Here is a 57,671-nt window from a genome sequence, read left to right on the forward strand (position 1 = left end):
CCGGCGGCCCCGCTGCCGACCACCCCACCGCAGACATCGCCGCACCCCCTGGGAACCGCCGCAGATTCCGCCGGAGGCAGCCAATGGGCCCGCCCCGAGGTGTGAACCTCCGGGGCGGGCCCGTCCCCCGCAACCCCCGTGTGCGGTGGTTCCTGGGCGGCAGCGGCCGGCTACTCGGTCGCGATCGCGTTCAGTACGTTCATCCGGCCCGCCCGGAACGCCGGGATCAGGGCCGCGAACAGGCCCACGAACGCCGAGCTGATGAAGACGCCGATGATCGTCGGCCAGGGGATGTCCAGGACCATCAGACCCTCCAGGGCGAGCAGCTGCTGGGCCGTGGCGCCCCAGCCCATGCCCAGTCCGAGGCCGAGCAGGGCGCCGAAGAGGGCGATGACGACCGACTCCATGCGGATCATGCGGCGCAGCTGGCGGCGGGAGAGGCCGATCGCCCGCATCAGGCCGATCTCCCGGGTGCGCTCCACGACCGACAGGGCCAGGGTGTTCACCACGCCCAGGATGGCGACGATGATCGCCAGGGCCAGCAGGCCGTAGATCATGTTGAGCAGCTGGCCGATCTGGTCCTTCAGGGCGTCCTTGTAGTCGGTCTGGTCGCGCACGGTGTACTGCGGGTAGTCGTGCAGGGCCGACTTCAGGGACTTGTAGGCGGCGTCCTGCTGCCCGTCCTTGGCGCTGGCGAAGACCAGCGAGTCCAGCGGCATCTTGTCGGCCGGGACGTACTTGGCCATCGTCGCGATGGACGTGTACATCGCGCCCGCGTCGATCACGACGTCGCTGCTGGTGATCGCCCGGACCGTCAGGTCGGCCGCGGAGCCGTCCTTGAAGGCCACCTTGATCTTGGAGCCGAGGCTGATGCCGTGGTCCTTGGCGAACTTCTCGTGGACCGACATCGAGTCGGGCTTGTAGGCGTCGGGGAGCTTGCCGGCGACCGTCTCGGTGCGCAGGTCGGTCGCGTACGACGGGTCGGCCGCCGTGATCGCCGTGTCCTTGAGCGTCTTGCCGTCGGGGGTGGTGAAGTCGGCCTTGGTCCACTTGTACTCGGTCACCCGTGCCAGGTCCGGCGACGACTTCACGGCCTTGACCGCCTGCGGGGTGACCAGTTGGCCGCTGTCGGACTGGATGATGAAGTCCGTGCCGACGGTCTTGTCGAGCTGGTCGGTGGCGGACGCCACCATGGAGGAGCCGACCACGGACAGGCACGCCACCAGGGCGAGGCCGATCATCAGGGCGGCGCCGGTCGCACCGGTGCGGCGCGGGTTGCGCAGGGCGTTGCGCTCGGCCATGCGGCCGACGGGACCGAACATGCGGAGCAGGACGGCGCCCAGGACGCGGACCACCGCCCCGGCGAGCAGCGGGCCGATGACGACGAAGCCGATGAGCGACAGCACCACGCCGAGGCCGAGCCAGAGCGAGCCCTCCGTGGCCTTGTCGGCCGCCGAGGCCAGGTACAGGGCGAAGACGCCCGCACCGGTGAGGACCGTGCCGATCGCGGCGCGGATCCAGCCGGCCTTGGCGTCGGCGGGGGCTCCCGCGTCGCGCAGTGCGGCCATCGGGGAGATCTTGCCGGCGCGCCGGGCGGGCAGGTAGGCGGCCAGCACGGTGACGATCACGCCGAGGACGAGGCCGACCACCGGGGTCGTCCAGGCCACCGTGAGGTCGTCGGTGGACAGTTCCATGCCCATCTGGCCCATGAGCTTCATCAGGCCGACGGCGAGGCCGACGCCCGCGCCGACGCCGAGCACCGAGCCGACGACGCCGAGGAGCAGCGCTTCGGCCAGCACGGAGCGGTTGACCTGCTTGCGGGAGGAGCCGATGGCCCGCATCAGGCCGATCTCCCGGGTGCGCTGGGCGACCAGCATGGAGAAGGTGTTGATGATCAGGAAGATGCCGACGAGGAAGGCGATCCCGGCGAAGCCGAGCATCGCGTACTTCATGACGTTCATGAAGCCCTCGACGTCCTTCTGGTTGGCGTCGGCGGTCTCCTTGGCCGTCTGCACCTGGAATGCGCCGCCGAGTTCGGCCGTGACGTTCTTCTTCAGCTGCGCGTCGCTGACGCCGGCGGCCGCGGTGACGTTGACGTTGGTGTAGACGTCGCTCTCGCCGACCAGGGCCTGCTGGGCGGTCTGGGTGTCGAGGTAGAAGATCGCGGCGCCGGGGTTGGTGACGGTGAAGTCGGCGATGCCGGAGATCTTCGCCTTGTGGGTGCCGACCGCGGTGATCACGCCGATCTCGTCGCCGAGCTTCAGATCGTGCTTGTCGGCGGTGTCGGCGTCGACCATGATCTGGTCGGCGCTCTCGGGAGCCGCACCGGAGGTGATCTTCATGGTGCGGGCCTCGTTGGCGTTCCAGCTGCCGACGACGGTCGGGGCGCCGCTGGAGGGCGACAGGCTGTCCTTGTCGGCGTCGACGACGGTCACCGAGGTGGAGAACACCGCGCCCTCGGCGGACTTCACGCCCTGTGCCTTGCGGACCTCGCCCAGCACGGAGGCCGGCATGACCGGCGGCTTGCCGTTGTCCGCGGTCGTCTCACCGCTGTCGGAGGCGCCCTTGGCGCTCACCGTCACGTCGGAGGAGGTGGCCGCGAAGAGCTTGTCGAAGGTGGTGGACATGGTGTCCGTGAAGACGAGCGTGCCGCAGACGAAAGCGACCGACAGCAGGACGGCGATCGCGGAGAGCGCCATCCGCCCCTTGTGCGCGAGGAAGTTGCGCATCGAGGTCTTCATGACGGTCATGACGTACGCCCCCGGGCGTCGAAGTCCTTCATGCGGTCGAGGACGGCCTCCGCGGTGGGCTTGAACATCTCGTCGACGATGCGGCCGTCGGCGAGGTACAGCACGCGGTCCGCGTAACTGGCGGCCACCGGGTCGTGGGTGACCATCACGATGGTCTGGCCCAGCTCGTCGACGGACCGGCGCAGGAAGCCGAGGACCTCGGCGCCGGCGCGGGAGTCGAGGTTTCCGGTCGGCTCGTCCCCGAAGATGATCTCGGGCCGGGCCGCCAGCGCCCGCGCCACGGCGACACGCTGCTGCTGGCCGCCGGAGAGCTGGGTGGGCCGGTGCTTGAGCCGGTCGGCGAGCCCGACCGTCTCCACGACCCGCGTCAGCCACTCCTTGTCGGGCTTGCGGCCCGCGATGTCCATGGGCAGCGTGATGTTCTCTATCGCGTTCAGCGTCGGCAGCAGGTTGAACGCCTGGAAGATGAACCCGATCCGGTCCCGGCGCAGCCGCGTGAGCTTCTTGTCCTTCAGACCGGTGATCTCGGTCTCGTCGAGGTAGATCTGGCCGCTCGTCACGGTGTCGAGCCCGGCCAGGCAGTGCATGAGGGTGGACTTGCCGGACCCCGAGGGGCCCATGATCGCGGTGAACTGGCCGCGTGCGATGTCCACGTCGACGTGATCGAGGGCGACGACACGGGTCTCACCGGATCCGTACGCCTTCACGACCTGCCGCGCCCGCGCGGCAACGGCCGTACGCCCTCCAGTACCCCCGTGCCTGGGAATGGTCACAGCCGATGTCACGGTAAGTCTCCTATATCGGTCAGCAGATGGTGAAGGCGGTCGCCTGGTCGACAGCCGCTGTACGGCTTGCCGGACCACGCGATCCGTCCGACGCGTCTCAGTCTCGCGGCGGGGAGGGTCCTGCGCCCTGGTGTTCAGCGCAGTCTTTTGCTGTGGAAAACCCCACCCCCGCCGGTGTGGGAACCGCCCCCCGGCGGCGTAAAGCCAGGTTAAGGAGAGGCCCCTCCCCGTCTCGTCCTCCGCCGGTACGAACCCTCCCCAGGTCGTAGTACGGAGGTACCCCTAGGGGCAGTCCACCGAAGGGTGGAGACCGTCTCAGGGTTCGCTCCACCCGTCGGCCCACTCAGGCTCCACCCTCCCGCGACGTCAGGGTCAAGTGGGAAGCTGTCCGGCGACAGATAGGTGCAAGGGACAGACACAGTGACGGGACCCTCGGCGAGGGGGTGGCCGGGGCGAAGGGGAGGAACCCGGGGTGGGCGGCACCAGTTCCGCGGCACGCGAGGCCGCACGTCCCGCAACGGCCGGCCGGCGCGGAGCCGTCGTCGCGGCGCTGATGCTCTCCATGGCGCTGGCGGCCCTCGACGCCACCATCGTCTCGACCGCCGTCCCGCAGATCGTCGGGGACCTCGGCGGCTTCTCCGTCTTCTCCTGGCTGTTCTCCGGCTATCTGCTGGCCGTGACCGTCACCCTGCCCGTGTACGGCAAGCTCTCCGACACCTTCGGCCGCAAACCGGTGCTCATAGCGGGCTCGGTGATCTTCCTCCTCGGGTCCCTGCTGTGCGCGCTGGCCTGGAACATGGGGGCGCTCATCGCCTTCCGCGTCGTGCAGGGCCTGGGCGGTGGCGCGCTCCAGGGCACGGTGCAGACGCTCGCCGCCGACCTGTACCCGCTGAAGGACCGCCCCAGGATCCAGTCGAAGCTGTCCACCGTGTGGGCGGTGTCCGCGGTCGCCGGCCCCGGTCTCGGCGGGATGCTGGCCGCGTACGCGGACTGGCGCTGGATCTTCCTGATCAACCTGCCGATCGGCGCGGTCGCGCTGTGGCTGATCGTCCGTCACCTCCACGAGCCGGAGCGGGAAGCCACTGCGCACGCGCGCGTGGACTGGGCGGGCGCGCTCGCGGTGTTCGCCTGCGGCGGGGTCCTGCTCACGGCCCTGGTGCAGGGCGGGGTGGCATGGCCGTGGCTGTCGGTACCGTCACTGGCCCTGTTCGCCGCGGGACTTGCCCTCGTCGCGGTCGTGGTGCTGGTGGAGCGCCGGGCTGCGGAGCCGATCATCCCGGGCTGGGTGTGGCGGCGCCGCACGATCGCCGCGGTCAATCTGGCCCTGGGCGCGCTGGGCCTGCTGATGGTCGCGCCGTCGGTCTTCCTGCCCGCCTACGCCCAGTCGGTGCTGGGTCTCGCGCCCGTGGCCGCCGGATTCGTGCTGTCGGTATGGACGTTGAGCTGGCCGGTGTCGGCGGCGCTGAGCCAGCACGTGTACCGCAGGATCGGCTTCCGCAACACGGCGATGCTCGGCATCGGCACGGCCGCCCTGATCCTCTTCGCGTTCCCCTTCCTGCCCTACCCCGGGCAGGCGTGGCAGCCGACGCTGCTGATGCTGCTGCTCGGCGCCGCGCTGGGCCTGTTCCAGTTGCCGCTCATCGTCGGTGTGCAGTCGACGGTGGGATGGGCGGAGCGCGGTACGACGACCGCGTCCGTGCTGTTCTGCCGCCAGAGCGGCCAGACGATCGGCGCGGCGGTTTTCGGCGCGGTCGCCAACGGGGTGCTGGCCGCGCGGCTCGGCGGGGGCGACCTGGACTCGGTGACGCGGGCGCTCGACTCGGGCACCGCGCCGGAGGCCACCCGGCGGGCGATCGCCGACGCCGTGCACGCGGTGTATCTCGGCGCGGCGGGGGCGGCGGCACTGGCGTTCCTGGTGCTGCTGTTCCTGGCGCCCCGGAAATTCCCGGTGCTCCAGGACTGAGCGTCCGTATCCTCCCGCCCATGGTGACTCTGGAACTCCTCCGGGCGGATCACGCGGACGCGCTGCTGGCCTTCGAGCGGGAGAACCGGGCGTACTTCGCGCGCACGGTGCCGGACCGCGGAGACGCCTACTTCACGGCGGCGGGGTTCGCCGCACGCCACCGGGCGCTCCTCGACGAGCAGCACGCGCGCGTGTGCCACTTCCATGTAGTCCTCGGGGAGGACGGCGACCTGATCGGCCGGGTGAACCTCGTCGATGTGACGGACGGCAGCGCCGAACTCGGCTACCGCATCGGCGAACACGCCGCCGGCCGGGGCGTGGCGACGGCAGCCGTCGCGGAAGTGTGCCGGCTGGCTGCCGCCGACTACGGCCTGACGTCCCTCACCGCGGTCACGACCCTGGACAACCCCGCCTCCATGAGGGTCCTGGCGCGCAGCGGCTTCACGTGGGTGGAGAACACGACGGTGGACGGACGGCCGGGCGTCCGCTACGAGCGACGGCACCTCGCAAAAATCTGAGTTAACGCGGGTAACGCCCGAGGTCGGGAAGGTAAGCGCATACCGACCGACCAGTTTGCGGAAACCCTCGCGCCGGACCCCTACTCCGAAGTAGCGTGCGTGGCTCCCACCCCCCACCTCCCTGCGGTCCGCCGCACCGGATCCCACCCTCGCAAGGAGCACCGGGATGTCCTACGACCCGTCCCCGTCCCACCCGTACCGACCACCCGATTCGTCCCCGTCCTACGACACGTACACGTACGACACCTACCCCTGGGCACCACAGCAGGCGCCCGAACCGGCCGGACGGCGTCCCCAGCGCCACGCCGCGCTCGGACACCACAGCGACCTGCGGCTCCTGCGCAGCGCCTACCGCTGGCAGCGGCGCGTGGCCACGCTCACGGCGCTCGGCTACTTCGTCCTGTTCCTGATCCTGTCGGCGTTCGCGCCGTCGTTCATGACGAGCAGCGTCACCGACGGCCTGCCCACCGGCCTGCTGCTCGCGCTCATCCAGGTCCCCGTGACGTGGCTGGCGATCGCCCTGTACGAGCAGACGGCCCGCCGCCGCGTCGACCCGATCGCGGACCGGATACGCAAGCAGGCCGAGCTGGACGCGAAGCGGGAGGGTGCCCGGTGACCACCGAGTTCAGCGGCAACGCCCAGGCGATGTCCCTGGTCGGCTTCTCCGCCGTCGCCACGATCACACTGCTGCTGTGCGTGATGACGGGACCGGACCGGGACGACCTGGACGAGTTCTACACCGGCTACAGCTCCCTGTCCCCCATGCGCAACGGCCTGGCCATCGCCGGCGACTACATCTCCGCCGCGACCGTCCTGGGCACCGGCGGCGTCATCGCGCTGTTCGGCTACGACGGAATCGTGCTGGCGCTGAGCACGGCCCTGTCGCTGATGCTGCTGATGTTCCTGCTGGCCGAACCGCTGCGCAACGCGGGCCGGTTCACCATGGGCGACGCGCTGACCCGCCGGATGCCGGGGCGCGCTGTCCGTATCGCGGCCTGCGCGGTCACCCTGGCGGCGCTGGTGCCGCTGATGCTGGTCCAGTTGGCGGGCACCGGGCAGCTGATGGCGTTCATCCTCGGCTTCTCCGGCGAGTCGCTGCAGACGGGCTGCATCATCGGCGTGGGCGCGCTGATGATCAGCTACGCGGCGATCGGCGGGATGAAGGGCACCGCCCTCATCCAGATCCTGAAGATCGTGATGCTGCTCGGCTCCGGCATGGTGGTCTCGGTGCTGATCCTGAACCGGTTCGACTGGGACCCGGGAGCCCTCTTCGACGCGGCCGCGGCGAACAGCGGTGTCGGCTCGGCGTTCCTCTCCTCGGGACTCCAGTTCGCGGGCGGCCCCAGCCCCGACCTGGACATGATCACCGCGCAACTGACGGTAGTGCTCGGCGGTGGCGTCCTGCCGCACGTCACCATGCGCATGTACACCGCCTCCAGCGCCCGGCAGGTGCGGCGTTCGATGTCCTGGGCGGTGTCGGGCGTGGCCCTGTTCGTGCTGGTCATCACGGTCGTCGGCTTCGGCGCGACCGCGCTGGTCGGGCGGGAGCTGATCGCGCAGGTCGACCCGCAGGGCAACACGGCGTATCTGCTGGGCTCTCAGGCTGCGTTCGGGGCGGACGTGTCGTCGGCGGAGACGTTCCTGTTCACGACCGTCACCACGGCGGTCTTCCTCACGCTGCTCGCCTCCGTCGCCGGCATGATCCTGGCCTGCGCCAACTCCCTCGCGCACGACGTGTTCGCGGCCCGCGTGCAGGAGATGTCGCCGCGCCGCGAGATGACCGTGGCCCGGCTGTCGGCGCTGGCCGTGGGCATTCCCGCGATACTCCTGGCCACCCAGGTCCAGCACCGCAGCCTGCAGCCGCTGGTGACGCTGTCCTTCTGCCTGGGCGCCTCGGCCATCGCACCCGCGCTGGTCTACAGCCTGTTCTGGCGCCGCTTCACGCGAACGGGCCTGCTCAGCACGCTCATCGGCGGCTCACTGGCCGTGCTGCTGCTGATGCCCGGCACCAATCTGGTCTCCGGCTCGCCCGTCTCGGCCTTCCCCGAGGCCGACTTCAACTGGTTCCCGTTCACCACCACGGGCCTGCTCTCCATACCCCTGGGCTTCGCCTGCGGCTGGCTGGGCACGGTGGCCTCCGGCCGCAGCAAGTCGGAGGAGCAACGCCACCAGTACGAGGCGGTGGAGGGCTGGATCCTGGCAGGCGCGGTACGCAGGGACCAGTGACCCGGAGTTCGGGACGGCACGGCAGCCGAGGGCGGCTTGCCGTGCCGCCGGGCGGGCGGGGCGGCGGCAGACACGTCAGGCCGACTGACCGACTGGCTGGCTGGCTGTGGCACGAGCGGGTCCGGGGACTGACTCGGGCAGAAGTACGGCCGGCGGGGCCGACGGCGTCACTCCGCCGCCGCCTGCCCCGCCCAGTCCGTCAGGCTGGCGTGGACGCGGTCGATGTGGGCCAGGGCATCCTCTCGCTGCTCGGCGTGTTCGCGGAGCAGCCGGTTGGTCTCCGCCTCCACGCTCTCGGCGTGTTCCCGCGCCCGGGCCACCAGTTCCGCCGCACGGGCCTGGGCCTCTTCCTCCAGGTCGCAGGCGGTGTCCTCGGCGTCGGCGAAGGCCTGCTCGGCATCGGACAGCACTTCCTCGGCACGCGTCTGCGCCTCCGTGTGGTGCGCGTCCAGCACCGCCAGCCGGGCGCCCTCCTCCCGCTCCGTCTCCGCCCACCGCTCGGCGCGTTCCTTGTCCTGCTCGGCCAGCATCGCGGAGGTCCGCTGCCTCATCTCCCGCAACGCGTCCCCTGCCTCGCCCCGCCGCTCCTGCGCCTCGCGCCGGGCCTCGCCCCGGATCTCGTCGGCCTCGGCGCGGGCCGCGAGCAGCCGCTGCCGGGCGCGTTCGTCCGCGTCGGCGCGTACCGCATCGGCGTGCGCCTGCGCGGACTCGCGCACGCCGGCCGCGGACGCCCGCGCCCCGTCCACGAGTTGCCGCGCCTCCCGCCGCGCCCCCTCCCGCAGGGCCTCGGCCTCCTCCTCGCCGAGTTCGAGGAGCCGCCGCGCCCGTTCCCCGAGCGTCTCGTAGGTCTGCGGGGCCAGCCGCGCCACGGCCTCGCGCAGGAGCTCCAGTTCCTCGTCCATCCGCCGGGCGAGCACCGTCAGCCGGGCAGCCCTCTCCCAGGCCGCGTCCCGATCCGCGGAGAGGGCCTCGGCGTACTCGTCGACCTGCTCGGGACGGTAGCCGCGCCCCCGCACGGCCGTGAAGCCGTGCGGTGACACCGTCGCGCTGCTCATCCGGACCCCTCTCCACCACACAAGACGTCAAGTCGCGCCAGAAATGGGATGATTCAGCGCACATCTTGGTGGATCAGACGGAAGTGTTCATAACGCGACACTCCGCACAGCGGTCACGGGCCCTCGACCTGGCCGTACGGCCGTCAGCCCCACGTGGTGCCCGCGGGCTCCTGGATGGTCGTGTTGATGCGGTTGAACATGTTGGTGACCGCGATGGTCAGGATGAGCGCGGAGAGTTCCTTCTCGTCGAAGTGGTCGGCCACCTCGTCCCACAGCACGTCCGGCACCGACTCCCCCGAGAGGTCGGACAGCCGCGTCATCGCCTCCGTCAGCTTCAGCGCGGCGCGCTCGGCGTCCGAGAAGAAGGGCGCGTGCCGCCAGGCGGCGACGGCCGCGATGCGCTCCTCGCTCGCTCCGGCCTTGCGGAGGTTGTCGACGTGCCCGTGCACACAGGCCCCGCAGCCGTTGATCTGGCTGGCGCGCAGCCCGGCGATCTCCGCGACGTCCTGCGCCAGGCCGCCCTCCCCGATCGCCTGGAAGAGGGTGCCGATGCCCTTCATCGCGCCGGAAAGGACATACGCCGGGTTCGTCATCCGTGCCTGCATGATCTCTGCCTCCTGTGTCGGCGGTGCGTCACTGTCACCGCACTGACGGAGCGGCGGCAGGAGATGTGACAGCCCGGCCCGGATTTCTTTTCGGCCCGGGCACGAAGAAGCCGGGCCCGGTCTGCGAGCGACCGAACCCGGCTCCTTGCGGCACGTCAGCGGCGAGGCGTCACAGCAGTCCGTCCCACATCTGCTCCAGCAGCACCGACCACCAGCTCTCCGGCGACCCCAGCGCCGCCGGGTCGAGCGCGGCCAACTGGGCCTGGAAGTCGACGGTCCAGCGGCCCGCCTGCTCCTGGTTCAGCCCGAACCGCAGCCGCCACATCCGCCCGAGCAGCGCCAGGCAGCGCGCGAACTCCGGCAGCCCGGTGTTCACGAACTGCGGCGGCACGGGCGCCCCGCCGGGCCCGGCCTCCACCGGTACGGCGACGATGTTCGCCGTGCCGTACTGCACGCAGATCGCCTTGCCGAAGTCGCTGCCCATCACCAGGTAGGAACCCGCGTCCGAGGCCGGCTGCACACCGCGCTCGGCCGCCAGCTCCGCCAGCGTCGGAACGGGCCGCCCCGGCTGCGCCTGCGCCCAGAAGAACGGGCCCATGTCCATCGGCAGTCCGGCCGCCACCAGCGTGTGCGCCACCAACGGCGGCACACCCTGCCGCGACACGGCGGCCTGCTCGAACCGGAACACCCCCGGCCCGAACGCGGCCCCCAGCTCCTGCCCGATGGCCTCCGGCGGGATCGGCGGCGCCGCATGCACCGGCGGCAGCGGAGCGCGCACCGGAGCCGGACGCGCCGGGCCGTCCGCGACCTGGTGCAACTCGCCCTGGTGGGCCAGCAGCTGCTGCATACCCTGCTGCCGGCTCGCGTGGTCCGTGCCGTACGGCGCGATGCTCGTGATCCGCGCCTGCGGCCACTGCTCCCGGATCATCCGGGCGCAGTACGCGCCCGGCAGCTCGCACGACTCCAGCTCGGTGTGCAGCTCCAGCACCTGGTCCGGGGGCACGTTCATGGCCCGCAGCTCGTGGAAGATCTGCCACTCCGGGTGCGGCGTACCCGGCGCCGAACGCCGGATCAGCTGCTGCTCTGAACCGTCCTGCGCGCGGTAGCGCAGCACGGCCTGGTAGCCGGGTCCGACCGTCGGCTGCCCAGTGGGCTGCTGCGGATAGCCGTACGCCGGCGGCTGCCCGGGGACGGGCTGACCGGGCGGCGGCATCGCACCCGGGGGCATGCCACCCGGCGGCATCCCACCCGGCGGCATGCCACCCGGCACCGCGCCATGCGGCAGGGGCGGGTGCGCACCGGGCACGCCAGGGGCGCCCGGCGCGGCGGGAGGTGCGCCGGGGGCCTGCGGCGGCGGAGGCACGCCGGGGCCACCCGGCGGAGGCCCGGCCAGCACGGTCTCCGCGTGATGCACGGGACCCGGGCCGCCAGGAGCACCCGGGGCACCGGGCGCGCCAGGGGCACCGGGCGGCTGCGGCGCGCCGGGCACATGCGGAGCACCCGGCGGCTGCGGCGGACCGGGCGGATGGTGAGCGCCAGGCGCTCCCGGAGGCCCCGGCGGCTGCGGGGGCTGAGGCGCACCCGGGCCCATCCGGCCGGGGTCGGCAAGCATCGTCGCGGCATGGTGGACACCGCCCGGAGGCGTACCACCAGGGGCGCCCGGGGGCTGCGGCGCACCAGGCGGGCCGGGTGGCTGCGGCGCGCCGGGCGCATGCGGGGCAGGGGCACCCGGAGGCTGCTGCGGAGGCAGCGGCGCACCCGGACCCTGCGCAGACCCGGCCCCCGCAGGGCCCCCGGCACCGCCGGGGCCACCGGGCCCCTCGGAACCCGGCCCTCCCGTGCCGCCCGGCCCCTCAGGACCAAGCGCCGACACAAACTGCGTAGGCACGTAGCCGCCCGCCGGAGTCCCCGGAGCTCCGGGCCCCGACGGCGGGGGCGTGCTGCCCGGCCGCGTGCCCGGCGCACCCGGGGCGCCCGGCGGGGGCGGCGTGGTCGGACCCGCATTCCGCCCACGGCCCGGCGGCGGAGCCGCCTTGCTGGTCGCGGCGTCGGCGATGTCCCCGGCGTTCGGCGCGAGCGGCCGCTCCGGCACACCCGGGCCGGCCGGCGGCTGCGGCACACCTACAGGACCGGCGGGACCGCCACCCGTTCCCTGCGGATAGCCGTACGGCCGGCCGCCCGGCACAGGCGGAGGCGTGCTGCCCTGCGGCACCCCGCCGGGCGGCGTCCCCGGCACGCCGGGCGCGGTGGCCGGCCCCGAGGGGTAGCCGTACCCCGGGCCGCCCGCGGGACCGGAGCCCGGGGCGTCCGGACCGTCCACCGCCGGCGTCACCGCCGTCGGCGGAAGCCGACTGCCGCCCGACATCAGGGCCGTCTTGGCGTCGGGCGTCGTCGACGGCGGCGTGTCACCGTCGGCCTCGCTCAGCGGCGGCGCGAAGACCGTCGCGGGCAGCGGCACGGAACGGTCGTCACCCGCATCGCCGTTGGTGTCCGTACCGGCCCAGGGCGTCGCCCCCGCGGGCACACCCGGCGCGGCGGAAGCACCGGAGTCGGTGGCCGAGACGTCGCCCGTCTCCGGGTCACTCCCCCCGGCGGCCGGCCAGGCCGCACCACTCCCCGGCGCGACGGGCGCCCCCTGCGCGGGAGTCGCCACGCCCCCGGCCGAGGCACCGGAAGCAGAACCGGAAGCGGGACCACCAGCAGTCGCGGAACCAACACCGGACGCGGAACCACCAGCAGATGCCGGACCATCGGCAGCAGCCGCAGAAGCCGAACCCGCCTCACCGGCCCCCGCACCCCGCCGATCCGGAATCCCCAGCTTGTCCGCCGCATCCTGCAACCACTCCGGCGGAGTCAGCAGGAACGACGTCTGATTCAGATCCACCCGCGCGGCAGGCGCCGCCGGTGCCGGCTCGTCCACCGCGTCCGGACGGCCGTACTCCTCCTCGTACCGGCGGATCACCTCACCCACCGGCAGCCCCGGCCACAACGTCGCCTCGCCGCTGTCCCGCGCGATCACCAGCCGCTGCGCGCCGCCGTCCGACCGCGGCCCGTCCGCCCGGTCCTCGGCCCACACCACGAACCCGAGGTCGAACTCCCGCACCCGCACCTCACGATGCTGGTACGACGGCAGGTCCCCGTTGATCCACTCTTCCGCGCGCTCCTGCGCCTGCGCGAAGGTCACCATCGCTGACGTCACTCCCCCACGGCCGAGGACGACACCGCGCCCACCGGCACCACACGCGCGAACCCGCCGTCCACCATCAGATTCGCCACCGTCTCCAACTCCGGCGGATCGCCCGCCAGCCGCGACAGGAAGACGTCGAAGTCGTCCCCGCACGGCAGCAACAACCGCTCCACCCGCTCCGCCGGCGGCACCGAGGGATCCACGTCCCGCGCGTCGTCGTACGCGCAGAACCACACCGAACCGATCCGCTCGCCCTTCACCTTCACGGCGAGCAACCCGCCCTGGACGAAGGAGATCCCCAGATAGTCCTTGGTCAGATGGTCACGCAGACACTTGTTCACGTACACGAGGTCATTGACCGCCGCCTCGTCGCGCACCGTGAAGAACGGCTGGTCCACCAGCAGCCCCAGCTCCGCGTCCAGCGCGGCACCCACCGGCGCACAACCACCCGCCGCCTTCAAAAACGACCGGTACGCACCCGGCAACCGGTAGCCGAGGTCCTCCTCCACGCCCTGCACCTGCGACTCGGTCACCGCGACACCCGACTTCGGCAGACCGAAGTGCGCCGGACGCGTCTCCTGAAGCGGCCGCGTGCCCCGCTTGGAGTGGTCCACGCCCGAAGTCGCCACGCCCCCGTGATGCCGCAGCAGCGCCTTCACCTCGACCGGGACCAGCTCCAGCCGCCGCGTGCCCACCACGTGGTGCCACGTCCAGCCGTGCGGCGTCGCCACCGCCGGCACCGTGTCCCACAGCTCGTGCCCGGACGCCGACAACGCCGTGTTCGCCGACACGTAGTCCGTCAGCCGCAACTCGTCGACACCGAAGCCCTCAGGCGGCTCCGCGATCTCCGCGGCCGCACGCGCGTAGGCCGAGAAGTCGGGGTAACCACGCTCGTCGACCCGTACCCCTCTCGGGTGACGGGCCGCCCGGACCGGATCCGGGAAATGCACGACCTGCCCGGAGTAGGCCGCGTTCGGCGGCGCGGCTTGCTGCCCGAGCCGACCTGTCGTCATGGCGGTTGCCCCCTGCGGCACTCTGTACGACCCGTATTGACCACCCTTGGCGCACTACGACCCGTATCGACTGTCACGTCTTCTGTCTCGACTTCTCTGCACTTCACCGCACGCGCCGACCCTCACGGATCCCCCTCCGGTTCACGGCATCGATCTCCGAACGGATCACCGCATCGCCCGCGGTGCCGACAGCCTATGCGGTACGACGACACCGGTCACCGGCACCGGCCGGCACCCCCTCCGCTTCCGTGACCAGCCGTCACCCCACCGTGACGGCACCCCCCGCTCCGGGCGTGTCGCCACGCCCCAGCTTCCGCAGCAGCCACGGCATTTGGCAGTCTGTGACCCCCGGGGGGATGCACGGAGGGGAAGACGATCATGAACGCGACGCAGACGGGACCACACACCGGCAGGTCCGCCGACCCACGAAACGGCGACCCCCGAGGCGGCACCCGCGACACCGGCCCCCTGGCCGGCGACCCGCGAAACGGCGACCCGCGGACCGGCGACCCCCGCATCGGCTGGAGCGCCACCGAAACGACCCACACCCCCACCCTCCTCCACCGCCGCGACGGCATCCTCCCCACCATCGCCGCCGCCCTCTCCGTCCGCGGCACCACCCTCACCGGCACCGCCGCCCGCGGCGACACACCCCCCGCCCTGCACCCCCTCGTCCAGGACTTCCTGGACACCCTCACCAGCGCCCAACGCGACCGCTTCACCGGCCGCTGCGCCGAAACCATCCTCATCTCCCGCCACATCGCCGCCGCCGACACCGCCCGCAGCAAACGCGCCGCCCGCAAACCCATGACCAACGGCGAGGCCCGCAAAGCCCTCAAGCAGGCCAAACTCACCGCCCGACGCATCCGCGAGGACGGCGACCCCCTCCACGGCAGCTTCGCCACCCCCTGCCGCGCCTGCACCGCGCTCAGCGCCCACTTCGGCGTCCGCATAGTCGACCCGCAGTCATAGCCGACCCGAAGTCCCCGAACAGCTGACGCCACACCCCCACCCCACCGCACCGACCACCCCGGCGCGCCCCGCACACCACCCATGACCTCGACGAGACGAAGGGCAGATGCACACCGACCGCACCTCCACCACCCGCTTCGCCGTACCCGTCGACGCCGCCCTGCGCGCCGCCGGCTGGCAACCCGGACGCTGGGACATCAAACAAGCCGAGATCTGGGCCGACGCACTGCGCGACCACACCTCCCCCGCAGGCCACCGCCACACCGTCTTCCCCGCCGCCGTCGAGGCCTGGGCCGAATTCGGCGGACTCCACATCACCCCCACCGGCCCCGGCCGCCAGGTCGCCCCCGCCCACCTCCACCTCGACCCGCTGCACGGCCTCCACATGGCCCGCACCCTCGGCGACCTCGGCCGCGCCCTCGGCACCGACGTCTGCCCCCTCGGCGCCGAAACCGACAGCCAGGCCCTCCTCGCCATCGACACCGACGGCCGCGTCTACGCCCTCGACCACACCGGCGACTGGTACCTCGGCCCCGACATCGACCAGGCCCTCGCCACCCTCGTCGCCGGCACCGAACCCGTACGCCTCACCACAGGCTGACCACGAACCCCACCCCGCAGCGGGCTACGACGCCGGAATCACCGCCGACACCCGGAAACCCCCCGCATCCGTCGGCCCGGACACGAACACCCCACCCAGCGCCGACACCCGCTCCTTCATCCCCACCAGCCCGTTCCCCCCGGACGGCAACCGCGCCGACGACGCCGCCTCCTCAGGCGGCTCGTTCTCCACCTGCATCGCGATCTCCGACACCCGGTGCGCCAACCGCACATACGTCTTCGCCCCGGCCGCATGCTTGTGGACGTTCGTCAACGCCTCCTGCACCACCCGATACGCCGTCTGCTCCACCGCGGGCGCATACGACCGGACATCCCCCTCCACCGACAGCGCCACCACCATCCCCGCGGCAGCCGACTGCCCCACCAACTCCTCGATCTCCGCCAGAGACGGCCCCTCGTCATCCGCCGCCCGCGAAGCCGCCGCAGCAGCGGCCACCCCCACCGCCACCAACGGCACCGACGCCGCACGCTCACGCCGCCCGTCCCCACCGCTGCGCAGCACCCCGAGCATCTCCCGCAACTCCGTCAGCGCCTGCCGCCCCATGTCCCCCACCAAAGCGGCATTCCTGACAGCCTTCTCCGGATCCTTGCGGGCCACCGCCTGCAACGCAGCGGCATGCACCACCATCAGACTCACCCGATGCGCGACGACATCGTGCATCTCCCGCGCGATCCGCGTCCGCTCCTCGCTCCGGGCCCACTCGGCCCGCTCCTCCGCCCGCTCCGCGAGCAACTGAAGCTCCCGCTCCAGACTGTCCGCCCGCTCCCGCAGGCTCTCCATCAGCCGCCGCCGCGCCCCCACATACAGACCGAGCAGCACCGGAGGCGCCGTGAAGCCCAGCGACATCGTGATCGCCGCGAAGGGCACGAACCAGTCCCCTATGTCCAGGTCCCCCCGGGACATGTCCTGCCGCGTCTTCACGAACGTCACGATCAGCGTCCCCACCAGCGACATCCCCGCCAGCGAGGCGATGATCCGCCGGGGCATCTCGGCCGCGGCCAGCGTGTACAGGCCGACGACGCCCATGAGGAAGCCCATCTCGGCGGGCGTGATGGCGATCGAGACCAGCACCACGGCGATCGGCCACCGCCGCCGCACCACCAGCACGGAACCGGCCAGCAGCCCGAAGACGACCCCCGCCGCCACCGGGATCCCGGCCTCCCTCGCGAACGGCATCCCCTCCAGCGCGCACTCCAGCGCGGACACCACGGCCAGACTCACATCGAACACGGCACTACGCCGCCTGGCCCACCACCACGGCCCTCCCCGGGCCGTCACATGGTCTTCCCCCGTCGCGGTCATGCCTCCCAGCCTACGGGCGGCCCCCGCCGGTTTTCCGGTGAGTTTCCCGGACTGGCCTACACCACACTGGGTGACCGTTCGGCTGCGAAACCACCCGATATCCCTCGAACTGCTGAATCGCTCACCGTTCGATCCCGGAACCCGCCATTCCGCCCGGACGGTATGCGTATGACACATGCACCTGGCAAGTACGCGGACTTCGAGGGGCTGCGGGAGAGGGCGGTGGCGCTGCGCCGACAGGGGCTCAGCCGACGCCAGATCCGCGACCGACGCTCCGGCTCCAGGGCTGGACGTACGACCAGATCGAGGTCGAGCTGGGATGCTCGAAGAGTTCGATCTCCCTATGGGTGCGAGACCTGCCGAAGCCGGAGCGCAAGCGAACCCCCGAGGAGGCGTCAGCGATCGCGAGGCGCGGCTGGGAAGCCACCATGCGCCTACGGGACGAAGAGCGGCAGCAGACCAAGGCGGCGGCCGAGAAGGCGGTCGGCGTGCTGTCGCCGCGCGAGCTGTTCCTCCTGGGCGTCGGCCTCTACTGGGCGGAGGGCGGCAAGGACAAGCCGTACGACCGCCGCGAGAACGTCTGCTTCGTCAACAGCGACCCGGGGGTGATCGAGGTGTTCCTGGCCTGGCTGGACCTGCTGGGCGTGGAGCGGGACCGACTCCGGTTCACCGTGATGATCCACGAGTCGGCCGACGTGGCGGGCGCCGAGAGCTACTGGGCCGACCTCGTCGACGCCCCCGAGACCGCCTTCTACAAGACGACTTTGAAGAAGCACAACCCGAAGACCCGCCGCAAGAACATCGGCGATTCCTATCGGGGTTGCCTGGTCATCAAAGTCCTGAAGGGTGCCGATCTGTACCGTCGCATCGAAGGCTCCTGGTGCGGCATAGTGGAGTCCGCACGCAAGGCCGATCAACAGAATCGGGCATAGCGCGCATTCCATCCCGGATCGTCTAAGGGTAGGACAAACGGTTTTGGTCCGTTGAATGAGGGTTCGAATCCTTCTCCGGGAGCTCACAACAGACACCAGCTCGGTTCGGGTCCTGACTGGCAACCTCAGTCAGGGCCCGCACCCATGCCCCCCACAAAACCCCCCGGTATCCTGCGGATGTCACCCCACCCCATCCACAGCCGAAGGGCATCCCGTGAGCGCCAACCGCCCGGCAGCCGTCGTCGTTCTCGCAGCGGGTGAGGGCACCCGTATGAAGTCGGCCACACCCAAGGTCCTGCACGAGCTCTGCGGCCGCAGCCTCGTCGGCCATGTGCTCGCCGCCGCAGGCGAGCTGAACCCCGAGCACCTGGTCGTCGTGGTCGGCCACGCCCGTGAGAAGGTCACCGCCCATCTCGGCGAGATCGCCCCGGACGTCCGCACCGCCGTACAGGCGGAGCAGAACGGCACCGGGCACGCCGTGCGGATGGGCCTGGAGGAGCTCGGCGGGTCCGTCGATGGGACCGTCGTGGTCGTGTGCGGGGACACTCCGCTGCTGACCGGCGCCACCCTGCGGGCCCTCGCCGAAACGCATTCCGCCGACGGCAACGCGGTCACCGTGCTGACCGCCGAGGTGCCGGACGCGACGGGGTACGGGCGGATCGTCCGGGACGACGCCACCGGAGCCGTCACCGCCATCGTCGAGCACAAGGACGCCACCGACGCCCAGCGGTCGATCCGTGAGATCAACTCGGGCGTGTTCGCGTTCGACGGTCCGTTGCTGGCGGACGCGCTGAAGAAGGTGCGGACGGACAACAGCCAGGGCGAGGAGTACCTGACCGATGTGCTCGGGATCCTGCGGGAGGCCGGGCACCGGGTCGGGGCGTCCGTGGCCGGGGACCATCGCGAGATCGCCGGGATCAACAACCGTGTGCAGCTGTCGGAGGCCCGCCGGATCCTGAACGACCGGCTGCTGACCGAGGCGATGCTCGGCGGTGTGACCGTCGTCGATCCGGCGACGACCTGGATCGACGTCACCGTCACGTTCGAGCAGGACGCCGTCGTCCACCCGGGCACGCAGTTGCACGGCACGACGCATCTGGCGGAGGGTTCCGAGGTCGGGCCCAACTGCCGGCTGACCGACACCCGCGTGGGTGCGCGTGCGCGGGTCGACAACACCGTGGCCGCGGGCGCGGAGGTCGGGGCGGACGCGACCGTGGGGCCGTACGCCTATCTGCGTCCGGGGACGCGGCTGGGTGCGAAGGGCAAGATCGGGACGTACGTCGAGACGAAGAACGCGTCGATCGGTGACGGGACGAAGGTGCCTCACCTCTCCTACGTGGGTGACGCGACGATCGGGGACCAGACCAACATCGGTGCCGCGAGCGTGTTCGTGAACTACGACGGGCAGGAGAAGCACCACACGACCATCGGTTCGCACTGCCGGACGGGCTCGGACAACATGTTTGTGGCGCCTGTCACGGTGGGGGACGGTGCGTACACCGCTGCGGGGTCCGTGATCACGAAGGATGTGCCGCCGGGTTCGCTGGCCGTGGCCCGTGGTCAGCAGCGGAATATCGAGGGTTGGGTGGCTCGGAAGCGTCCGGGGAGCGCGGCCGCGAAGGCGGCGGAGGCGGCCTCCCGGGAGTCGGCCGGCGAGGGCTGACCGGAAACCGATGCCTGAAACACGGCGTACGGTGATAAGTGCACACCCGCACCCCCACCAGCTGAGACGGCCTCCGGCAAGCCGGCTGCGAGGTCTCTCGACACCCAGCTGCGACACCTCTGAGGAGACAGTGCTGTGACCGGGATCAAGACGACCGGCGAGAAGAAGTTGATGTTCTTCTCCGGCCGCGCCCACCCCGAGCTTGCGGAGGAGGTCGCCCAACAGCTGGGTGTCGGGGTTGTCCCGACGAAGGCCTTCGACTTCGCCAACGGTGAGATCTATGTGCGTTATCAGGAGTCGGCGCGTGGTGCCGACTGTTTCCTGATCCAGAGCCACACGGCTCCGATCAACAAGTGGATCATGGAGCAGTTGATCATGATCGACGCGCTGAAGCGTGCGTCGGCCCGCTCCATCACGGTCATCGTGCCGTTCTACGGTTACGCGCGGCAGGACAAGAAGCACCGTGGACGTGAACCGATCTCGGCGCGTCTGATCGCGGACATGATGAAGACCGCGGGTGCGGACCGGATCCTGACCGTGGATCTGCACACGGACCAGATCCAGGGCTTCTTCGACGGTCCGGTGGACCACCTGTTCGCGCTGCCGCTGCTGGCGGACTACGTGGGCCGGAAGGTGGACCGGGAGAAGCTGACGGTCGTGTCGCCGGACGCGGGCCGGGTGCGGGTGGCGGACCGCTGGTGCGACCGGCTGGGTGCGCCGCTGGCGATCGTGCACAAGCGGCGTGACAAGGACGTCGCGAACCAGGTCACCGTCCACGAGGTCGTGGGTGAGGTGAAGGGTCGCGTGTGTGTCCTGGTGGACGACATGATCGACACGGGTGGGACGATCTGTGCCGCGGCTGACGCGTTGTTCGCGCACGGCGCGGAGGACGTGATCGTGACGGCGACGCACGGTGTGCTGTCGGGCCCCGCGAGCGACCGCCTGAAGAACTCTCGGGTGAGTGAGTTCGTGTTCACGAACACGCTGCCGACGCCGGGTGAGCTGAGCGGTGACATGGACAAGATCTCGGTGCTGTCGATCGCGCCGACGATCGCGAGGGCGGTGCGTGAGGTGTTCGAGGACGGTTCGGTGACGAGCCTGTTCGACGAGCAGTAGAGATCGTTTTGGGCGTGGCCTCCCTCGCCGAGTAGACTGTTTCAGTTGCTCGGCGAGGGAGGCCGTTCCCGTTTTGGGGATGCGGTTGTCCGTTATCGACGCGCTCTTCGTAGCAGGCCGTTCGTGGCCGGGTGACCACGTCCGTTCTGATTTCGAGGAGTGACTATGTCCGAGGTGAAGATCTCCGCCGCGACGCGCACCGAGTTCGGCAAGGGTGCCGCGCGCCGTATCCGTCGTGAAGACAAGGTTCCGGGTGTTCTGTACGGGCACGGTTCGGACCCGGTGCACCTGACCCTGCCGGGTCACGACCTGCTGATGGCGCTGCGTACGCCGAACGTGCTGATCGCGCTGGACATCGACGGCAAGACGAACGAGCTGGCGATTCCGAAGTCGGTGCAGCGTGACCCGCTGAAGGGTTTCCTGGAGCACGTGGACCTGCAGCTGGTCAAGCGGGGCGAGCAGGTCAACGTCGAGATCTACGTCCACACCGAGGGTGAGCTGGCCCCGGGCGGCAACCTGCTGGAGCACGTGCTGAACGCGCTGCCGGTCGAGGCCGAGGCCACGCACATCCCGGAGTCCGTGACCGTCTCCGTCGAGGGTCTGACGGCCGGTGACTCCATCCTCGCCAAGGACATCCCGCTGCCGAAGGGCACGACGCTGGCCGTCGAGGGTGACACCGTCGTCCTTCAGGTCCTGGCCGCGCAGGCCGAGGAGGCCCCGGAGGGCGAGGAGGCCGCTGAGGGAGAGGCCGCCGAGGCCTGATCCTCTTCGTCGTCGTTTCGTCGGCCGCTGTTCCCGTGCGGGGCAGCGGCCGACGCGTATGAAGGAGACATGGACGTGACGACCGATGCCGCCGCTCCCTGGCTGATCGTGGGGCTGGGCAATCCGGGGCCGGAGTACGCGGGCAACCGGCACAACGTGGGTTTCATGGTGGCCGATCTGCTGGCGGACCGGGTCGGGGGCAGGTTCAAGCGGGCCGGGCGGGCGCAGGCGCAGGTCGTGGAGGGCCGGATCGGGCCGCCGGGGCCGTTGAACCGGCGGGTGGTTCTGGCGAAGCCGATGTCGTACATGAATCTGTCGGGCGGGCCGGTGAACGCGCTGCGGGATTTCTACAAGGTGCCGGTGGCTCATGTGGTGGCGATTCATGACGAGTTGGACATCGACTACGGGGTGTTGCGGCTGAAGCTCGGTGGGGGCGACAACGGGCACAACGGGTTGAAGTCGATGACGAAGGCGTTCGGGTCGGACTATCACCGGGTGCGGTTCGGGATCGGGCGGCCGCCGGGGCGGATGCCGGTGGCGGATTTCGTGCTGAAGGACTTTTCGTCGGCGGAGCGCAAGGAGTTGGACTACTTCGTGGACCGGGCGGCGGACGCGGTGGAGTCTTTGGTGATCGAGGGGCTGGAGCGGGCGCAAAGCACGTACAACTCCTGACTTGTCACGCGGCGAGGTTGACGGGCCGTTCAGGCATGGCCAATGATCCCGGCCATGCCTGCCCACGCCACCTCCTCGTCCCAGGCTTCGGCCGCCGTGCTGCGGTTCGGGCGGTTCGCGGCGATGGGTACGGTCGCGGTGCTGATTCTGATCGCGGGTGTGTGGGCGTCGTGGGGTACGGCGCAGCACGTGATGCTGACGAAGGGCCGGGAGCGGGGCACGGTCGATGTGACGCGGTGTGGGCCGCACACGTGCTCGGGCCGGTACACGCCGTTGTCGGAGGGTTCGCAGCCGCGGTCGCGGGTGGTGCTGGAGAAGTCGGTCGCGGTGGAGAAGGGCCGGACCTACTCGGTGGTGTTGAAGCCCGGCGGTGATGACGCGGTGCGGTCCGGTCCGGCGGGGGTGTTGTACGCGTGGATTCCGCTGGGTGGTGCGCTGTTGCTGGCGTCGGTCGTGGTGGCGGGTGGTCTGCTGCGGACGCGGGCGGCGTGGGTGCTGGCGTTGTCGGGGGTGGCGTTGCTGACGGCCGCGTTCGTGACCGTCTGAGGGGTTGGGGCGTTGTGTCCTTCTGTGGAGGGGCGAGCGTTGTGTGTTCGTGATTGACGTGCCGGCGGACGAGGCTGGAAGCTGAGCCGCCCCCTCCACATCTTCCCGGTCTCTTCTCGAAGATGGACTACCTCCCCATGCGAAACCTCTCTCGCCTCGGCGCTGTCTGCGCCGCCGCTTCCGCGGTCCTTCTGCTCGCTCCGGCCGCCCAGGCCAGTCCTCCCGGCGACAACGGCACGGTGAAGATCCATGACGCCTCGACGGGCGAGGAACTGCGCCGTAACGAGCCGCATGTGTGCACGTTCTATCTGGATGCCTTCGGTTTCGACGGCGGTCAGCAGGTCGACTGGCACATCGACGCGATCCCCCCGAGTGAGAACAAGGGGGAGACGGTGGAGTCCGGTGCGCTGACGCTGGATGCCCAGGGGCACGGCCGCAGCGAGGACCTGTCGCTGCCCGACGGGCACTACAAGCTGTTCTGGAACTTCGAGGGTGAGAAGGGCTCCGCCAAGCACAAGGTGTTCTGGACGGACTGTGAGGACGAGCAGGAGCCGGGTGGTGCGACGCCGTCCGGGTCGGCGTCCGCGTCGCCTTCGCCGGGGGTGTCGCAGGAGCCGTCGGGTGAGCCGGGTGCGTCGGCGTCCCCGAGTTCGTCGGCCGGCGGTGGTGTGCCGGCGTCCGTGTCGCCGTCCCCGCAGGGCGGTACGGACGGTGACCTTGCCGAGACGGGCAATGGGGCCCCGGTGGGTGTGCTGTCGGGTGTCGCGGCGGCGCTGGTGGCGGCGGGCGGTTACCTGGTGGTCCGGCGCCGGCGGACCGGCCGCGGCTGACGTACGACACGACCGTGCCCCCGAGCCTGTGCGAGGTTCGGGGGCACGGTCGTGTGCGGGTGCGGGTCAGCCGGTGTTGCGCAGGCCCGCTGCCACGCCGTTGACGGTGAGGAGGAGGGCGCGGGCGAGGAGCGGGTCGGGCTGCTCGGCGGCTTCGGCGGCGTCGCGCTGCCGCTTGAGCAGGGCGACCTGGAGGTAGGAGATGGGGTCGAGGTAGGCGTCGCGGATGGCGAAGGTCTGCTTCAGAACGGGTTCGGCGTCGAGGAGTTCGTCTTCGCCGGTGACGCGCAGCACCTCGCGCACGGTGAGTTCGTGTTCGGCCTTGATGGTGTCGAAGACGTGCTTGAGCTCGTCGGGGACGAGGGTGTCGACGTAGTGCTGGGCGATCCGCAGGTCGGTCTTGGCCAGGGTCATCTCGACGTTGGAGATGAAGTTGCGGAAGAAGTGCCACTGCTGGTGCATCTCGTCGAGGACGGTGTCGAGGCCGGCTTCGCGCAGGGCCTTGAGGCCGGAGCCGACGCCGAACCAGCCGGGGACGATCTGGCGGGACTGGGTCCAGCCGAACACCCATGGGATGGCGCGCAGGCCGTCGAGCGAGACGCCGGAGCCGGGGCGGCGGGAGGGCCGGGAGCCCAGGTGCAGGTCGGCGAGCTGGTCCACCGGCGTCGACGCGAGGAAGTACGTCGGCAGGTCGGGGTCCTCGACGAGCCTGCGGTAGGCGGAGTGGGCGGCGTCGGAGACGACGTCCATGGCGGCGTCCCAGCGGGCGAGGGCTTCGCCCGACTGGCGCGGGGCGGTGTGCAGGGCGGAGGCCTGCAGCGTGGCCGCGACGGTCAGTTCGAGGTTCTCCCGGGCGAGGGACGGGATGAGGTACTTGTCGGAGATGACCTCGCCCTGCTCGGTGACCTTGATCTCGCCTTCGAGGGTGCCCCAGGGCTGGGCGAGGATGGCGTCGTGGGTGGGGCCGCCACCGCGGCCGACGGTGCCGCCGCGGCCGTGGAAGAGGCGCAGGCGTACGCCGTAGCGGTGGGCGACGTCGCGCAGGCGGCGCTGGGCGCGGTGGATCTCCCACTGGCTGGTGGTGATGCCGCCGAACTTGGAGGAGTCGGAGTAGCCGAGCATGACCTCCTGGACGTCGCCGCGCAGGGCGACGAGGCGCCGGTAGGAGGGGTCGGAGAGCATGTCCTCCAGGATGGTGTCGGCGGCCTTGAGCTCGTCGGTGGTCTCGAGCAGCGGCACGATGCCGATCTTGGCCCAGCCGGCGTGCAGGTCGACGAGGCCGGCCTCGCGGGCGAGGACGGCGGCGGCGAAGACGTCGTCGGCGCCCTGGCACATGGAGATGATGTAGGACTCGATGACCTCGGGTCCGAAGACCTCCAGGGCGCGCTTGACGGTGCCGAAGACGCCGAGGGTCTTCTCGCCGGGCGCGTCGACGGGGGCCGGGGTGGGCGCGAGCGGCCTGCGGGACCTGAGCTCCTTGGCGAGGAGCTTGGCGCGGTAGTCGCGGGGCATGTCGGCGTAGCGCCAGGATTCCTCGCCGAGCCGGTCGAAGAGCTGGCCGAGGGCGTGGTGGTGGGCGTCGGCGTGTTCGCGGACGTCCATGGTGGCGAGCTGGAGGCCGAAGGCGGCGAGGGTGCGGATGGTGCGGGCGAGGCGGCCGTCGGCGAAGAGGCCGCCGCGGTGCTCGCGCAGGGAGCGCTGGATGATCCGCAGGTCGTCGAGGAGCTGGCCGGTGCCGAGGTAGTCGCGGCCGTCCTGGTGGGCGGTGCCCTTGGCGAGGCGCTTCTTGGTGTTCTCCAGCTTCTGCCGGATGCAGGTGGCCTTGAGCCGGTAGGGCTCTTCGGCGTTGAGGCGCTTGTAGCGGGGGCTGATCTCGGGGAGGTTCTCCAGGTCGGCCTGGAGGGAGGTCAGCAGTTCCTCGGTGGCGCCGGCGTAGCGGATGGAGTTGGACAGGAAGCCGCGGAGTTCGTCGATGGTCTCCAGGGCGTCGTTGATGCCGTGCTCGTGCTGGAGGATGAGGACGTCCCAGGTGACCTGGGGGGTGACGTTGGGGTTGCCGTCGCGGTCGCCGCCGATCCAGGTGCCGAAGGTGAGGGGGCGGGTGTCGTCGGGGAGCTTGACCCCGGCGCGCTCCAGTTCGGCGGTGAGGTCCTCCAGGACGTCGCCGACGGCGCCGGCGTGCAGTTCGTCCAGGTAGTAGATGGCGTTGCGGGCCTCGTCGGCGGGCTCGGGGCGGACGACGCGCAGTTCGTCGGTCTGCCAGACGAGGTCGATGTTCTCGGCCAGGCGGATGTCCAGGCGGCGCCGGTCGGACTCGATGACCGGGGTCTCCAGGAGCGCGGCGATGCGCCGGAGCTTGTTCAGGACGGACCGGCGTGCGGCCTCGGTGGGGTGGGCCGTGAACACGGGGCGGACGTTGAGGTTGCAGACGGTCTCGCGCAGGTGCTCGGGGTCGGCGTCCTTGAGCCGGTCGGCCGTACGGGCGAGGAGTCCGCCCTCGGCGGCGCGGCGGGCGCGCAGCTCGCGGCCGCGGTGCACCTGCTCGGTGACGTTGGCCAGGTGGAAGTAGGTGGAGAAGGCGCGGACCAGCTTGGCCGCGGTGTCGAGTTCGGTGCCGCGCAGCAGCTCGGCGGCGGCCTCGCCGTCCTCTCGGGTGAGGCGGCGGACCTTCTCGACGAGTTCCAGCAGCTCAGGGCCCTCTTGGCGGACGAGGGTCTCGCCGAGGAGGTCGCCCAGCCGGCGGATGTCGGCACGCAGCTCACTGCTCGTCGTCGTGGTCTGGTCGTCGGCACTGCTCACAGGTGCGGCTCCTTGCAGTGTTGAAGCTCGTCTGGGAGGGAACCCGGACGGCGTCTCGCGCGGCGGGCGCCGCTTGCGGGGCCGGACGTCCGGGAAGAAAACAGAGCGGACCGCGCTGTCCGACCGACTCCAGGATAGGTGTCGGGCGGGACGCGCAGGCCGTCGGGCTCTTGCCGCGGAGCGACGCACTGCCATACTTACGATGCCGTAGGTTACGGAACCGTAGGAAGCACCGCACGGATCCCCGTGGCCCGGCTACTCCCTCTCCAACCACATACCCCCCAGGGGACGCGTATGACCAGTACTTCCGACGTGATCGAAGACGCCGCGAAGGCGCCCGGTCAGGACACCGACGCCGCAGCGGACTCCGCGACGCTGGGCGGCGAGAAGAAGCGCTCCATCGAGCAGATCGCCCTCCTCCTCTTCATCACCGTTCCGTTCGTCGCGCTGCTGGCGGCCGTGCCGCTGGCGTGGGGATGGGGGGTGAGCTGGCTGGACCTCGGCCTGCTGGTCTTCTTCTACTACCTCGGGTGCCACGGCATCACGATCGGCTTCCACCGCCACTTCACGCATGGCTCCTTCAAGGCCAAGCGGCCGCTGAAGATCGCGCTGGCGATCGCGGGCTCGATGGCGGTGGAGGGTCCGCTGGTGCGCTGGGTGGCCGATCACCGCAAGCACCACAAGTTCTCCGACGCGGAGGGCGACCCGCATTCGCCGTGGCGGTTCGGTGAGACCCTCCCGGCCCTGATGAAGGGCCTGTGGTGGGCGCACATCGGATGGATGTTCGACGAAGAGCAGACGTCGCAGGAGAAGTACGCCCCGGACCTGATCAAGGACAAGACGCTCCGCAACATCTCCCGCCAGTTCGTCCTGTGGACGGTGGTGTCGCTGGGGCTGCCGCCGCTGATCGGCGGTCTGGTCACGATGTCCTGGTGGGGCGCGTTCACCGGGTTCTTCTGGGGTTCGCTCGTCCGGGTGGCCCTGCTGCACCATGTGACCTGGTCGATCAACTCGATCTGTCACGCGGTCGGCAAGCGCCCCTTCAAGTCGCGTGACCGCTCGGGCAACGTGTGGTGGCTGGCGATCCTGTCCTGCGGTGAGTCCTGGCACAACCTGCACCACGCCGACCCGACCTCGGCGCGGCACGGGGTGATGCGCGGCCAGCTGGATTCGTCCGCCCGGCTGATCCGCTGGTTCGAGATGGCGGGCTGGGCGTACGACGTGCGCTGGCCGTCACGCTCCCGTATCGATTCGCGCCGTAACACCGGGGAAGGCGGCTCCCGGCGAGGAAAGGAGCCCGTCGAGACGGCATGATGGTCGCTGTGGCGACCGACTCGAGCAGCACCCCCAGCAACGACAAGCCGCGGCGAGTGCGTCGCACCCGGATGACCGGTGCCGAGCGACGTCAGCAGCTGCTGGAGATCGGCCGCACGCTCTTCGCGGCGAAAGGCTTCGAGGGCACGTCGGTGGAGGAGATCGCGGCGAAGGCCGGGGTCTCCAAGCCGGTGGTCTACGAGCACTTCGGCGGCAAGGAAGGGCTGTACGCGGTCGTCGTGGACCGTGAGATGCGGCGCCTGCTGGACATGGTGACCAGCTCGCTCACGGCCGGTCACCCCCGCGAACTGTGCGAACAGGCGGCGTTCGCCCTGCTGGACTACATCGAGGAGTACACGGACGGGTTCCGCATCCTGGTCCGTGACTCCCCCATCCCCCAGTCGACGGGCACCTTCGCCTCGCTGATCTCGGACATCGCCACCCAGGTGGAGGACATCCTGGGCCGCGAGTTCAAGAGCCGCGGCTTTGACCCCAAGCTGGCCCCGCTCTACGCCCAGGCCCTGGTCGGCATGGTCGCCCTGACCGGCCAGTGGTGGCTGGACGTACGCAGGCCGAAGAAGGCCGAGGTGGCCGCGCACCTGGTGAACCTGGCGTGGCACGGCCTGGACGGGATAGAGGCGAAACCGCACCTGATAGGGCGCCGCAAGGCCTAGCAGGGGTGCCGTCTGGGACGTTGGTGACGGCTGGACGCCCTGGCCGGTCCTCGAACGGGGCGAGGGCCTCCGGGTTCGATCATCAGCGCTCCTTGCGGGCCACGGCGAACACCCGGCGGAACGGGAACGGCGTGCCGTGCGGACCGGCCGGATAGGCCTCACGCAGGGCTGCCCGGTACTCGGCGACGAAGGCCCCCCGCGCCTCGGGATCATCGGCGAGCGCGGTCAGCACGGGCCGCAGGCCGGTCCCCTTCACCCAGTCGAGCACCGGGTCCTCGCCCTGGAGCAGATGGATGTACGTCGTCTCCCACACGTCGGCCGGGCAGCCGAGGGACGTCAGCCGTTCGAGGTAGGTCTCGGGCCTGAGGACGGCGTCGGCGTGGCGCAGAGTGTCGGCGAGCCGGCCGCGCCAGCGCGGTGCACCGGCGAGTTCGCGCATGAGCCGGTGGCTCGGGGCGTCGAAGTTGCCCGGCACCTGGAAGGCGAGGGTGCCGCCGGGCTTGATTCCGGCCACCCAGTCGGCGAACCGCTCGGCGTGCCCCGGCACCCACTGCAGCGTGGCGTTGCTGACGATCAGGTCGTACGGCTCGTCCGGCGTCCACGTCCGTACGTCGGCGTGGCCGAAGTCGAGACGGCCGCCCCCCGAGGTCGGCCCCTCGTGATCGACGTGGGCCTTGTCGAGCATCTCGGGTGAGTTGTCGTAGCCGGTGATCTCGGCGGTGGGCCAGCGGGCGGCGAGCAGCGTGGTGACGTTGCCGGGGCCGCAGCCCAGGTCGGCGATGCGGGGGTGGCCTGCGGGCGGCTGCGTGGGCAGGTCGGGGACGCGGGCGAGGAGGTCGGTGAAGGGGCGGGCGCGGTGGCCGGCGTGCCGGAGGTACTGGGCGGGGTCCCAGGTGGGGGTAGCTGCGGGCATGGGTCCTCCTGGTGTCCTGGTGGTGACCGTACGGGACGCACACCCAGCGTGATCCGCCATGTATCTCGATGTCAAGAAACTGGACGTCAAGAGACTCTACGTCGACACAACCACTACACTGATCGTCATGGAGGACGAGGTCGATCGGCTGGTCGCAGCGTGGCGCCGGGAGCGCCCGGACCTCGACGTGGAACCGCTCGAGGTGCTCAGCCGCGTGAGCAGACTGGCCCGGCATCTGGACCGGGCGCGGCGGCTGGCGTTCTCGGAGCACGGCCTGGAGCCGTGGGAGTTCGACGTCCTGACGGCCCTGCGCCGCGCGGGCACGCCGTACCAGCTCTCGCCGGGGCAGCTCCTCACCCAGACCCTGGTCACCTCGGGCACGATGACGAACCGCATCGACCGCCTCGCCAAGAAGGGCCTGGTGGAACGGCTCCCCGACCCCAGCGACCGCCGAGGCGTCCTGGTCCGGCTGACGGCCGAGGGCCGGGACCGCGCGGACCAGGCCCTGGCCGGGCTGCTGGACCAGGAGCGCGCGATCCTCGCGGAGCTCTCCCGGGCCCAGCGCGCCGAACTGGCGGCGCTGCTACGCCAGCTGACCGCCCCGTTCGACAACATCCCCGGCTAGGTCGGCGGGTCCGACCCCGGCCCGCCGGGCGAGGGCGACGGCGGCGAGCGTGGAATGCACGCCGAGCTTGCCCAGCACGTTCTGCATGTGGGTCCGTACGGTGTGCGGCGAGAGATACAGGCGCTCGGCGACGGCCTTGCGCCCCAGCCCCGCTACCATGCACCGCAGCACTTCCCGCTCACGCGGAGTGAGGGACTCGACGAGACGCTCGCTCTCCGTGCGGTGCTTGCGGGCGGCGGTGAGCTCCCGCAGCACACCGGTCAGCAGGGCGGGCGGCAGATGGGTCTCCTCCCTCAGCACGCCCCGGATGACCGTGAGCAGCCGGGACAGCGAGCAGTCCTTCGCGACCCAGCCGGAGGCGCCGGCCTGCAGGGCGAGCGCCGCCCGCCGCGGGTCGTCCTTCTCGGCGAGCACCACGATCCGGACGTTCGGCTGCGTGGCGCGCACGCCCGTGACGAGGGAGATCCCGTCGACGAGCCCGTCCTCGTTGCCCTCCTGCACGGGTACGGCCGGGCGGGCTCCCGGTACCTTGCCGCCGAGATCGGCGTCCACGAGCAGCACGTCGAACCGCCGCCCCTCGGCGACCGCCCGCTCCAGGCTGCGCAGCGCGGCAGGACCGCTGCCGGCCGCGGAGACGTCGACATCGGGCTCGGCCGCCAGGGCCGCCGCGAGTGACTCGGCGAAGATGCGATGGTCGTCGACGACCAGGACTCGGATGCGAACCACGAAACCCCCTTACCCGAGCTCTTGAAGAGCAGGGGATACCCCATCGTCAGGATGACACCGCGCGGGTACGACGCCGGGGTGTCCGGATCTGCTGCGTCCGACCGTCCGTCACTTGCCGCAGCAGTCTGTTCGGGTCGCCGCAGCCGCACGGCCGCCGCCGTGCAGTAACCGCCACCCCCACCCCGGGCGTCGTACCCGGCTGTCTCGCCCCCTGATCGGCACCGGCCCCCACCGGTGCTGTTCATCAGGGTACGGGCGGGGGCCCGGAGCGGAAGGTTATTTGCAGAACTGACTGTCCGGCGCGTTTATGGTGTGCCGCATGTTCCGTCTTGAGACAGAAGTCGACAGAGCCCGACGTGATCTGCTCCGCACACGCCTGCGGGACACGAACACAGCCGCCTCTCCGATCCTGCGCGCCCTGCGTGGAACACCGGACGAAAGGGACGTGCCCTTGCATGTGTGGGCTGTGAACGACAGGAACGACGACCTCGCCGGCGGCCTGGTCGGCCACACCTGGGCGACATGGCTCCACGTGACCTACCTCTGGGTCGACGAACGCCACCGTGGCAGGGGCCTGGGCGCGCGGTTGCTCGCGCAGGCGGAACAGATCGCGACAACCGCCCGCGGCTGCCGCTCGGCCCGCCTGGAGACCTGGGACTTCCAGGCGCCGAGGTTCTACGAGAAGCAGGGGTACGAGGTGGTGTGCGCGGTGCCGGACTATCCGCCGGGGATCACGGAGTACATGCTGACGAAGAGGCTGGGCTGAGCTGCGGGGCGAAGCCCCCCGACGACTCCTCACCTCGGCTCCCGATAGCGTTGGTTCGCTTGAGTTATCCCCCCACACATGATCAACGGGAGACACAGTGAACCGCCCCGCTCGGCTCGTGACAGCCGCGCTCACCGCATCCGCGGCCCTGCTGCTGACCGCCTGCGGCTCGGGGGGAGGTGACGGATCGTCATCGTCCGACAAGATCGCCGGAGCGGATTCGGGTGGCGAGGCATCGGCTTCGCCTTCGGCTTCCGCGTCGGCGGACGGGATTGATCGGCCGGAGATCAAGTTGCCCTCGGACATGAAGATGGTTTTTGAGGGGCAGCAGACCGGGGATGCCACGAAGGATGCGGTTCTCGCGGACAATGAGCGGGCCGAGAGTACGGTGTGGCAGGCCATGGCGTACGGCGACGTGAAGAAGTCGGGTATGGCCTTCTACTACACGGACGACGCGCTGGTCGGCGTCTACCAGTATGCGAAGCGCGCCATCGACAAGAAGACCAGCTGGGCCGGCACCCTGCGTTACTTCGACCGCCAGGTGACGGTGTTCGACAAGAAGTCGGCGGCCTTGACGTACTGCGTCGACGAGAGCAAGGCAGACCTCAAGAACCGCGAGACGAACAAGTTGCAAGGCACCAAGACCACGCCGAACAGCTACGTCTTCTACAACCTCGGGTTGAAGAAGAACGCGGACGGCGTCTGGCAGACCTGGGATGTCACCGAAGACCGGGGGTCGCAGAAGTGCCAGCCCTGACGCGGTGCATGGGCGTAGCGGCGCTCAGCACGGCGCTCGTCGGCCTCGGGACTCTTCCGGCTGTGGCTGGAGGGTTCGACGCTGTCGGCCCCCGGGAGAAAGAGACATCCGGTGACTCCTCCGGCCCGGCCCTGGAGTCTCGGGTCAGCATCACGGTCAAAGGCACCAAGGCGAAGGGCGGCGGTCCGATCACCTCCACCGCCGTGGACTGGGAGCCGCCGGCCTGCTGGTACGAGCCGTATTGGAAGGCCAAGGACTTCAAAACCTTCAACGAAGCCAAGTGGTCGATGTACGAGTCCGCCGGTGGTGAGCCGGAGGGCATCGCGGACGTCCAGGCGCGCTACAAGAAGGGTCACCCCTACAAGGATTTCAACGTCGCCAAGAACGACGAGGGCATGTGGTGGGTGGCCGTGAAGAACCCGGAAATGAAGGACGACCCGGCGGCCAAGGCCTGCACGCGCGCCCCCTTCTGGGTCGACAACGGCGAGGACCCCGGCGTCCCCCAGGCCATCGACACCGAGACTCTCGCCGGGCTCGCGCACCAGCGGACCGTCGTGCCGCCGACCAAGATCTCCATGGCGCCGAACGGCAAGTCGACGGTGAACGCGCCCACCTGGGTCTGGTTGGACAAGGGCACCTTCAAGCCCGTCTCCGTCACGGCGAGTCTGCCCGGCACCGGGCTGTGGGCGACGACGACCGCGAAGCCGGTGAGCCTGCACCTCGATCCGGGAACGGCGGACGCGGAAACCCTCCCGGCGTCCGGTGAGTGCCTGATCAACGACGACGGCTCCATAGGAGAGCCGTACGCCCGCGGAAAGGGTGAGCTGACGCCTCCGTGCGGGGTGCGGTACCTGCGTTCGTCGGGGCACGGCACCTACGGTCTCGAGGCGACGCTCACCTGGGAGATCACCTGGGAAGGCGCAGGCGGCACGGGCGGCGATCTGCCCACCGGCACGTTCGCCACCACCACCGAGGTGCCGGTCCAGGAGATCCAGTCCGTCAACCGCTGACCGGCGCGAGTGCGGCGCCCTCGGTGGAGGAGGGGGCGCCGCTCTCGGCGGGGCGGGTCAGTGCACTCGGCTGGCTCCCGCCGACGGGACCGCTTCGAAGACGCGGGGCGCCGTGAAGCCCTCCGTCGCGAAGGCCTCTGTCACCGCCTTGGTGATGGCGTCCACGTCCGGCTCCTCCGCGAGGACGATCGCCGAGCCGCCGAAGCCGCCGCCCGTCATGCGGGCGCCCAGGGCGCCGGCCGTCAGGGCCGTGTCCACGACCAGGTCCAGTTCCGGGCAGGAGATGCGGAAGTCGTCGCGGAGGGAGGCGTGGCCCTCGACCAGGACGGGTCCGATCGCGCGGGTCTCGCCCGACTCCAGGAGGGAGACGACCCGTTCGACGCGTTCGTTCTCCGTGACGATGTGGCGGACCAGGCGGCGCACCTCCTCCTCGTCGCCCAGGCGGGCCAGGGCCGCGTCCAGGTCCGCGTAGGGGATGTCCCGCAGGGCGTCGACGCCCAGCAGGGCCGCGCCCTTCTCGCAGCCCGCGCGGCGCTTGCCGTACTCGCCCTCGCTGTGGGAGTGCTTGACCTGGGTGTCGACCACGAGCAGGCGCATGCCCTCGGCCGCCAGGTCGAAGGGGATCTGGCGCTGGGAGAGGTCACGCGTGTCGAGGAAGAGGGCGTGGCCGGTCTCGCAGCAGGCCGACGCCGTCTGGTCCATGATGCCGACGGGGGCGCCGACGTAGACGTTCTCCGCGCGCTGGCACAGGCGGGCCAGTTGCCAGCCTTTCAGGCCCAGTTCGTACAGGTCGTTGAGGGCCAGCGCGACCACGACCTCCAGCGCCGCCGACGACGACAGGCCCGCGCCGGAGGGGACCGTCGAGGCGAGGTGGATGTCGGCGCCGGTGACCTGGTGGCCGGCCTCGCGCAGCGCCCACACGACACCCGACGGGTACGCCGTCCAGTTCTTGTCCGACTCCGGGGCGAGGTCCTCGACGCGCAGCTCGACGACCCCTCCCTCGACGTCCGCCGAGTGCAGGCGCAGCACGCCGTCCGTGCGCCGGGAGACGGCCGCCACCGCGGTGTGCGGCAGCGCGAAGGGCATCACGAAGCCGTCGTTGTAGTCGGTGTGCTCACCGATGAGGTTGACGCGGCCGGGGGCCGCCCAGACACCCTCGGGGGCGGCTCCGTACAGCTTTTCGAAACCGTCCCGCACCTGCTGTGCGCCCACTACTGCTCCCTTGCGATGTTCTGCGCGAAGTCCCACGCGTCCGCGACGATCCCGGCGAGGTCCGCGCGGGACGGGTTCCACCCCAGCTTCTCGCGGGCCGTGGCGGCCGATGCCACCAGGACCGCCGGGTCGCCGCCCCGGCGGGGGGCGACCACGTCCGGGATCGGGTGGCCGGTCACCGTGCGGACCGTTTCGATGACCTCGCGGACCGAGAAGCCGCTGCCGTTGCCGAGGTTGCAGATCAGGTGCTCGCCGGGGGCGGCGGCCCGGAGCGCGAGCAGGTGGGCCTCGGCCAGGTCCGCGACGTGGATGTAGTCGCGTACGCACGTGCCGTCCGGCGTCGGGTAGTCGTCGCCGAAGACCGAGATCGCCTCGCGCCTGCCCTGCGCGACCTGGAGGACCAGCGGGATCAGGTGGGACTCGGGGTCGTGCCGCTCGCCGTACGCGCCGTACGCGCCGGCGACGTTGAAGTAGCGCAGCGAGACCGCGCCCAGGCCGTGCGCCGCCGCCTCACCCGTGATCATGTGGTCGACGGCGAGCTTCGAGGCGCCGTACGGGTTCGTCGGGGACGTGGGTGCCGACTCGACGATCGGGACCTGCTCCGGCTCGCCGTACGTCGCCGCGGTCGAGGAGAAGACCAGCTTGCGGACGCCCGCCTCGCGCATCGCGGCCAGCAGCGCCATGGTGCCGCCGACGTTGTTGTCCCAGTACTTCTCCGGCTTCACGACCGACTCGCCGACCTGGGAGGAGGCGGCGAAGTGCAGGACGCCGTCGAAGGAAAAGTCCAGCCATTTGGCGGCGTCGCGGATGTCGCCCTCGATGAACGCCGCGCCCGCCGGGACGCCCTCGCGGAAGCCCGTGGAGAGGTTGTCGAGGACGACGACCTCGTGACCGGCCTCCAGCAGGTGCTGCGTGACAACGCTGCCGACGTATCCCGCGCCGCCCGTCACCAGGTACTTCCCGCTCATGAACTCGCTACCTCTCGCAGTCGCTCGGCCGCGCGCTCCGGCGGCACGTCGTTGATGAACACGTTCATGCCGGACTCGGAACCCGCGAGGAACTTCAGCTTGCCGGAAGTGCGGCGGATGGTGAAAAGCTCGAGGTGAAGCGCGAAGTCCTCCCGCACGACCCCGTCGAACTCCTCCAGCGCGCCGAACGGGGCCTGGTGCCAGGCCGCGATGTACGGCGTCGGGGGCTCGCCCCCGGAGCTCTCCCCTCCGTCCCGCCCGTCGAAGATCCGGTCGAAGCGCCTCAAGAGTTCCAGATAGACCTTGGGGAACTCTGTGCGCGCGTCCTCGTCCAGACCGAGCAGATCGGGCACGCGGCGCTTGGGGTACAGGTGGACCTCATACGGCCAGTGCGCCGCGTAGGGCACGAAGGCGACCCAGTGTTCACCCTCCAGGACGACCCGCTCGCCGGCGATCTCCCGCTCCAGGACGGCGTCGAAGAGGTTCTCCCCGCCGGTCATCTCCTTGTGGGTCGCGACCGAGCGGAGCATCAGCGCGGTGCGGGGCGTGGTGAAGGGGTAGGCGTAGATCTGCCCGTGGGGGTGCTGAAGGGTCACGCCGATCTCGGCACCGCGGTTCTCGAAGCAGAACACCTGCTCGACGGAGGGGAGATGGGACAGCTCCGAGGTGCGGTCCGTCCAGGCCTCCAGCACCAGGCCCGCCTGCTCCTCGGTGAGCTCGCCGAAGGACGCGTTGTGGTCGGAGGTGAAGCAGACGACCTCGCAGCGGCCGGAGTCGCCGGCGAGCGAGGGGAAGCGGTTCTCGAAGACGACGACGTCGTACGACGAGTCCGGGATCTCGCTCAGGCGATCGCCCGCCGACGGGCACAGGGGGCACTCGTCGGCCGGGGGGTGGTAGGTGCGGCCCTGGCGGTGGGAGGCGATGGCGACGGAGTCGCCGAGCAGAGGGTCGCGGCGGATCTCGGACGTGGTGACGGTGCGGTCCAGCGGGCGGCGGTCGGTCGCGTCCCGCACGCTGTCGTCACGCAGGTCGTAGTAGATGAGCTCGCGACCGTCGGCCAGCCGGGTCGAGGTCTTCTTCACGCCGGACTCCTCATCCTTCAAACATAACTCAACATACCAAAACACGAACCTCCCCAATCGTCAACATCACAATCAAACAAACTGCATCAACAGAAGTGTTCAATTGCTGAACGCGGAGAAGGAGATCCCGCGAGGTATCAGTTCACGCAACGAAGCGAGGGCTCATGCATCCCCCCACCTACCTGGCAGCCGAGCTGCGACTCCCCACCAACTGGCTCGACTACACGATCCTCGGCATCTACTTCGTCGTCGTCCTCGGCATCGGCTTCGCCGCCCGCCGCTCGGTGAAGACCAGTCTCGACTTCTTCCTCTCCGGCCGTTCCCTGCCCGCCTGGGTGACCGGCCTCGCGTTCATCGCGGCCAACCTGGGCGCCACCGAGATCCTGGGCATGGCCGCCAACAGCGCCCAGTACGGCGTCTACACCACGCACTGGTACTGGATCGGCGCCATCCCGGCCATGGTCTTCCTCGGCCTGGTGATGATGCCCTTCTACTACGGCTCCAAGGTGCGCTCCGTCCCCGAGTTCCTGCTGCTGCGCTTCGACAGGGCGGCGCACCTGCTCAGTTCGGTGCTGTTCGCCTTCGCCGCCATCCTCATCGCCGGCGTCAACCTCTACGCCCTGGCCATCGTCGTCGAGGCGCTGCTGGGCTGGCCGGAGTGGGTGGCGATCGTGGTCGCCGGTTTCTTCGTGCTGGCGTACATCACCCTCGGCGGCCTGTCCTCGGCGATCTACAACGAGGTCCTGCAGTTCTTCGTCATCCTCGCCGCGCTCATCCCGATCACGGTGCTCAGTCTGAAGAAGGTCGGCGGCTGGGACGGCCTGTCCGACTCCCTGACGAAGACCCACGGCGCCGACTTCATGACGTCCTGGGGCGGCACGGGCATCGGCAGCGACAACCCGCTCGGCGCGAACTGGCTGACGATCGTCCTGGGCCTCGGCTTCGTCCTCTCCTTCGGCTACTGGACGACGAACTTCGCCGAGGTGCAGCGCGCACTGTCCGCGAAGAACCTCTCGGCGGCCCAGCGCACCCCGCTGATCGCCGCGTTCCCGAAGATCTTCATCGTGTTCCTGGTGATGATCCCGGGTCTGGCCGCCGCGGTGCTGGTACCGAAGATCGGCACCCCCGGCTCCGACCTCCAGTACAACGACGCGATCCCCTACCTGATGGAGCAGCTGCTGCCCAACGGTGTGCTGGGCATCGCCGTCACCGGCCTCCTCGCGGCGTTCATGGCGGGCATGGCGGCGAACGTGTCGTCCTTCAACACCGTGTTCACGACGGACATCTGGGCGAAGTACGTGGTGAAAGGGCGCGAGGACGAGTACTACGTGCGCTTCGGCCGGCTCATCACCGCGATCGGCGTCCTGGCCTCCATCGGCACGGCGTTCCTGGCCCGGTCCTTCTCGAACATCATGGCCTACCTCCAGACACTGTTCTCCTTCTTCAACGTGCCGATGTTCGTCGTCTTCATCATCGGCATGTTCTGGAAGCGGGCGTCCATGAAGTCGGGCTTCTGGGGGCTGCTCGCGGGCACCACCGCCGCGATGGTCAACTACTTCGTCCTCTACAAGCAGGACGTCATCGACATCCCCTCCGACCAGGGGGCCAACTTCGTCTCGGCGATCGCGGGCTTCGTCGCGGGCGCGGTGGTGATGGTGGCGGTGTCGCTGTTCACCGCGCCCAAGCCGGCCGAGGAGCTGCAAGGGCTGGTCTACGGCACGCGCTCGCCCGGCATGGCGGAACCGCCGGCGCCGGGGGACGAGGCCTGGTACCGCAAGCCGGCGCTGCTGGGCTGGGGCGCGGTCGTGCTGGCCGCGGCCTGCTACATCCCGTTCTCGTTCTGACCGACGGAGGATCGATCGACCATGTCCGAGTTCTACTTCGAGAAGGACGTACAGCGGGAAGTCACCGAGCTGCAGGGCAAGTCGGCGACCGCCGCGCGGCTGTTCGACATCCGGCGGATCATCGGTGGGCTGTTCGTGATCTACGGCGTGATCGTCACGATCGCGGGGTTCACGGCGTCCGACGCCGACATCGACAAGGCGGAGGGCGTGAACATCAACCTGTGGACCGGGTTGGGGATGCTGCTGCTGGGTCTGTTCTTCCTGGCATGGCTCAAGCTGAGGCCCGCGGCCCCGGCCCCTCCGGGGGTTGAGCCGGAGGACGACGAGCGGGTGGAGTGACCCGGCCGCACGGTGCTGGGGCCGGGTGGCCCCGCAGCCACGCGGGAGCGGCGGGTGGCCCCCGCCGCCGGGCGCCTGCGGCGCCGGGTGGGACGACGCCGCACACCCGCGTACGGCGACAAGGGGCCGTGTCGGGGCGTGTCCGCCCGCAGCGGTTGGCGCGTCAGCGGACGGTCAGCCGGTACGCGACCCCATCGCGCCGTTCCGAGGACGGACACCCTCGGCGCGGCCGCGTCCCACCACCCGGCGCCCGGCGCAGCCACCCGCACGCATCCCGAAGCTCACGGCTCCCGCTGCACCGCACCCGCCCGGTCCAGCAACCCCGTCCGCGCCGCCAGAGCCGCCGCCTCCAGGCGGGAACCCACGCCCAGTTTCATCAGCACCCGCTGGACGTGCGTACGCGCCGTCGACGGAGCGATGCCCATGCCCGCCGCGATCAGGCGGGTGTCCTCACCGTCGGCGACCCGGACCAGGACCTCCACCTCGCGGGGCGTGAGCATCTGGAGCAACCGCTGGCCCTCGTCGTCCGGTTGGGCCGCCGGGTTGAGCAACTCGCTGAACGCTCCCTGGAGCAGTTGCGGCGCCACCGCCGCCTCGCCCGCCCGCGCCTTCATGATCGCCCGCTCGACACCCTCTATGCGCTCGTCGTGCCGGACGTACCCCGACGCCCCCGCCGCGAACGCCGCCGCGATGCCCCGGGGACTCGGAACCGGCCCCAGCACCAGCACCGCGACCTGCGGCCGCTCCCGCTTGATCCGCACCACCGGGTCGAAGATCCCCGGCTCCGCCGGCACCGCCGTCCCCAGCAGGCACACCTCCGGCGCGCGTGTGATCACCAGCTCCGCCGCCCCCGCGGCCGGCGCCGCCGCGGCCAGCACCCGGTGCCCCCGCAGCTTCAACGCCGAAGCCAGCGCCTCGGCCAGCAATCGGTGGTCGTCGACCACCATGAGCCGCACTCCCATCGAGCAACCCCCCAGTCACCCCAGCCCCCCATGGAAGCCCCCCGGCTCCCCCGCCTTCATGCCCCCGGAAGCTACACGCTTGTTCGACGTTGCGCTCCCCCTACCCGCGAGAATCGCCCCGGATCGCCGAAATTCCTCTCATTCCAGGTTGACCGCGCCAAACAGCTACGGCCCCGCCCCTGAACAGGGACGGGGCCGCGCCGGCCACCAGTCGATCAAGAACCGGTCAGTACCCGGTCAGTACCTGGTCAACCCGTACCGAAGCCGACCGCCAGGTACTCCTTGTCACTCGCCGTCGACCGCTTGCTGGCGTACACCTTGGACATGTAGAGGTGCCCCTCGGCGTACAGGAACTCGGAGTACTCGGGCGACATGCTGGTCTCCACGTCGCGGACCGTGTCCGTGGCGGGGTTCTCCAGCAGCGTCGTCTCCTTGAAGCTGCCCCCGTCGATGCTCACGACCTGCCCGCCCTTGTCGTACGGCGGGCGCTTGTACGCGATCAGGTTGCCGCCGTCCATGCGCAGCGGCGAGATCGTGTAGCCGTCGCCCGCGTCGGCCCGCTGCCCGGTCTGCTTGCCGGTGGCGAGGTCGAAGGCGACGATCTCGTTGGTCCGGCTGTACTTGCCGGTGCCGTCGTGCTCCTCGGTCGGCAGGTAGAGCCGGTCGTTGCCGACGGCCAGCAGGTTGCAGGCCTCGACGCGGGTGATGCCCTCGCAGCGGGCCGCGAACTGCTCGCCCGGCGCGGAGATGCGGGTGCGCAGCTTGCCGGTCTTGCTGTCGATGGAGAAGAAGTCGGAGATGCCGCTGCCGTCGCCCGCGGAGTCGCCGACGTCGGCGGCCACGACCAGCGGGTCGGTCGACACGATGCTGGCGTATTCGATGCCCTCGGTCATCTTGTACTCCGAGATCACCTTCCCGGACTTCGGGTCGATGGTCTGGATGTGCAGCTGCCGCTGGTCGTACGAGCCGCACTTGCGCACCGCGACCAGCTTCTCGCCGCCGCCGTACCCGGCGTCGTAGCAGGAGTCGGTCGGCTTCGGGCTCCACAGGAGCTTGCCGGAGACGTCGAAGGCGGCGCCGCCGCTGGTGCTGCCGACGGCGACGGTCTTCCCGCTGAGCGTGACGTTGTCGAAGTTGATCAGCTGGTCACCGGTCTTGACGGTCTTGGTCCACAGCCTCTTGCCGGCGTCGAGGTCGATGAGCGCGATCTGGCTGCACCCGTGCGAGGGGTCGGCCTTGGTGGGCATCGCCGGCTGGTAGAGGATCGCCGTCAGGTTGTCGTCGGTGACATGGCGGGCGGCCTGGCAGACCGGGCCGGCCAGCGGGAGCTTCCACAGCTCGCCGCCCTTGTCGCGGTCGTAGCCGACGATCCGGGCGATGCCGCTCTTGACGTACGCCTTGTCGGTGAGCCACGAGCCGGAGACGACGACCGTGCTGTCGTTCTTCACCTCGGGCGCCGGGACCTGGAAGAGGACCTTGGCGCTGGGGTCGGAGGGTGCCTTCTCCTTGCCGGAGGTGGTGCCGCCGTTGTCGTCGTCCGTGCCGCCGGTGCCGCCGCTGGTGGCGGCGGTGTCGTCCTTCTTGCCGTCGTCCTCGCCGGACGAGGCGTACCAGACACCGCCGCCGATGATCAGGGCGATCGCCACGACCGCGGCGATGATGATCGCCATCTGCGCGTTGAACTTCCCGCCGCCGCCCGGCCGTCCGGCCTGCGGCTGGTGCGGCATGGTCTGCTGCGGATAGCCGTAACCGGGCTGCTGCCCGTATCCCGGCTGGCCGTACCCCGGCTGCCCGTAAGGCGCCTGCTGCGGCTGCCCGTACGGCCCCGGCTGCTGACCGGGGTAGCCGTAGCCGGGCGGGGCCTGCGGAGGCTGGGGCGCCGGAGCTCCCTGCGGATAGCCGTAACCCTGCGGAGGCTGGGGCGGCGCCTGCGGGGCGGCCGGCGGAGGCGTCTGCGGCGCCTGCGGGTAGCCGTACCCCGGTTCCGGGGCCTTGCCGAGGTTCGGCCCGGCCGCTGGCGGCGGGGTCTGCGGCGGCTGGTCCTGGGGCGGACCGAAGCCGCCCCCCTGCGGGGGCTGCTGGGGCGGCGGGGGCGGCGGCTGGGTCATGGCGTGGGCACCTCGGGGAAGGGGACGGACGACGGAGGGGCATCGGAAGGAGGAAGAGTCACTTGCCGTAGGCGAGCATCAACTTCTCCTTCGTGTCGTCGTTCCCGCTCAGCCGGGTCGTCGAGATGAAGAAGCGCCCGTCGACCCAGTCGAAGTCCTTGGAGAAGAAGCTGTTCTCGATGTCCGCGGCGCCCTGCGGGTTCTGCAGCAGCTTGGACGGCTTGTGGCTGCCGCCGCCGGTCGGGATGGACACGATCTGCCCGCCCGCGTCGTACGACGGCTGCACATAGGCGATGAGCTTGCCGCCCTCGGTCTTGACCGGCAGCATCGACTCGTCGGAGGGCGACTTCACGCGCCACTTCTCCTTGCCGTCGGCCAGGTTGACCGCCACGATCTCGTTGGCGCCGGAGGTGGCCTCGGTCGGCAGGTACAGCGTGGTGTCGTCGACGGCGACGCCCTGGCAGCCCGTGAGGTCACGCTCGAGGATCGCCCAGCCGCACTCGGGGGCGAAGTCCTCGTCGAAACCGACCTGCGAGCGGAACGTGCCGCCGGAGGTGAAGGTGGAGATGTTCCAGGCCTTCTTGTCCTCGTTGGTGCTGTAGACGACCAGCGGGCTGACCGAGTAGGTGCGCGCGACCCGCCAGCCCTTGTCGAACGGCTGGGTCCACCTGGCCTTGCCGGTCTTCGGGTCGAGCTCCTGGACCTCGTCGTGCTCCTTGTCGGTGCCGGCGCCGCAGGAGGAGACGGCGATCAGCTTCTCGCCGCCGGCGAACGCGGCCGGGAAGCAGGCGTTGCCGTACTTCTTCTTGTCGAAGAGCTTGTCGCCGTTGGTGACGTCGTAGGCCGTGCCGGACTGGGAGCGGCCCACCATCAGCGTCTTGCCGGTGATGGACAGTTCCACGGAGAGCGTGGAGTCGAACAGGGCGCCGTCGGCGACCTCTTCCTTCCAGCCCTTCTCGCCGGTGACGAGGTCGATCTCCTGGAGCTGGTTGCACTTGGCGCGGTCGCTGCTGCCGCTCATGTACGCCACGACGATCTTGTCGTCGGACGTCTTCTGCGGAGTCGTCGCGCAGATCTTCTGCGGGAAGGTGATCGCGTCCCAGGCCGGCTTGCCGTCACCGACGTCGTAGGCGAAGAGCTGCTTGTAGGCGGCCTTCACCGCGGTCTTGCCGGTGATCCACATGCCGTCGGCGTCGGCGCCGGAGCCGGGGGCGTCGGGCGCCTCCTTGTACCAGAGGACCTTGGCCTCGCCGGCCTGGCGGCCCGCGTTGAGGTCCTCCGGTTCCTCGCCGCCGTCACCGCTGCCGTCGCCGGGGTTGACCGGGGCGGAGGTGTCGGGCTTGGCGTCGTCGGTCTGCTGGGCGACCGGCTTCTTCTTGCCCTTGCCGTCGTCGCCGCCGGTGACGGCCCACACGGTGCCGCCGACGACGAGCAGCGCCGCGACCGCGGCGCCGATGATCAGGGCGGGCTTGCCCTTGAAGGGGTTGTTCGAGCCGCCCCCGGGCGGGGTGCCGGGCGCACCGGGGTACTGCGGCTGCTGCGGATAGCCGTAGCCGGGCTGGCCGTACGGCCCCGGCTGCTGCGGCGGGCCGTAGGGGCCGGGGTTGTACGGCCCCGGCTGTCCCGGCTGCCCGTACGGGCCGGGCTGCTGCGGGGGCTGCTGGGGGTAGCCGTACCCGGGCTGGGGCGGGCCCTGCGGGGGCGGCGGCGTGTGGGGCGGGCCCTGGGGCGGTGGCGGGGTCTGCGGTGCCCCGTGACCACCGCCCTGCGGCGGCTGGTTCTGCGGTGCTCCGAAGCCACCGTGCGGTGGCTGACTGGGCGGCTGAGTCATCAGCGGCTCCCCCGTTCGATCACTGATTTTTAGCCACGCCCTGAGGTACACGATGGGCTCAGAGTCGCTTCATGAAGTTTTAAGACGACTCTTTCTATCACCAGGTTCCGACAGCACACCGGGCCGATCACCCCCTGTTCCCAAGGGAGGACCGGCCCGTGATGCCCTCGTTATGCGCCTTCACGCACCCTTCACGCGTCCTCGGCCAGTTCCAGCCAGCGCATCTCCAGCTCCTCGCGCTGACCGGCCAACTCCCGCAGCTCTGCATCCAGTTCGGCCACCTTCGCGAAGTCCGTGGCGTTTTCGGCGATTTGGCCGTGGAGCTTGGTCTCCTTCTCGGAGACCTTGTCGAGCTGCCGCTCGATCTTCTGGAGCTCCTTCTTGGCGGCGCGCTGGTCGGCGGCGCTCTTCTCGGGGGCTGCGGTCTGCGACACGGCGGCGGGCGCCGAGGCGGCCGCGGCCTCCTCCATGCGCTGCCTGCGCTCCAGGTACTCGTCGATGCCGCGCGGCAGCATCCGCAGGGCGCCGTCGCCGAGCAGCGCGAACACCCGGTCGGTGGTGCGCTCGATGAAGAACCGGTCGTGGGAGATGACGATCATCGAGCCGGGCCAGCCGTCGAGGACGTCCTCCAGCTGGGTCAGCGTCTCGATGTCGAGGTCGTTGGTGGGCTCGTCGAGGAAGAGGACGTTGGGCTCGTCCATGAGCAGGCGCAGCAGCTGGAGCCTGCGGCGCTCACCGCCGGACAGGTCGCCGACGGGCGTCCACTGCTTCTCCTTGCCGAAGCCGAACGTCTCGCACAGCTGCCCGGCCGTCATCTCGCGTCCCTTGCCGAGGTCGACGCGCTCGCGCACCTGCTGCACGGCCTCCAGCACCCGCGTGGCCGGGTCGAGCTCGGCGACCTCCTGGGAGAGGTAGGCCAGCTTCACCGTCTTGCCGACGCGGACGCGCCCGCCGACGGGCTGGGTCTCGCCGTCGGTCCTTGCGGCCTCGGCCATGGCCCGCAGCAGGGACGTCTTCCCGGCGCCGTTGACCCCGACGAGGCCGATCCGGTCGCCGGGCCCGAGCTGCCAGGTGACGTGCTTGAGGAGGATCTTGGGGCCCGCCTGGACGGTGATGTCCTCCAGGTCGAACACGGTCTTGCCCAGCCGGGTGGAGGCGAACTTCATCAGCTCGCTGCTGTCCCGGGGCGGCGGCACGTCCGCGATGAGCTCGTTGGCGGCCTCGACGCGGAAGCGCGGCTTGGACGTACGGGCGGGCGCCCCGCGGCGCAGCCAGGCCAGCTCCTTGCGGACCAGGTTCTGCCGCTTGGCCTCCTCGGTGGCGGCGATGCGCTCGCGCTCGGCACGGGCGAAGACGTAGTCGGAGTAACCGCCCTCGTACTCGTAGACCGCGCCGCGCTGGACGTCCCACATACGCGTGCACACCTGGTCCAGGAACCACCGGTCGTGGGTCACGCACACCAGCGCCGACCTGCGGGTCTGCAGATGCCGGGCGAGCCAGGCGATGCCCTCGACGTCGAGGTGGTTGGTGGGCTCGTCCAGGACGAGCAGGTCCTGCTCCTCGATGAGCAGCTTGGCCAGTGCGATCCGGCGCCGCTCACCACCGGAGAGCGGGCCGATGACGGTGTCGAGACCCTTGGGGAACCCCGGCAGGTCGAGCCCGCCGAACAGGCCGGTCAGCACGTCCCTGACCTTGGCGTCGCCCGCCCACTCGTGGTCGGCCATGTCGCCGATGACCTCGTGGCGGACGGTGGCCTCGGGGTCGAGGGAGTCGTGCTGGGTGAGCACGCCGAGGCGGAGCCCGCCGGAGTGCGTGACCCGCCCGGTGTCGGCGCTCTCCTGCTTGGCGAGCATGCGGATGAGCGTGGTCTTGCCGTCGCCGTTACGGCCGACGACACCGACGCGGTCCCCTTCGGAGACGCCGAGGGAGACGCCGTCGAGCAGGGCGCGGGTGCCGTACACCTTGCTGACGTTCTCGACATTGACCAGATTGACGGCCATTACTCTCCTGCCAAGGGGGATGGATCGACCCTCCAGGGTAGTCGCGCGGCGGGGTGCTCCGGCCGGGGTGTTCAGGAGGGCTCGGCGGCTTCCCGGCGCTGCTGGTACCGCCACACGTCCAGCAGCGCCTCGTCGTCGCGCAGTTCCTCGGCCACGGGGCCGATGCGGTGCTCGGCCTCCACGCAGCGCGGGTCGTCGCGCACGGCCAGGCCGGAGACGGCGCAGATGCGGATCGGCTGCCTTTCGTCATGGGTGAGCGCGACCAGCGCGTCGCCCACCTCGGGCTCGCGTCCCCGATGGTGCACGAGCCAGTGGCACACCGCCTCGCGTACGCCGGGGTCCTCGTCCCGGACCAGGGTGAGCACGGTGGTGAGGCTCTCGGGGTGGTGCACGGTATCCGGTACCAGTGCGCGCACCCTCGGGTCCGGGTGGGTGAGGTACGACAGCCCGACGGCCTCGATCTCCGGGGCGCTGTCGTGGGTCATCGCGTGCAGGAGGGCGGCCAGCACCTCAGGGTCCTCCTCCTGTTCCGCCCAGGGCACCAGTTCCCTCCCCCGGTCCCGGAACGGGTCGCTCTGCTCGACGAGGTCTCCGAGGATCAGGAACAGCAGGATTTCCGCCGCGAGCAGGCGGTGCAGCCGGTCGGGGTGGTTGAGCAGGTCCCGGCTCCACTGCCAGGTCTCCTCGTCGAACCGCCGGCCGAGCGTGAACACGACGTCACACCACACGACGTGGTCCCGGTCGGGGTGGGCGAGGGCACGGGCGACCAGTTCGTCGAAGGAGGTGCGGATGCCGTAGAGGGCCTCCATGGACGTGAGGACGGCCCGGTGCTCGTCGCGCACGGTCACGGGGCCGAGCGTGAGCTGCTCGCACCACCAGCCGATCTCGTCGTCCTCGACCCGGATCCGCGTGACCGGCCCGGTGAGGCCGGTGACGCGGCGCAGCTCGGCCTCCGCGCCCGCCTCGGCCCACCGCCGGGCCCGGTCCGGCAGCTCCGCGCGCACGGGTGCCGGAAGCGGGATCCGGCTGGTGGCGAGCGCGTGGGTCAGGAGGTGCGACCCGCCGTCCACCGCCCGCGTCAGCGGGGTGCTTCCGTCGGGCAGCAGGCGCAGGGGGTCGGCTCCGGCCCGGAGCAGCGCCTCGGCGACGGGCCGGTCGTACGCCGCCACGGCCAGGCAGAGGACCGGCAGGCCGTCCTGCAGGGTGTCGGGGTCGGCCCCGGAATCCAGCAGCGCCGTGACCTCGTCCACGTCCCCGCGCCGTACGGCCGCGACCAGTTCCCGCACGCCTGTGCCTCCCCCTGTTAGTGGAACGACTGGGGGAGCCTAGGCGCCCGGCTGCGGCCGGGGCACCTGATCAACGCCCGGCGACCGTCGCCCCGGGCGCCGGGCCCGACGCCGTACGCACCGTCCGGCACGTCCCGGACGCCAGCAGGGCCTGCGCCACCGCGGCGGCCGACTCCGGGTCGCGGACCAGGAACGCGGTGGTCGGGCCGGAACCCGAGACGAGTGCGGTGAGGGCGCCCGCCGCCCGGCCCGCGGCCAGGGTGCCGGCGAGTTCCGGGAAGAGGGAGAGGGCCGCGGGCTGGAGGTCGTTGGAGACGGCGGCGGCGAGCGCGTCCGGGTCGCCCTTGGCGAGGGCGGCGAGGAGTTCCGGGGAGGCGACGGGCTCGGGGATGTCCGTGCCCTCGCCGAGCCGGTCGAACTCGCGGAACACCGCCGGGGTGGACAGGCCCCGCCCGGCCATGGCGAACACCCAGTGGAAGGTGCCGCCGACCTCCAGGGGAGTCAGCTGCTCGCCCCGCCCGATGCCGAGGGCCGCCCCGCCGACCAGGCTGAACGGCACGTCGCTGCCCAGCTCGGCGCAGATGTCGAGGAGTTCGGCACGGGAGGCGCCGGTCTCCCACAGCGCGTCGCAGGCCACCAGGGCGCCGGCGCCGTCCGCGCTGCCGCCCGCCATGCCGCCGGCGACGGGGATGTCCTTGGCGATGTGGAGGTGCACGTCGGGGCTGCGGCCGTACCGCCCGGCCAGCGCTTCGGCGGCCCGCGCCGCCAGGTTCGTACGGTCCAGGGGTACCTGGTCGGCGTCCGGGCCGTCGCAGGTGACGCGGAGCTCGTCGGCCGGGGTGACGGTGACCTCGTCGTAGAGGCCGACCGCCAGGAAGACGTTGGCCAGGTCGTGGAAGCCGTCGGGGCGGGCGGCGCCGACCGCCAGCTGGACGTTGACCTTGGCGGGGACGCGGACCGTGACGCTCACGCGGGCTCCTTCTCCTGCGGCTGGTTCGCCTTGTGCTCGGCGATACGCGCGAACTCCTCCACGGTCAGCGACTCGCCCCGGGCCTGCGGCGAGACCCCGGCGGCCACGAGGGCCTCCTCGGCCGCGGCGGCGGATCCGGCCCAGCCGGCGAGCGCGGCCCGCAGCGTCTTGCGGCGCTGGGCGAACGCCGCGTCGACGACGGCGAACACCTCGCTCTTCGAGGCCGTCGTCTTCAGCGGCTCCCTCCGGCGGACCAGGGAGACCAGTCCGCTGTCGACGTTGGGCGCCGGCCAGAACACGTTCCGCCCGATGGCACCGGCGCGCTTGACCTCGGCGTACCAGTTGGCCTTGACCGAGGGGACGCCGTAGACCTTCGAGCCGGGCGGGGCGGCGAGCCGGTCGGCTACCTCCGCCTGGACCATGACGAGGGTGCGTTCGATGGTGGGGAAGGTGCCCAGCATGTGCAGCAGGACCGGGACGGCCACGTTGTAGGGGAGGTTGGCGACCAGCGCGGTCGGGGCGGGGCCCGGCAGCTCGGTGACGTGCATGGCGTCCGAGTGGACCAGGGCGAACCGGTCGGCGCGCTCGGGCATGCGGGCCGTGATGGTCGCGGTCAGCGCACCGGCGAGCACGTCGTCGATCTCCACGGCCGTGACCCGGTCGGCGACCTCCAGCAGCCCGAGGGTGAGCGACCCGAGCCCCGGACCGACCTCGACGACCACGTCGTCGGGGCGGACCTGTGCGGTGCGGACGATACGGCGGACGGTGTTCGCGTCGATCACGAAGTTCTGTCCGCGTTGCTTGGTCGGGCGTACGCCGAGGGCTGCCGCGAGCTCGCGGATGTCGGCGGGGCCCAGAAGGGCGTCAGGGGTGGGGCTGCTGGTCACGGAACAAGGGTACGGCGGTTCGGTTGCCCCCTATCCGCGCAGCCGTCCCCCGCAGTGCGGCCACGGAGTTGCTCCCCGCCGCACGTACAGCTTCTTCGCCCGGTACGTCTGTTCCGCCGCCGGGGCGTCCTGGGGGCGGCCGCTGCCGCCCAGGGCCTGCCAGGTCTGGGTGTCGAACTGGTAGAGGCCGCCGTAGGTGCCCGAGGAGTCGACCGCGTCGGGGCGGCCGCCGGACTCGCAGGCCGCGAGGCCCTGCCAGTCGAGGTGGTCGGCGCCCTGCACGGAGGCCGGGCGCTGCATGGTGCCGACCTTGACCACCTGCGGGCGAGGCTCGCGCACCACCTCGGATCTGATCCGGCGCGGCTTCTGCCGGACGCCGTTGACCGTCCGCACGGAGTAGGTGACCCGGCGCAGGCCCGGCTCGCCCGCGCGTTCCACCACCTCCGTGCCCCGGAACAGGGCCGGATCCTCCGTCCGCCGCACCTGGAACGGGATCGGCTCCTCGCGGACCTCCTTGCCGCCGGTGATCCGCAGCACCGTCACGGTCTGCCCGTCGCGAGGGAAGCCGCCTTGGGGGACGGAGGTGGTGTCCTGGCCGTGCAGGGTGATCCCGGCCTCCTCGACGGCCTCCCGTACGGTCGCCGCGTTGGTGCGCACCGTGCGGGCGCGGCCGTCCGCCATGATCGTGACCGTGCGCTCGGTCCGCACGTCGAGTGCGAGCCCTTCGCGCCCGATGCGCCGGGAGCGCGACGTGGACACGTACGCGCCCTCCTGCCGCACGCCCAGCTGCCGCAGCGCGCCCTCCACCGTGTGGGCGGTCGTCCACACCTCACGCCGGTGTCCGTCGAGGGTGAGCCGCACGGGACGGGCGTAGTGCACGGCGACCTCGTCGCCGCTGGTGATCCGCGTGCCCGGTCCGGGCGCCACCACGTCGTGGGCACCGACTTCGACGCCCTCCTCCGTGAGCAGCTCGGTGACGTCGTCGGCGAAGGTGTGCAGCGTGCGTGTCCGGCCGTCGACGTTCAGCTCGATCGCCTTGTCCTTGGCGACGAACGCCGTGGTGCCGCCCGCCAGGAAGGCGACGACCAGGGCCTGCGGGAGCAGCCGCCGCATGGGACTGTCCGGGCGCTCGGCGTAGCCCGCCTTGCGCCGGCGCGCGGCCTTGCGATGCGAGCCGGTGCGCACCGCGGCTCGCGATCCGGCGCGCGCACCCACGCCCGGGTCGGGGTGCCCCACGGGCCCGGCCGCGGGCTCGCCGTCCGGGGCGCCCTGCCGGGGCAGCCCGGGCAGGGTCGGCGCCTCGTAGGCGGGCCGGTAGGTGTCCTCGTGGGCGCCGGGTGCCCCGGGCGTCCCGTAGCCGAGCGTCTCGGCGCTGTGCAGATCAGCCGGCGGCGCGTCGAAACCGCCGTACACCGGGTCGGCGCAGGCCGGGCCATACGTCTCGTACGTCTCGTACGTCTCGTACCGGGAGTTGCTCACGCCGACGCGCTCCAGGGGCCGGAGGGGGTCCAGAGGGGTCCGGATCGGGCCCCCAGAACCTAGCGGAGCGGCCGTCACTCTCCAAAGCGACGCGACTACGCACAGTCGTGCGGCCGGTGTCAGTACCCGAAGGCGCGTGCGGTGTTGGCGCCGAGCGCCGTGGCCAGCGTGTCCTCGTCGATGCCGCGCACCTCGGCCATGGCCCGCACCGTGACCGGCACGAGGTAGGGGGCGTTGGGCCGCCCGCGGTAGGGCGCCGGGGTGAGGAAGGGCGCGTCCGTCTCCACGAGGAGGAGCTCCAGCGGGGCCACCGCCACCGCGTCCCTCAGGTTCTGGGCGTTCTTGAAGGTGACGTTGCCGGCGAAGGACATGAAGTAGCCCGCGCTCGCGCAGATTCCGGCCATCTCGGCGTCGCCGGAGTAGCAGTGGAAGACGGTCCGCTCGGGGGCGCCCTCCTCCTTCAGCACGCGCAGGACGTCGGCGTGGGCCTCGCGGTCGTGGATGACCAGGGCCTTGCCGTGCCGCTTGGCGATCTCGATGTGGGCGCGGAAGGACCGCTCCTGCGCCTCCTTGCCCTCGGGCCCGGTACGGAAGTAGTCGAGGCCGGTCTCACCGACGCCCTTGACCTGCTCCAGAGCGGCCAGCCGGTCGATCTCGGCGAGCGCGTCGTCCAGGGCGGCCGGGCCTCCCGGTTCGCGGGCGCCCTGCCGCGACCATCCGTCGGGGTCGCCATGCACGATCCGGGGCGCCTCGTTCGGGTGCAGGGCGACCGTCGCGTGGACGGCGCCGTGGGCCGCCGCCGTCTCGGCCGCCCAGCGCGAGCCCTTGAGGTCGCAGCCGACCTGCACGACCGTCGTCACTCCGACCGACGCCGCCTTGGCCAGGGCCTCCTCGACCGTGCCGGACTGCATGTCCAGGTGGGTGTGGGAGTCGGCGACCGGCACCCGGAGGGGCTCCGGGAGGGGTGGGGCCGCGTTCTTGTCCTGGCGGCCGGAGGCGTTCGAAGGCATGCCCCGATCCTACGAAAGGCGTACGCCCTCCCCGATGGGGGAGGACCGGGGAGGGCGTACTGACAAGGGAAGCCGGACGGGTCAGCTCGCCTTGCGCTGGAAGGGGTGCAGCAGGTCGGACAGGTGCCAGTGGTGGGGCTCGCCCTCCTCGCCTCCGGTCCGGGCCCCGGTCCCGGCCTCGGCCGCGGGCGCCTCCACGGGCCCGGCGGGCGGCGGCACGCGGGAGGGCCGGTGCGCCGCGTCGCGGGCCGACGCGACCCGCCCGGGCCGCATGATCCGCACGACGTGGCTGTCGCAGTTCTGGCATTCGGGCTTGCTCAACGGGGAGGGCACCACCTTGCCGTCGGCCACGTAGAGGACGAACTCGTGACCCGCGGCGTCCGTGTGGTGCTCTATCTCGTACGACTGCTCCCAGCCGTGCCCGCACCGCATGCAGGCGAAGGAGTAGGACTCGTTGACGACTGCGGTCGCACCGGCGCGGAGCCCGGTCTGCCCTGCGATCTCACTCATGCCAGCTCCTGTTGGTCCGCTGTGGCGTGAGGACGGTTCCGTCCCCGCACCCCAGTGGACTCCTCGGCCGGACCGATGGCAGCAGACCTGTCGACTGTTGGCCCCGATTTGGGCGTCCCTTGCCCCTGGCCCCCTTGCGCTTTGCCCACCCATGGGGCGCACGCTCAAACGAAATGCGCCCTGCTCAGAGGCCGTTCAGCGCCCCGTGAAGGGAGCGGGGAACCGCGCGCTCACCCCCACACGACCCGCACCCCGCGAAGCATCTGAAGCCCCACCCCGAACCCGGTCACCCCGCGGCATTCTTCGCAGCGACCACCGCATCGAAGACGACCCTCTTCGGCACCCCGGCCTCCACCGCCACCGCGGCGATCGCCTCCTTGCGCCGCTCCCCCGCTTCCTCCCGCACCCGGACCCGCCGCACCAGTTCCTCCGGCCCGACCTCCTCGGGGCCCTTCTCCGGCGCCCCCTCCACCACGACGGTGATCTCCCCGCGCACCCCCTCCGCGGCCCATGCGGCCAGTTCTCCGAGCCCGCCCCGCCGCACCTCCTCGTACGTCTTGGTCAGCTCCCGGCACACCGCGGCCCGCCGCTCCGTCCCGAACACCTCGGCCATGGCCGACAGCGTGTCGTCGAGCCGGTGGGGTGCCTCGAAGTAGACGAGCGTCCGCCGCTCGTCGGCGACCTCCCGCAGCCGCCCCAGCCGCTCCCCCGCTTTGCGCGGCAGGAACCCCTCGAAACAGAACCGGTCGACGGGCAGCCCGGACAGCGCGAGCGCGGTGAGCACCGCGGACGGCCCGGGCACGGCGGTGACCCGCACGTCGCGCTCGACGGCGGCCGCGACCAGCCGGTACCCCGGGTCGGACACGGACGGCATCCCCGCGTCCGTGACGAGCAGCACCCGCGCCCCGCCCACCAGTTCCTCGACCAGCTCCGGCGTCCGGGCGGACTCGTTGCCCTCGAAGTACGACACCACCCGCCCCTTGGGGGTGACGCCCAGCGCCTGGGTCAGCCGCCGTAGGCGACGCGTGTCCTCGGCGGCGACGACATCGGCTCCGGCCAGTTCCTCGGCGAGCCGGGGCGGGGCGTCCGCGATGTCACCGATGGGTGTGCCTGCGAGTACGAGGGTTCCGATCACGCTCCCATCCTCCCAGGGCCGGCGGACGCGGACTCCTCCCAGGGGCGGAGGATGCGGACGCATACCGGCCATGCACGGGACTCACACAGAACGGTTCCCTACGATGGCGCGGTGACCAGTACCGCGTCCTCCACGGACACCCGGCAGGGAAAGGCGCCGCACGAGCAGCGGACGTCCTGGCAGCAGCGGCTGCGCCGCTTCGGCTACCAGGGGCGGCCCAGAAGCGACGCCCGCGACGTCCGTGAGCGCCTGGTGCCGCCGTACACCGAGCCCGGCCCCCGGCTGTGGGCGGCGCTCGGCGTCCCGCACACGCTCGCGGGACGGCTGGTGCGCTGGTCGGGCTGGATCGGCCCGCTGCTCGTCACACTGCTGGCGGGTGTGCTGCGGTTCTGGAACCTGGGCAGCCCCAGGGCGGTGATATTCGACGAGACCTACTACGCCAAGGACGCGTGGGCGCTGGTCCACCGCGGGTTCGAGCTCAACTGGGACAAGAACGCCAACGACCTGGTTCTGTCGTCGGGCGGACACGTCACGCTCCCGGCGGACGCGGCGTACGTGGTGCACCCGCCGGTCGGCAAGTACGTCATCGGGCTCGGCGAGCTGATGTTCGGTTTCGATCCCTTCGGCTGGCGGTTCATGACGGCCCTGCTCGGCACGCTGTCCGTGCTGCTGCTGTGCCGGATCGGCCGCCGGCTGTTCCGCTCCACCTTCCTGGGGTGTCTCGCGGGCACGCTGATGGCGGTGGACGGCCTGCACTTCGTGATGAGCCGCACGGCGCTGCTCGACGGCGTGCTGATGTTCTTCGTGCTGGCCGCGTTCGGCTGTCTGCTGGTAGACCGGGACAAGGCCCGCGAGCGGCTCGCCGCCGCGCTGCCGGTGGACGGCGACGGACGGGCCCGGCCCGACCGGCACACGGCCGAGACCACCCGCCTGGGCCTGCGCCCCTGGCGCTGGGCGGCCGGGCTGATGCTGGGCCTGGCCATCGGCACGAAGTGGAACGGCCTCTACATCCTGGCCGCGTTCTGCCTGATGGCGGTGTTGTGGGACGTCGGTTCGCGCCGGGTCGCCGGTGCCCGGCACCCGTACACGGCGGTCCTCAAGCGGGACACGGGCCTGGCGTTCCTCGCCACGGTCCCGGTGGCCCTGGTCACCTACGTCCTGTCCTGGACCGGCTGGATCCTCTCCGCCACCAACGGCTCCGGCGGCTACTTCCGCAACTGGGCCGCGACCAGCGGCAAGGGCGGCAGCTGGACGTTCCTGCCCGACTGGCTGCGCAGCCTGTGGCACTACGAGCACCAGGTGTACGAGTTCCACGTCGGGCTGTCCTCGCCGCACACGTACCAGTCCAACCCGTGGAGCTGGCTCGTCCTCGGCCGCCCGGTGTCCTACTTCTACGAGTCCCCGGCGCCCGGCAAGGACGGCTGCCCCGCCGACGCGGGCGAGAAGTGCGCCCGCGAGGTCCTCGCCCTCGGCACGCCACTGCTGTGGTGGGTGGCCTGCTTCGCGGTGCTCTACGTCCTGTGGCGCTGGTTCTTCCGCCGCGACTGGCGGGCGGGCGCCATCGCCTGCGGCATCGCGGCCGGCTACCTGCCCTGGTTCATGTACCAGGAGCGCACGATCTTCTTCTTCTACGCCGTCGTCTTCCTGCCGTTCCTGTGCCTGGCGGTGGCGATGCTCCTCGGCGCGATCATCGGCCCACCCCGCTCCACCGACACCCGCCGCGTCGCGGGCGCCACGGCCGCAGGCGTCCTGGTCCTCCTGATCACCTGGAACTTCATCTACTTCTGGCCCCTGTACACGGGCCAGGCCATCCCGATCGACGACTGGCGGTCGCGGATGTGGCTGGACACCTGGGTCTGATCTGTGTTCGGTCAAAAATCGAAACACCCGTCCCCTTAGTAACCGCTTACGCATAGAGTGCTCCCGGGATCGGGCTTTCTGAACGCGTTCAAAGGAGCGTGTGGAGGCTCAACGGGGAGGGGACGGCCCACATGGCCAAGGGGGTCAAGGTCGCTGTCATAGGTGGCGTGTTCGCGGTGATGGTGGGCGGGGCCGGGTACGGCGCCTACAACATCCTGAGCGCGCTGAGCGGTGATGGAGGCAGCGGGGTGGCCGCGGAGAAGAAGACGGGGCCGCCCGACAAGGACGAGGTCAAGGAGACCACCGCCAAGTTCTTCGCGGCCTGGCAGACGGGCGCGACCGCGACGGCGGCGTCGTACACCAACAACGACGCGGCCGCCGGGCGGCTGCTCACCGCCTTCGGTGACGACGCGCACATCACCGACGTGAAGATCACGCCCGGTGCCGCACAGGGCACCACCGTGCCGTACACGGTGCAGGCGAAGGTGGCCTACGACGGGAAGTCCAAGCCGCTGAGGTACGAGAGCGAGCTGAAGGTCGTGCGCGGGCTGACCACCGGTCGGGCGCTGGTCGACTGGCAGCCGTCCGTCGTGCACCCCGAGCTGAAGCGGGAGGACGACACCCTCGTCACCGAGCAGTCGGCCACCCCGCCCATCGAAGCCGTGGGTCGCGACGGATCCGAGCTGACCAAGGAGAAGTACCCCTCCCTGGGCCCGGTCCTGGACGCCCTGCGCGAGAAGTACGGCGACGAGGCAGGCGGCACCCCCGGCATCGAGCTGGTCGTCCGGCACCCCGGCAACGGCGCTCCCGACACCCCGCTGCTGACCCTCGCCAAGGGCAAGCCGGGCAAGCTCACCACCACGATCAGCCCGAGCGCGCAGGCCGCGGCCGAGAAGGCGGTCAAGCGGTTCGCCCAGTCGTCGGTGGTGGCGGTCAAGCCGAGCACCGGCGAGGTGCTGGCGGTGGCCAACAACCGCACGGACGGCTTCAACGCGGCCTTCCAGGGCGAGGCGGCTCCCGGCTCCACCATGAAGATCATCACCGCCGCGATGCTCATCGACAACGGCGTGACCTCGATGAACGGCCCGGCGCCCTGCCCGGACACCGCCGTGTGGCAGAGCCAGAACTTCAAGAATCTGACCGGCATGAAGCCCGACGAGAGCGCGACGCTCGCCAACAGTTTCATGCGGTCCTGCAACACCGCCTTCATCAAACTCATCGACGAGAAGCCGCTCACGGACGCCTCGCTGACGCAGGAGGCCGAGGAGCGCTTCGGGCTGGGGCAGGACAACTGGAAGACCGGCATCGCCTCCTTCGACGGCAGCGTCCCCGCCGTCGACGGGCCGGACCGGGCGGCGGGCGCCATCGGGCAGGGCCAGGTCCAGATGAGCCCGCTGAACATGGCCTCGGTCACCGCGACCGCGATCACCGGCGCCTTCCGCCAGCCCTACCTGGTCTCGCCGGACCTGGACGGCCGCGAACTGGCCCGGGCCGAGGGACTGCGGGCGAGCACCGCCGCCCAGCTCAAGCAGATGATGCGGCTCACCGCCACGCAGGGCACGGCCGAGGAGGCCATGGCCGGACTCGGCGGCGACATCGGCGCCAAGACCGGTTCGGCCGAGGTCGACGGCAACGCCAAGTCCAACAGCTGGTTCACCGGATTCCGGAACGACATCGCGGCGGCGGCCATGACCGAGGAGGGCGGCCACGGCGGCGACGCGGCCGGGCCGATTGTCGCAGCCGTGCTACGAACAGGCGGCTGATCTCACCTCCGCGGGACGGGACTCTAGGGTGGTGGCCGTCGTTGGGACAGCTGAGGGCATCGGGGACCCTGGGGATTCGCGGAGGAACGAACAGCAGTGGGCAACAGAAGGCGCGTCGCCGAGCGACGGAAGACGAGACCCGCCGTGATCGGCGGGATGATCGCCGTGGTCGTCGTGGGCGCCGGGGCCGGTGGCTACGCGCTGTTCGGCGGCGGCGCCGCTGCCGACGACGGGACGCGGGCGTCGGACCGGAAGCCCGAGGTGAAGACCGGCCCGCTGTCGCCGGCCGAGGTCACCACCACCGCCCGCGCCTTCCTCACCGCCTGGCAGTCCGGGAAGGTCACCAGGGCCGCCGCGGCCACCGACGACCCGTCCGCGGCCCAGCCGCTGCTCACCGGTTACGCCAAGGACGCCCACATCAAGGACGTCACCCTCACCCCGGGCACGCCCACCGGCGACAAGGTGCCGTTCTCCGTCAAGGGCACGGTGTCCTACAAGGGAACCGACAAGCCGCTGACGTACGACAGCGCACTGACCGTCATGCGCCGCGCCTCCGACGGAAAGCCGCTGGTCGACTGGCACGCGGCGGTCGTCCACCCGGACCTGGAGGACGGCGACACGCTGGTCACCGGCGCGGCGGGCACGCCCCCGGTCAAGGCCCTCGACCGGGACGGCGGCGAACTGACCGAGGAGAAGTACGCCTCCATCGGCCCGATCCTGGACGGCCTGCGCGAGAAGTACGGCAAGGAGGCCGGTGGCAAGGCCGGCGTCGAACTGCGGGTCGTGCGCGGGAAGTCCGCCAAGGCGAAGGACCTCTCCGACAAGACCCTGCTGGAGCTGAGCGAGGGCACGCCCGGCACGGTGAAGACCACGCTCGACCCGGCCCTGCAGAAGGCGGCCGAGCAGCAGGTCGCCAAGAAGGCCAGGTCGTCGGTGGTCCTGCTGCGGGTGTCGACCGGCGAGATCCTGGCCGCCGCCAACGCCTCCCCCGGCTTCAACACCGCCTTCCAGGGCTCCCTGGCCCCCGGCTCCACGATGAAGGTCATCACCTCCTCGCTGCTGCTCGAGAAGGGCCTGGCCTCGGCGGACAAGAAGCACCCGTGCCCGAAGTACTTCACGTACGGCCACTGGAAATTCCAGAACGACGACAAGTTCGAGATCAAGAACGGCACCTTCAAGGCGAGCTTCGCCCGCTCCTGCAACACGGCCTTCATCAGCCAGGCGCCGAAGCTGAAGAACGACGACCTGACCAAGCAGGCGCAGCAGGTCTTCGGCCTGGGGCTCAACAACTGGGCGATCGGTGTGCCGTCCTTCGACGGCGC

47 protein-coding genes, 1 tRNA gene and 1 pseudogene (1 of these 49 only partly in view) are annotated in these 57,671 nt (G+C 70.9%); 25 read left to right on the forward strand and 24 right to left on the reverse strand.

Annotated features, from left to right (window positions below; all coding sequences use genetic code 11):
- Positions 1-170 precede the first annotated feature (170 nt).
- Both ACIRDU_RS20525 and ACIRDU_RS20530 read right to left on the reverse strand, forming a co-directional pair.
- Positions 171-2,750 carry an ABC transporter permease gene (locus tag ACIRDU_RS20525; RefSeq protein WP_403581413.1) on the reverse strand — a complete coding sequence of 860 codons (2,580 nt, stop codon included), beginning with the start codon at positions 2,748-2,750 and terminating at the stop codon, positions 171-173.
- Positions 2,747-3,535 (reverse strand): ABC transporter ATP-binding protein, encoded by a 789-nt coding sequence (locus ACIRDU_RS20530; RefSeq protein WP_403581415.1) that lies wholly within the window; start codon positions 3,533-3,535, stop codon positions 2,747-2,749. The genes ACIRDU_RS20525 and ACIRDU_RS20530 overlap by 4 nt, the downstream gene beginning before the upstream one ends.
- 472 nt (positions 3,536-4,007) lie before the next feature.
- Here ACIRDU_RS20530 and ACIRDU_RS20535 point away from each other — a divergent pair, with 472 nt between their 5' ends.
- From ACIRDU_RS20535 to ACIRDU_RS20550, 4 genes are all read left to right on the forward strand, one after another.
- Positions 4,008-5,498, forward strand: coding sequence for an MFS transporter (locus tag ACIRDU_RS20535; protein ID WP_403581417.1), 1,491 nt, complete (start codon positions 4,008-4,010; stop codon positions 5,496-5,498).
- A 20-nt stretch (positions 5,499-5,518) separates the two neighbouring features.
- Entirely contained in the window at positions 5,519-6,016 is a 498-nt protein-coding gene (locus ACIRDU_RS20540) for a GNAT family N-acetyltransferase (protein ID WP_403581418.1), read from the forward strand.
- Positions 6,017-6,182: 166 nt separating this feature from the next.
- A complete protein-coding gene (locus ACIRDU_RS20545) occupies positions 6,183-6,632 on the forward strand; it encodes a DUF485 domain-containing protein (RefSeq protein WP_403581420.1) in 450 nt (149 codons plus the stop codon).
- Positions 6,629-8,242 carry a cation acetate symporter gene (locus ACIRDU_RS20550; protein WP_403581422.1) on the forward strand — a complete coding sequence of 538 codons (1,614 nt, stop codon included), beginning with the start codon at positions 6,629-6,631 and terminating at the stop codon, positions 8,240-8,242. Before ACIRDU_RS20545 ends, ACIRDU_RS20550 begins: the two co-directional genes overlap by 4 nt.
- 167 nt (positions 8,243-8,409) lie before the next feature.
- On the opposite strand, the gene ACIRDU_RS20555 is transcribed toward ACIRDU_RS20550, so the two are convergent.
- The 4 genes from ACIRDU_RS20555 to ACIRDU_RS20570 all read right to left on the reverse strand — a co-directional run bounded on the left by ACIRDU_RS20555 (position 8,410) and on the right by ACIRDU_RS20570 (position 14,102).
- The gene (locus ACIRDU_RS20555; RefSeq protein WP_403581423.1) at positions 8,410-9,297 is read right to left on the reverse strand and encodes a cellulose-binding protein; all 888 of its coding nucleotides are present in this window, start codon (positions 9,295-9,297) and stop codon (positions 8,410-8,412) included.
- 143 nt (positions 9,298-9,440) lie between these two features.
- A complete protein-coding gene (locus tag ACIRDU_RS20560; RefSeq protein WP_403581425.1) occupies positions 9,441-9,902 on the reverse strand; it encodes a carboxymuconolactone decarboxylase family protein in 462 nt (153 codons plus the stop codon).
- A 169-nt stretch (positions 9,903-10,071) separates the two neighbouring features.
- Positions 10,072-13,089 carry an SUKH-4 family immunity protein gene (locus tag ACIRDU_RS20565; protein ID WP_403581427.1) on the reverse strand — a complete coding sequence of 1,006 codons (3,018 nt, stop codon included), beginning with the start codon at positions 13,087-13,089 and terminating at the stop codon, positions 10,072-10,074.
- An 8-nt stretch (positions 13,090-13,097) separates the two neighbouring features.
- Complete coding sequence (locus ACIRDU_RS20570; protein WP_403581428.1) at positions 13,098-14,102, reverse strand: SMI1/KNR4 family protein; 1,005 nt, start codon at positions 14,100-14,102, stop codon at positions 13,098-13,100.
- A 378-nt stretch (positions 14,103-14,480) separates the two neighbouring features.
- On the opposite strand from ACIRDU_RS20570, the gene ACIRDU_RS20575 reads away from it, so the two are divergent.
- Both ACIRDU_RS20575 and ACIRDU_RS20580 read left to right on the forward strand, forming a co-directional pair.
- Positions 14,481-15,074, forward strand: coding sequence for a YwqJ-related putative deaminase (locus ACIRDU_RS20575; protein ID WP_403581430.1), 594 nt, complete (start codon positions 14,481-14,483; stop codon positions 15,072-15,074).
- Positions 15,075-15,180: 106 nt separating this feature from the next.
- Entirely contained in the window at positions 15,181-15,675 is a 495-nt protein-coding gene (locus ACIRDU_RS20580) for an SUKH-3 domain-containing protein (RefSeq protein ID WP_403581431.1), read from the forward strand.
- A gap of 24 nt (positions 15,676-15,699) precedes the next feature.
- On the opposite strand, the gene ACIRDU_RS20585 is transcribed toward ACIRDU_RS20580, so the two are convergent.
- Entirely contained in the window at positions 15,700-16,998 is a 1,299-nt protein-coding gene (locus ACIRDU_RS20585; protein ID WP_403581433.1) for a sensor histidine kinase, read from the reverse strand.
- 168 nt (positions 16,999-17,166) lie between these two features.
- Between ACIRDU_RS20585 and ACIRDU_RS20590 the strand changes: the two are divergent.
- From ACIRDU_RS20590 to ACIRDU_RS20625, 8 genes and pseudogenes are all read left to right on the forward strand, one after another.
- A pseudogene (locus ACIRDU_RS20590) lies at positions 17,167-17,930 on the forward strand (hypothetical protein).
- A gap of 11 nt (positions 17,931-17,941) precedes the next feature.
- A tRNA-Gln gene (locus ACIRDU_RS20595) sits at positions 17,942-18,012 on the forward strand.
- A gap of 132 nt (positions 18,013-18,144) precedes the next feature.
- On the forward strand, positions 18,145-19,593 hold the full coding sequence (glmU, locus tag ACIRDU_RS20600; protein WP_403581435.1) for a bifunctional UDP-N-acetylglucosamine diphosphorylase/glucosamine-1-phosphate N-acetyltransferase GlmU: 1,449 nt from the start codon (positions 18,145-18,147) through the stop codon (positions 19,591-19,593).
- Positions 19,594-19,728: 135 nt separating this feature from the next.
- Entirely contained in the window at positions 19,729-20,709 is a 981-nt protein-coding gene (locus tag ACIRDU_RS20605) for a ribose-phosphate diphosphokinase (protein WP_356658491.1), read from the forward strand.
- Between the two features lie 165 nt (positions 20,710-20,874).
- Positions 20,875-21,471 (forward strand): 50S ribosomal protein L25/general stress protein Ctc, encoded by a 597-nt coding sequence (locus ACIRDU_RS20610; RefSeq protein ID WP_403581437.1) that lies wholly within the window; start codon positions 20,875-20,877, stop codon positions 21,469-21,471.
- A 69-nt stretch (positions 21,472-21,540) separates the two neighbouring features.
- On the forward strand, positions 21,541-22,143 hold the full coding sequence (gene pth, locus ACIRDU_RS20615; RefSeq protein WP_403581438.1) for an aminoacyl-tRNA hydrolase: 603 nt from the start codon (positions 21,541-21,543) through the stop codon (positions 22,141-22,143).
- Between the two features lie 42 nt (positions 22,144-22,185).
- Positions 22,186-22,689 carry a hypothetical protein gene (locus tag ACIRDU_RS20620; RefSeq protein WP_403581440.1) on the forward strand — a complete coding sequence of 168 codons (504 nt, stop codon included), beginning with the start codon at positions 22,186-22,188 and terminating at the stop codon, positions 22,687-22,689.
- Between the two features lie 137 nt (positions 22,690-22,826).
- A complete protein-coding gene (locus ACIRDU_RS20625; protein ID WP_403581442.1) occupies positions 22,827-23,519 on the forward strand; it encodes an LPXTG cell wall anchor domain-containing protein in 693 nt (230 codons plus the stop codon).
- A 66-nt stretch (positions 23,520-23,585) separates the two neighbouring features.
- Here ACIRDU_RS20625 and ppc read toward each other — a convergent pair whose 3' ends face one another.
- Positions 23,586-26,318 (reverse strand): phosphoenolpyruvate carboxylase, encoded by a 2,733-nt coding sequence (gene ppc, locus ACIRDU_RS20630; protein ID WP_403581443.1) that lies wholly within the window; start codon positions 26,316-26,318, stop codon positions 23,586-23,588.
- A 294-nt stretch (positions 26,319-26,612) separates the two neighbouring features.
- On the opposite strand from ppc, the gene ACIRDU_RS20635 reads away from it, so the two are divergent.
- Positions 26,613-27,632, forward strand: a complete 1,020-nt coding sequence (locus tag ACIRDU_RS20635) for an acyl-CoA desaturase (RefSeq protein WP_403581445.1) — start codon at positions 26,613-26,615, stop codon at positions 27,630-27,632.
- Positions 27,629-28,306, forward strand: a complete 678-nt coding sequence (locus ACIRDU_RS20640) for a TetR family transcriptional regulator (protein ID WP_403581446.1) — start codon at positions 27,629-27,631, stop codon at positions 28,304-28,306. The genes ACIRDU_RS20635 and ACIRDU_RS20640 overlap by 4 nt, the downstream gene beginning before the upstream one ends.
- Before the next feature lie 82 nt (positions 28,307-28,388).
- Here the strand turns inward: ACIRDU_RS20640 and ACIRDU_RS20645 are convergent, their stop codons facing one another.
- Positions 28,389-29,219, reverse strand: coding sequence for a trans-aconitate 2-methyltransferase (locus tag ACIRDU_RS20645; RefSeq protein WP_403581448.1), 831 nt, complete (start codon positions 29,217-29,219; stop codon positions 28,389-28,391).
- A 127-nt stretch (positions 29,220-29,346) separates the two neighbouring features.
- Here ACIRDU_RS20645 and tamR point away from each other — a divergent pair, with 127 nt between their 5' ends.
- Positions 29,347-29,844 carry a MarR family transcriptional regulator TamR gene (gene tamR / locus ACIRDU_RS20650; RefSeq protein ID WP_403581449.1) on the forward strand — a complete coding sequence of 166 codons (498 nt, stop codon included), beginning with the start codon at positions 29,347-29,349 and terminating at the stop codon, positions 29,842-29,844.
- Here the strand turns inward: tamR and ACIRDU_RS20655 are convergent.
- Positions 29,803-30,570 (reverse strand): LuxR C-terminal-related transcriptional regulator, encoded by a 768-nt coding sequence (locus tag ACIRDU_RS20655; RefSeq protein ID WP_403581451.1) that lies wholly within the window; start codon positions 30,568-30,570, stop codon positions 29,803-29,805. The genes tamR and ACIRDU_RS20655 overlap by 42 nt on opposite strands.
- A gap of 307 nt (positions 30,571-30,877) precedes the next feature.
- On the opposite strand from ACIRDU_RS20655, the gene ACIRDU_RS20660 reads away from it, so the two are divergent.
- The 3 genes from ACIRDU_RS20660 (at position 30,878) to ACIRDU_RS20670 (ending at position 33,103) form a co-directional block, all read left to right on the forward strand.
- On the forward strand, positions 30,878-31,336 hold the full coding sequence (locus tag ACIRDU_RS20660) for a GNAT family N-acetyltransferase (RefSeq protein WP_403581453.1): 459 nt from the start codon (positions 30,878-30,880) through the stop codon (positions 31,334-31,336).
- 118 nt (positions 31,337-31,454) lie between these two features.
- Positions 31,455-32,093 (forward strand): hypothetical protein, encoded by a 639-nt coding sequence (locus tag ACIRDU_RS20665; protein ID WP_403581455.1) that lies wholly within the window; start codon positions 31,455-31,457, stop codon positions 32,091-32,093.
- An 8-nt stretch (positions 32,094-32,101) separates the two neighbouring features.
- Entirely contained in the window at positions 32,102-33,103 is a 1,002-nt protein-coding gene (locus tag ACIRDU_RS20670) for a hypothetical protein (RefSeq protein ID WP_403581758.1), read from the forward strand.
- A gap of 57 nt (positions 33,104-33,160) precedes the next feature.
- Here the strand turns inward: ACIRDU_RS20670 and galK are convergent, their stop codons facing one another.
- Genes galK through galT form a run of 3 tightly spaced genes read right to left on the reverse strand, consistent with a single transcriptional unit; the run spans position 33,161 to position 36,365 of the window.
- Positions 33,161-34,315: a galactokinase gene (gene galK / locus ACIRDU_RS20675; protein ID WP_403581457.1), complete on the reverse strand. Its 1,155-nt coding sequence runs from the start codon at positions 34,313-34,315 to the stop codon at positions 33,161-33,163.
- Positions 34,315-35,283 carry a UDP-glucose 4-epimerase GalE gene (gene galE, locus ACIRDU_RS20680; RefSeq protein WP_403581458.1) on the reverse strand — a complete coding sequence of 323 codons (969 nt, stop codon included), beginning with the start codon at positions 35,281-35,283 and terminating at the stop codon, positions 34,315-34,317. Before galE ends, galK begins: the two co-directional genes overlap by 1 nt.
- Positions 35,280-36,365, reverse strand: a complete 1,086-nt coding sequence (galT, locus tag ACIRDU_RS20685) for a galactose-1-phosphate uridylyltransferase (RefSeq protein WP_403581460.1) — start codon at positions 36,363-36,365, stop codon at positions 35,280-35,282. The genes galE and galT overlap by 4 nt, the downstream gene beginning before the upstream one ends.
- A 164-nt stretch (positions 36,366-36,529) precedes the next feature.
- Between galT and ACIRDU_RS20690 the strand changes: the two genes are divergently transcribed.
- Together ACIRDU_RS20690 and ACIRDU_RS20695 are read left to right on the forward strand one after the other, a co-directional pair.
- Positions 36,530-38,209 (forward strand): sodium:solute symporter family protein, encoded by a 1,680-nt coding sequence (locus tag ACIRDU_RS20690; RefSeq protein ID WP_403581461.1) that lies wholly within the window; start codon positions 36,530-36,532, stop codon positions 38,207-38,209.
- Positions 38,210-38,230: 21 nt separating this feature from the next.
- On the forward strand, positions 38,231-38,548 hold the full coding sequence (locus ACIRDU_RS20695) for a hypothetical protein (protein WP_403581463.1): 318 nt from the start codon (positions 38,231-38,233) through the stop codon (positions 38,546-38,548).
- Positions 38,549-38,829: 281 nt separating this feature from the next.
- Here the strand turns inward: ACIRDU_RS20695 and ACIRDU_RS20700 are convergent, their stop codons facing one another.
- The 11 genes from ACIRDU_RS20700 to rsmI form a co-directional block, all read right to left on the reverse strand.
- Positions 38,830-39,510: a LuxR C-terminal-related transcriptional regulator gene (locus ACIRDU_RS20700; RefSeq protein WP_403581465.1), complete on the reverse strand. Its 681-nt coding sequence runs from the start codon at positions 39,508-39,510 to the stop codon at positions 38,830-38,832.
- A 248-nt stretch (positions 39,511-39,758) separates the two neighbouring features.
- Positions 39,759-41,618: a PQQ-binding-like beta-propeller repeat protein gene (locus tag ACIRDU_RS20705; RefSeq protein WP_403581467.1), complete on the reverse strand. Its 1,860-nt coding sequence runs from the start codon at positions 41,616-41,618 to the stop codon at positions 39,759-39,761.
- 58 nt (positions 41,619-41,676) lie between these two features.
- Positions 41,677-43,449, reverse strand: coding sequence for a PQQ-binding-like beta-propeller repeat protein (locus ACIRDU_RS20710; protein ID WP_403581469.1), 1,773 nt, complete (start codon positions 43,447-43,449; stop codon positions 41,677-41,679).
- A gap of 191 nt (positions 43,450-43,640) precedes the next feature.
- Positions 43,641-45,449, reverse strand: coding sequence for an ABC-F family ATP-binding cassette domain-containing protein (locus tag ACIRDU_RS20715; protein ID WP_403581471.1), 1,809 nt, complete (start codon positions 45,447-45,449; stop codon positions 43,641-43,643).
- Between the two features lie 71 nt (positions 45,450-45,520).
- Positions 45,521-46,735, reverse strand: a complete 1,215-nt coding sequence (locus ACIRDU_RS20720; protein ID WP_403581473.1) for a hypothetical protein — start codon at positions 46,733-46,735, stop codon at positions 45,521-45,523.
- 70 nt (positions 46,736-46,805) lie between these two features.
- Positions 46,806-47,705 carry a 4-(cytidine 5'-diphospho)-2-C-methyl-D-erythritol kinase gene (locus tag ACIRDU_RS20725; protein WP_403581474.1) on the reverse strand — a complete coding sequence of 300 codons (900 nt, stop codon included), beginning with the start codon at positions 47,703-47,705 and terminating at the stop codon, positions 46,806-46,808.
- Entirely contained in the window at positions 47,702-48,592 is an 891-nt protein-coding gene (gene rsmA, locus ACIRDU_RS20730; protein WP_403581476.1) for a 16S rRNA (adenine(1518)-N(6)/adenine(1519)-N(6))-dimethyltransferase RsmA, read from the reverse strand. Before rsmA ends, ACIRDU_RS20725 begins: the two co-directional genes overlap by 4 nt.
- A gap of 30 nt (positions 48,593-48,622) precedes the next feature.
- Positions 48,623-50,071, reverse strand: coding sequence for a ubiquitin-like domain-containing protein (locus ACIRDU_RS20735; protein WP_403581478.1), 1,449 nt, complete (start codon positions 50,069-50,071; stop codon positions 48,623-48,625).
- A 119-nt stretch (positions 50,072-50,190) separates the two neighbouring features.
- The gene (locus tag ACIRDU_RS20740) at positions 50,191-51,081 is read right to left on the reverse strand and encodes a TatD family hydrolase (protein WP_403581480.1); all 891 of its coding nucleotides are present in this window, start codon (positions 51,079-51,081) and stop codon (positions 50,191-50,193) included.
- Positions 51,082-51,162: 81 nt separating this feature from the next.
- Positions 51,163-51,591 (reverse strand): hypothetical protein, encoded by a 429-nt coding sequence (locus ACIRDU_RS20745; RefSeq protein WP_403581481.1) that lies wholly within the window; start codon positions 51,589-51,591, stop codon positions 51,163-51,165.
- A gap of 286 nt (positions 51,592-51,877) precedes the next feature.
- Positions 51,878-52,726, reverse strand: coding sequence for a 16S rRNA (cytidine(1402)-2'-O)-methyltransferase (gene rsmI / locus ACIRDU_RS20750; protein WP_403581483.1), 849 nt, complete (start codon positions 52,724-52,726; stop codon positions 51,878-51,880).
- Positions 52,727-52,837: 111 nt separating this feature from the next.
- On the opposite strand from rsmI, the gene ACIRDU_RS20755 reads away from it, so the two are divergent.
- The 3 genes from ACIRDU_RS20755 to ACIRDU_RS20765 all read left to right on the forward strand — a co-directional run.
- Entirely contained in the window at positions 52,838-54,586 is a 1,749-nt protein-coding gene (locus tag ACIRDU_RS20755) for a dolichyl-phosphate-mannose--protein mannosyltransferase (RefSeq protein ID WP_403581484.1), read from the forward strand.
- Between the two features lie 131 nt (positions 54,587-54,717).
- Complete coding sequence (locus ACIRDU_RS20760) at positions 54,718-56,349, forward strand: penicillin-binding transpeptidase domain-containing protein (protein WP_403581486.1); 1,632 nt, start codon at positions 54,718-54,720, stop codon at positions 56,347-56,349.
- A gap of 96 nt (positions 56,350-56,445) precedes the next feature.
- Positions 56,446-57,671, forward strand: partial view of a penicillin-binding transpeptidase domain-containing protein gene (locus ACIRDU_RS20765; protein ID WP_403581488.1) — the 5' portion only. It continues 442 nt past the right edge of the window; only the first 1,226 of its 1,668 coding nucleotides appear in the window; its start codon is at positions 56,446-56,448; its stop codon lies beyond the right edge, outside the window.

Source organism: Streptomyces sp. NPDC093598, from assembly GCF_044764825.1.
Classification (GTDB): Bacteria; Actinomycetota; Actinomycetes; order Streptomycetales; family Streptomycetaceae; genus Streptomyces.

Excerpts from the sequence above, each read along its gene's own strand:
- ACIRDU_RS20740 (WP_403581480.1), bottom strand. The coding sequence starts at position 51,081 with ATGCCTTCGAACGCCTCCGGCCGCCAGGACAAGAACGCGGCCCCACCC.
- ACIRDU_RS20760 (WP_403581486.1), top strand. The coding sequence starts at position 54,718 with ATGGCCAAGGGGGTCAAGGTCGCTGTCATAGGTGGCGTGTTCGCGGTG.
- ACIRDU_RS20525 (WP_403581413.1), bottom strand. The coding sequence starts at position 2,750 with ATGACCGTCATGAAGACCTCGATGCGCAACTTCCTCGCGCACAAGGGG.
- ACIRDU_RS20690 (WP_403581461.1), top strand. The coding sequence starts at position 36,530 with ATGCATCCCCCCACCTACCTGGCAGCCGAGCTGCGACTCCCCACCAAC.
- ACIRDU_RS20585 (WP_403581433.1), bottom strand. The coding sequence starts at position 16,998 with ATGACCGCGACGGGGGAAGACCATGTGACGGCCCGGGGAGGGCCGTGG.
- ACIRDU_RS20560 (WP_403581425.1), bottom strand. The coding sequence starts at position 9,902 with ATGCAGGCACGGATGACGAACCCGGCGTATGTCCTTTCCGGCGCGATG.
- ACIRDU_RS20700 (WP_403581465.1), bottom strand. The coding sequence starts at position 39,510 with ATGGGAGTGCGGCTCATGGTGGTCGACGACCACCGATTGCTGGCCGAG.
- ACIRDU_RS20565 (WP_403581427.1), bottom strand. The coding sequence starts at position 13,089 with ATGGTGACCTTCGCGCAGGCGCAGGAGCGCGCGGAAGAGTGGATCAAC.
- ACIRDU_RS20710 (WP_403581469.1), bottom strand. The coding sequence starts at position 43,449 with ATGACTCAGCCGCCCAGTCAGCCACCGCACGGTGGCTTCGGAGCACCG.
- ACIRDU_RS20620 (WP_403581440.1), top strand. The coding sequence starts at position 22,186 with ATGATCCCGGCCATGCCTGCCCACGCCACCTCCTCGTCCCAGGCTTCG.
- ACIRDU_RS20670 (WP_403581758.1), top strand. The coding sequence starts at position 32,102 with ATGGGCGTAGCGGCGCTCAGCACGGCGCTCGTCGGCCTCGGGACTCTT.
- ACIRDU_RS20625 (WP_403581442.1), top strand. The coding sequence starts at position 22,827 with ATGCGAAACCTCTCTCGCCTCGGCGCTGTCTGCGCCGCCGCTTCCGCG.
- pth (WP_403581438.1), top strand. The coding sequence starts at position 21,541 with ATGGACGTGACGACCGATGCCGCCGCTCCCTGGCTGATCGTGGGGCTG.
- ACIRDU_RS20555 (WP_403581423.1), bottom strand. The coding sequence starts at position 9,297 with ATGAGCAGCGCGACGGTGTCACCGCACGGCTTCACGGCCGTGCGGGGG.
- ACIRDU_RS20635 (WP_403581445.1), top strand. The coding sequence starts at position 26,613 with ATGACCAGTACTTCCGACGTGATCGAAGACGCCGCGAAGGCGCCCGGT.
- ACIRDU_RS20745 (WP_403581481.1), bottom strand. The coding sequence starts at position 51,591 with ATGAGTGAGATCGCAGGGCAGACCGGGCTCCGCGCCGGTGCGACCGCA.
- ACIRDU_RS20715 (WP_403581471.1), bottom strand. The coding sequence starts at position 45,449 with ATGGCCGTCAATCTGGTCAATGTCGAGAACGTCAGCAAGGTGTACGGC.
- ACIRDU_RS20575 (WP_403581430.1), top strand. The coding sequence starts at position 14,481 with ATGAACGCGACGCAGACGGGACCACACACCGGCAGGTCCGCCGACCCA.
- ACIRDU_RS20570 (WP_403581428.1), bottom strand. The coding sequence starts at position 14,102 with ATGACGACAGGTCGGCTCGGGCAGCAAGCCGCGCCGCCGAACGCGGCC.
- ACIRDU_RS20705 (WP_403581467.1), bottom strand. The coding sequence starts at position 41,618 with ATGACCCAGCCGCCGCCCCCGCCGCCCCAGCAGCCCCCGCAGGGGGGC.
- ACIRDU_RS20610 (WP_403581437.1), top strand. The coding sequence starts at position 20,875 with ATGTCCGAGGTGAAGATCTCCGCCGCGACGCGCACCGAGTTCGGCAAG.
- ACIRDU_RS20640 (WP_403581446.1), top strand. The coding sequence starts at position 27,629 with ATGATGGTCGCTGTGGCGACCGACTCGAGCAGCACCCCCAGCAACGAC.
- ACIRDU_RS20545 (WP_403581420.1), top strand. The coding sequence starts at position 6,183 with ATGTCCTACGACCCGTCCCCGTCCCACCCGTACCGACCACCCGATTCG.
- galE (WP_403581458.1), bottom strand. The coding sequence starts at position 35,283 with ATGAGCGGGAAGTACCTGGTGACGGGCGGCGCGGGATACGTCGGCAGC.
- ACIRDU_RS20660 (WP_403581453.1), top strand. The coding sequence starts at position 30,878 with ATGGTGTGCCGCATGTTCCGTCTTGAGACAGAAGTCGACAGAGCCCGA.
- ACIRDU_RS20645 (WP_403581448.1), bottom strand. The coding sequence starts at position 29,219 with ATGCCCGCAGCTACCCCCACCTGGGACCCCGCCCAGTACCTCCGGCAC.
- ACIRDU_RS20695 (WP_403581463.1), top strand. The coding sequence starts at position 38,231 with ATGTCCGAGTTCTACTTCGAGAAGGACGTACAGCGGGAAGTCACCGAG.
- tamR (WP_403581449.1), top strand. The coding sequence starts at position 29,347 with ATGGAGGACGAGGTCGATCGGCTGGTCGCAGCGTGGCGCCGGGAGCGC.
- ACIRDU_RS20540 (WP_403581418.1), top strand. The coding sequence starts at position 5,519 with ATGGTGACTCTGGAACTCCTCCGGGCGGATCACGCGGACGCGCTGCTG.
- ACIRDU_RS20580 (WP_403581431.1), top strand. The coding sequence starts at position 15,181 with ATGCACACCGACCGCACCTCCACCACCCGCTTCGCCGTACCCGTCGAC.